This is a genomic window from Nocardioides furvisabuli, assembly GCF_021083185.1.
GTDB lineage: Bacteria > Actinomycetota > Actinomycetes > Propionibacteriales > Nocardioidaceae > Nocardioides > Nocardioides furvisabuli.
In genome coordinates, this window is record NZ_JAIGQB010000005.1 from 169,310 (window position 1) to 225,791 (window position 56,482).

At 71.8% G+C, this 56,482-nt stretch carries 53 protein-coding genes (2 of these 53 cut by a window edge); 30 read left to right on the top strand and 23 right to left on the bottom strand.

Translation table 11 applies throughout. From position 1 onward, the window contains the following. From K4G59_RS11835 to K4G59_RS11855, 5 genes are all read right to left on the bottom strand, one after another. Positions 1-29, bottom strand: the 5' end (the start) of a protein-coding gene (locus K4G59_RS11835; protein ID WP_231251261.1) for a DUF202 domain-containing protein. It extends 250 nt beyond the left edge of the window; the window shows 29 of its 279 coding nt (coding positions 1-29); the start codon lies at positions 27-29; the stop codon falls past the left edge of the window. Further along, positions 29-442, bottom strand: coding sequence for a YidH family protein (locus K4G59_RS11840; protein ID WP_231251262.1), 414 nt, complete (start codon positions 440-442; stop codon positions 29-31). The genes K4G59_RS11835 and K4G59_RS11840 overlap by 1 nt, the downstream gene beginning before the upstream one ends. Further along, positions 435-1,289 (bottom strand): formylglycine-generating enzyme family protein, encoded by an 855-nt coding sequence (locus tag K4G59_RS11845; RefSeq protein ID WP_231251478.1) that lies wholly within the window; start codon positions 1,287-1,289, stop codon positions 435-437. The genes K4G59_RS11840 and K4G59_RS11845 overlap by 8 nt, the downstream gene beginning before the upstream one ends. Before the next feature lie 158 nt (positions 1,290-1,447). Continuing rightward, positions 1,448-3,067 (bottom strand): arylsulfatase, encoded by a 1,620-nt coding sequence (locus K4G59_RS11850; RefSeq protein WP_231251263.1) that lies wholly within the window; start codon positions 3,065-3,067, stop codon positions 1,448-1,450. Next, positions 3,067-4,452 (bottom strand): MFS transporter, encoded by a 1,386-nt coding sequence (locus K4G59_RS11855; protein WP_231251264.1) that lies wholly within the window; start codon positions 4,450-4,452, stop codon positions 3,067-3,069. The genes K4G59_RS11850 and K4G59_RS11855 overlap by 1 nt, the downstream gene beginning before the upstream one ends. Positions 4,453-4,573: 121 nt before the next feature. On the opposite strand from K4G59_RS11855, the gene K4G59_RS11860 reads away from it, so the two are divergent. The 3 genes from K4G59_RS11860 (at position 4,574) to K4G59_RS11870 (ending at position 8,409) form a co-directional block, all read left to right on the top strand. Then, on the top strand, positions 4,574-5,377 hold the full coding sequence (locus tag K4G59_RS11860; RefSeq protein WP_231251265.1) for an IclR family transcriptional regulator: 804 nt from the start codon (positions 4,574-4,576) through the stop codon (positions 5,375-5,377). A gap of 538 nt (positions 5,378-5,915) precedes the next feature. Further along, positions 5,916-7,424 (top strand): sensor histidine kinase, encoded by a 1,509-nt coding sequence (locus K4G59_RS11865; RefSeq protein WP_231251266.1) that lies wholly within the window; start codon positions 5,916-5,918, stop codon positions 7,422-7,424. Between the two features lie 130 nt (positions 7,425-7,554). Beyond that, the gene (locus K4G59_RS11870; RefSeq protein ID WP_231251267.1) at positions 7,555-8,409 is read left to right on the top strand and encodes a DUF8832 domain-containing protein; all 855 of its coding nucleotides are present in this window, start codon (positions 7,555-7,557) and stop codon (positions 8,407-8,409) included. Here K4G59_RS11870 and K4G59_RS11875 read toward each other — a convergent pair. From K4G59_RS11875 to K4G59_RS11895, 5 genes are all read right to left on the bottom strand, one after another. Further along, complete coding sequence (locus tag K4G59_RS11875; protein WP_231251268.1) at positions 8,387-10,066, bottom strand: copper resistance protein CopC; 1,680 nt, start codon at positions 10,064-10,066, stop codon at positions 8,387-8,389. The genes K4G59_RS11870 and K4G59_RS11875 overlap by 23 nt on opposite strands. Beyond that, positions 10,063-10,812, bottom strand: a complete 750-nt coding sequence (locus K4G59_RS11880) for a YcnI family copper-binding membrane protein (RefSeq protein ID WP_231251269.1) — start codon at positions 10,810-10,812, stop codon at positions 10,063-10,065. Before K4G59_RS11880 ends, K4G59_RS11875 begins: the two co-directional genes overlap by 4 nt. 75 nt (positions 10,813-10,887) lie before the next feature. Next, entirely contained in the window at positions 10,888-11,424 is a 537-nt protein-coding gene (locus K4G59_RS11885) for a hypothetical protein (protein WP_231251270.1), read from the bottom strand. 49 nt (positions 11,425-11,473) lie between these two features. Further along, positions 11,474-11,896, bottom strand: coding sequence for a DUF1707 SHOCT-like domain-containing protein (locus K4G59_RS11890; protein ID WP_231251271.1), 423 nt, complete (start codon positions 11,894-11,896; stop codon positions 11,474-11,476). After that, positions 11,893-12,618 carry a PadR family transcriptional regulator gene (locus K4G59_RS11895; protein WP_231251272.1) on the bottom strand — a complete coding sequence of 242 codons (726 nt, stop codon included), beginning with the start codon at positions 12,616-12,618 and terminating at the stop codon, positions 11,893-11,895. The genes K4G59_RS11890 and K4G59_RS11895 overlap by 4 nt, the downstream gene beginning before the upstream one ends. A gap of 510 nt (positions 12,619-13,128) precedes the next feature. Here K4G59_RS11895 and K4G59_RS11900 point away from each other — a divergent pair. Next, a complete protein-coding gene (locus K4G59_RS11900; RefSeq protein WP_231251273.1) occupies positions 13,129-13,392 on the top strand; it encodes a DUF1905 domain-containing protein in 264 nt (87 codons plus the stop codon). Positions 13,393-13,613: 221 nt separating this feature from the next. On the opposite strand, the gene K4G59_RS11905 is transcribed toward K4G59_RS11900, so the two are convergent. Continuing rightward, positions 13,614-14,840 (bottom strand): LCP family protein, encoded by a 1,227-nt coding sequence (locus tag K4G59_RS11905; protein WP_231251274.1) that lies wholly within the window; start codon positions 14,838-14,840, stop codon positions 13,614-13,616. 25 nt (positions 14,841-14,865) lie between these two features. Between K4G59_RS11905 and K4G59_RS11910 the strand changes: the two genes are divergently transcribed. The 9 genes from K4G59_RS11910 to K4G59_RS11950 all read left to right on the top strand — a co-directional run bounded on the left by K4G59_RS11910 (position 14,866) and on the right by K4G59_RS11950 (position 26,848). Continuing rightward, entirely contained in the window at positions 14,866-15,363 is a 498-nt protein-coding gene (locus K4G59_RS11910; RefSeq protein ID WP_231251275.1) for an acyl-CoA thioesterase, read from the top strand. A 191-nt stretch (positions 15,364-15,554) separates the two neighbouring features. Next, positions 15,555-17,009 carry an LCP family protein gene (locus K4G59_RS11915; protein ID WP_231251479.1) on the top strand — a complete coding sequence of 485 codons (1,455 nt, stop codon included), beginning with the start codon at positions 15,555-15,557 and terminating at the stop codon, positions 17,007-17,009. A gap of 31 nt (positions 17,010-17,040) precedes the next feature. After that, complete coding sequence (locus K4G59_RS11920) at positions 17,041-17,970, top strand: glycosyltransferase family 2 protein (protein WP_231251276.1); 930 nt, start codon at positions 17,041-17,043, stop codon at positions 17,968-17,970. After that, positions 17,967-18,926, top strand: coding sequence for a glycosyltransferase family 2 protein (locus K4G59_RS11925; RefSeq protein WP_231251277.1), 960 nt, complete (start codon positions 17,967-17,969; stop codon positions 18,924-18,926). The genes K4G59_RS11920 and K4G59_RS11925 overlap by 4 nt, the downstream gene beginning before the upstream one ends. Before the next feature lie 37 nt (positions 18,927-18,963). Continuing rightward, positions 18,964-20,172 (top strand): UDP-galactopyranose mutase, encoded by a 1,209-nt coding sequence (gene glf, locus K4G59_RS11930; RefSeq protein ID WP_231251278.1) that lies wholly within the window; start codon positions 18,964-18,966, stop codon positions 20,170-20,172. Further along, positions 20,169-22,208 carry a glycosyltransferase gene (locus tag K4G59_RS11935; RefSeq protein ID WP_231251279.1) on the top strand — a complete coding sequence of 680 codons (2,040 nt, stop codon included), beginning with the start codon at positions 20,169-20,171 and terminating at the stop codon, positions 22,206-22,208. The genes glf and K4G59_RS11935 overlap by 4 nt, the downstream gene beginning before the upstream one ends. Before the next feature lie 7 nt (positions 22,209-22,215). Beyond that, positions 22,216-23,127, top strand: a complete 912-nt coding sequence (locus K4G59_RS11940; RefSeq protein WP_231251280.1) for an ABC transporter permease — start codon at positions 22,216-22,218, stop codon at positions 23,125-23,127. Continuing rightward, a complete protein-coding gene (locus K4G59_RS11945) occupies positions 23,127-23,894 on the top strand; it encodes an ABC transporter ATP-binding protein (RefSeq protein WP_231251281.1) in 768 nt (255 codons plus the stop codon). Before K4G59_RS11940 ends, K4G59_RS11945 begins: the two co-directional genes overlap by 1 nt. Positions 23,895-24,121: 227 nt before the next feature. Further along, positions 24,122-26,848: an FG-GAP-like repeat-containing protein gene (locus K4G59_RS11950; protein WP_231251282.1), complete on the top strand. Its 2,727-nt coding sequence runs from the start codon at positions 24,122-24,124 to the stop codon at positions 26,846-26,848. A gap of 27 nt (positions 26,849-26,875) precedes the next feature. Here K4G59_RS11950 and K4G59_RS11955 read toward each other — a convergent pair whose 3' ends face one another. From K4G59_RS11955 to cofD, 4 genes are read right to left on the bottom strand one after another with little or no spacing between them, the layout of a single operon-like run. Beyond that, positions 26,876-27,583: a TIGR03089 family protein gene (locus tag K4G59_RS11955; RefSeq protein ID WP_231251283.1), complete on the bottom strand. Its 708-nt coding sequence runs from the start codon at positions 27,581-27,583 to the stop codon at positions 26,876-26,878. A gap of 9 nt (positions 27,584-27,592) precedes the next feature. Continuing rightward, positions 27,593-28,333, bottom strand: coding sequence for a DUF3105 domain-containing protein (locus K4G59_RS11960; protein WP_231251284.1), 741 nt, complete (start codon positions 28,331-28,333; stop codon positions 27,593-27,595). Positions 28,334-28,382: 49 nt separating this feature from the next. Then, positions 28,383-29,312 (bottom strand): coenzyme F420-0:L-glutamate ligase, encoded by a 930-nt coding sequence (gene cofE, locus K4G59_RS11965; RefSeq protein WP_231251285.1) that lies wholly within the window; start codon positions 29,310-29,312, stop codon positions 28,383-28,385. Beyond that, positions 29,309-30,361, bottom strand: a complete 1,053-nt coding sequence (cofD, locus tag K4G59_RS11970; RefSeq protein WP_231251286.1) for a 2-phospho-L-lactate transferase — start codon at positions 30,359-30,361, stop codon at positions 29,309-29,311. The genes cofE and cofD overlap by 4 nt, the downstream gene beginning before the upstream one ends. A 124-nt stretch (positions 30,362-30,485) precedes the next feature. Between cofD and K4G59_RS11975 the strand changes: the two genes are divergently transcribed. The 3 genes from K4G59_RS11975 to K4G59_RS11985 are packed head-to-tail and all read left to right on the top strand — an operon-like array spanning position 30,486 to position 35,090. Beyond that, positions 30,486-30,743 carry a WhiB family transcriptional regulator gene (locus tag K4G59_RS11975; protein WP_091199910.1) on the top strand — a complete coding sequence of 86 codons (258 nt, stop codon included), beginning with the start codon at positions 30,486-30,488 and terminating at the stop codon, positions 30,741-30,743. 56 nt (positions 30,744-30,799) lie between these two features. Further along, entirely contained in the window at positions 30,800-33,712 is a 2,913-nt protein-coding gene (locus K4G59_RS11980) for a glycosyltransferase family 2 protein (RefSeq protein ID WP_231251287.1), read from the top strand. After that, positions 33,705-35,090 (top strand): DUF5719 family protein, encoded by a 1,386-nt coding sequence (locus K4G59_RS11985; protein ID WP_231251288.1) that lies wholly within the window; start codon positions 33,705-33,707, stop codon positions 35,088-35,090. Before K4G59_RS11980 ends, K4G59_RS11985 begins: the two co-directional genes overlap by 8 nt. Before the next feature lie 6 nt (positions 35,091-35,096). On the opposite strand, the gene K4G59_RS11990 is transcribed toward K4G59_RS11985, so the two are convergent. Continuing rightward, positions 35,097-35,543, bottom strand: a complete 447-nt coding sequence (locus tag K4G59_RS11990) for a metallopeptidase family protein (protein ID WP_231251289.1) — start codon at positions 35,541-35,543, stop codon at positions 35,097-35,099. A gap of 49 nt (positions 35,544-35,592) precedes the next feature. Here K4G59_RS11990 and K4G59_RS11995 point away from each other — a divergent pair, with 49 nt between their 5' ends. The 3 genes from K4G59_RS11995 to K4G59_RS12005 are packed head-to-tail and all read left to right on the top strand — an operon-like array spanning position 35,593 to position 37,194. Beyond that, positions 35,593-35,955 carry a DUF3499 domain-containing protein gene (locus tag K4G59_RS11995; protein ID WP_231251290.1) on the top strand — a complete coding sequence of 121 codons (363 nt, stop codon included), beginning with the start codon at positions 35,593-35,595 and terminating at the stop codon, positions 35,953-35,955. Positions 35,956-35,970: 15 nt separating this feature from the next. Beyond that, the gene (locus tag K4G59_RS12000; RefSeq protein WP_308189393.1) at positions 35,971-36,147 is read left to right on the top strand and encodes a Trm112 family protein; all 177 of its coding nucleotides are present in this window, start codon (positions 35,971-35,973) and stop codon (positions 36,145-36,147) included. 15 nt (positions 36,148-36,162) lie between these two features. Beyond that, a complete protein-coding gene (locus K4G59_RS12005) occupies positions 36,163-37,194 on the top strand; it encodes an SIS domain-containing protein (protein WP_231251291.1) in 1,032 nt (343 codons plus the stop codon). A gap of 48 nt (positions 37,195-37,242) precedes the next feature. Here K4G59_RS12005 and K4G59_RS12010 read toward each other — a convergent pair whose 3' ends face one another. Beyond that, positions 37,243-37,623: a nuclear transport factor 2 family protein gene (locus K4G59_RS12010; RefSeq protein ID WP_231251292.1), complete on the bottom strand. Its 381-nt coding sequence runs from the start codon at positions 37,621-37,623 to the stop codon at positions 37,243-37,245. A gap of 165 nt (positions 37,624-37,788) precedes the next feature. After that, positions 37,789-39,222, bottom strand: a complete 1,434-nt coding sequence (locus K4G59_RS12015; protein WP_231251293.1) for an HNH endonuclease signature motif containing protein — start codon at positions 39,220-39,222, stop codon at positions 37,789-37,791. 278 nt (positions 39,223-39,500) lie between these two features. Here K4G59_RS12015 and K4G59_RS12020 point away from each other — a divergent pair, with 278 nt between their 5' ends. The 10 genes from K4G59_RS12020 to secA all read left to right on the top strand — a co-directional run bounded on the left by K4G59_RS12020 (position 39,501) and on the right by secA (position 52,901). Continuing rightward, complete coding sequence (locus K4G59_RS12020) at positions 39,501-40,616, top strand: DUF808 domain-containing protein (protein WP_231251294.1); 1,116 nt, start codon at positions 39,501-39,503, stop codon at positions 40,614-40,616. Between the two features lie 93 nt (positions 40,617-40,709). Further along, positions 40,710-42,167 carry an adenosylhomocysteinase gene (gene ahcY, locus K4G59_RS12025; RefSeq protein ID WP_231251295.1) on the top strand — a complete coding sequence of 486 codons (1,458 nt, stop codon included), beginning with the start codon at positions 40,710-40,712 and terminating at the stop codon, positions 42,165-42,167. 41 nt (positions 42,168-42,208) lie between these two features. Then, a complete protein-coding gene (mtrA, locus tag K4G59_RS12030) occupies positions 42,209-42,913 on the top strand; it encodes an MtrAB system response regulator MtrA (RefSeq protein WP_231251296.1) in 705 nt (234 codons plus the stop codon). A 4-nt stretch (positions 42,914-42,917) separates the two neighbouring features. After that, the gene (gene mtrB, locus K4G59_RS12035; protein WP_231251297.1) at positions 42,918-44,519 is read left to right on the top strand and encodes an MtrAB system histidine kinase MtrB; all 1,602 of its coding nucleotides are present in this window, start codon (positions 42,918-42,920) and stop codon (positions 44,517-44,519) included. Then, positions 44,516-46,261: an LpqB family beta-propeller domain-containing protein gene (locus K4G59_RS12040; protein ID WP_231251298.1), complete on the top strand. Its 1,746-nt coding sequence runs from the start codon at positions 44,516-44,518 to the stop codon at positions 46,259-46,261. The genes mtrB and K4G59_RS12040 overlap by 4 nt, the downstream gene beginning before the upstream one ends. Positions 46,262-46,324: 63 nt before the next feature. After that, positions 46,325-47,050: a ComF family protein gene (locus K4G59_RS12045; RefSeq protein ID WP_231251299.1), complete on the top strand. Its 726-nt coding sequence runs from the start codon at positions 46,325-46,327 to the stop codon at positions 47,048-47,050. A 398-nt stretch (positions 47,051-47,448) separates the two neighbouring features. Next, positions 47,449-48,081, top strand: a complete 633-nt coding sequence (gene hpf / locus K4G59_RS12050) for a ribosome hibernation-promoting factor, HPF/YfiA family (RefSeq protein ID WP_231251300.1) — start codon at positions 47,449-47,451, stop codon at positions 48,079-48,081. Positions 48,082-48,130: 49 nt separating this feature from the next. Further along, positions 48,131-48,805 (top strand): response regulator, encoded by a 675-nt coding sequence (locus tag K4G59_RS12055; protein WP_231251301.1) that lies wholly within the window; start codon positions 48,131-48,133, stop codon positions 48,803-48,805. A 7-nt stretch (positions 48,806-48,812) separates the two neighbouring features. Beyond that, positions 48,813-50,042, top strand: coding sequence for a winged helix-turn-helix domain-containing protein (locus K4G59_RS12060; RefSeq protein ID WP_231251302.1), 1,230 nt, complete (start codon positions 48,813-48,815; stop codon positions 50,040-50,042). Between the two features lie 15 nt (positions 50,043-50,057). Beyond that, complete coding sequence (gene secA / locus K4G59_RS12065) at positions 50,058-52,901, top strand: preprotein translocase subunit SecA (RefSeq protein WP_231251303.1); 2,844 nt, start codon at positions 50,058-50,060, stop codon at positions 52,899-52,901. 18 nt (positions 52,902-52,919) lie between these two features. Here secA and K4G59_RS12070 read toward each other — a convergent pair whose 3' ends face one another. Beyond that, a complete protein-coding gene (locus K4G59_RS12070; protein WP_231251304.1) occupies positions 52,920-53,453 on the bottom strand; it encodes an Rv3235 family protein in 534 nt (177 codons plus the stop codon). After that, a complete protein-coding gene (locus tag K4G59_RS12075) occupies positions 53,450-54,154 on the bottom strand; it encodes a LysM peptidoglycan-binding domain-containing protein (RefSeq protein ID WP_231251305.1) in 705 nt (234 codons plus the stop codon). The genes K4G59_RS12070 and K4G59_RS12075 overlap by 4 nt, the downstream gene beginning before the upstream one ends. 101 nt (positions 54,155-54,255) lie before the next feature. Between K4G59_RS12075 and K4G59_RS12080 the strand changes: the two genes are divergently transcribed. After that, entirely contained in the window at positions 54,256-54,792 is a 537-nt protein-coding gene (locus tag K4G59_RS12080; protein ID WP_231251306.1) for a hypothetical protein, read from the top strand. Between the two features lie 17 nt (positions 54,793-54,809). Here the strand turns inward: K4G59_RS12080 and K4G59_RS12085 are convergent, their stop codons facing one another. The 3 genes in view from K4G59_RS12085 to K4G59_RS12095 are tightly spaced (at most 31 nt apart) and all read right to left on the bottom strand, a layout consistent with a single transcriptional unit that may run on beyond the window. Continuing rightward, entirely contained in the window at positions 54,810-55,139 is a 330-nt protein-coding gene (locus K4G59_RS12085; protein ID WP_231251307.1) for a sec-independent translocase, read from the bottom strand. A gap of 17 nt (positions 55,140-55,156) precedes the next feature. After that, the gene (locus K4G59_RS12090; protein WP_231251308.1) at positions 55,157-56,317 is read right to left on the bottom strand and encodes an Mrp/NBP35 family ATP-binding protein; all 1,161 of its coding nucleotides are present in this window, start codon (positions 56,315-56,317) and stop codon (positions 55,157-55,159) included. 31 nt (positions 56,318-56,348) lie between these two features. Then, on the bottom strand, positions 56,349-56,482 hold the 3' portion of the coding sequence (locus K4G59_RS12095; protein WP_231251309.1) for a DUF1003 domain-containing protein. It continues 409 nt past the right edge of the window; the window shows 134 of its 543 coding nt (coding positions 410-543); the start codon falls outside the window, past its right edge; it ends in the stop codon at positions 56,349-56,351.

Genomic DNA, 56,482 nt, shown 5'->3' on the forward strand with positions numbered 1-56,482 from the left:
GTCCCCGCGAGGCTGGCGTCGCCCTCCATCACCGCGTCCACAGCTCGACCAGCGCTGCTGTCAGGGACGCGATGACCAGCACGACCAGCACGGCGGCCGCCCCCGGTGAGGGCAGGGGCTCGTGGCGACGCATCGCCCGCTCCACGCGGGCCCAGCGCAACCAGGCGACCACGGTGGTGAAAAAGGCCGACGCGGTCAGCGCGAGTACCGCCAGGGACGGCTGGACGTGTAACCCCGTCGACGTGAGCGTGAGGTCGAGTCCCACTGCCGCGGCGGCGAGGGCGAGCGAGGTGCGCATCCACGCCAGGAAGGTTCGCTCGTTGGCGAGGGAGAACCGCGGGTCGGGGTCGTCGCCGTGGCGGTAGACGAACGCGGGGAACCTCGCCCGTCCTTCCTCGCTCGTTGCGTCCCTGCCGCGAGGAGAGGGCAGCGTCTCAGGCATCAGCCGTCCTCGCGCTCGCGTCGGCGGGTCCGGCGGTGCGGAAGCCGGTGTGGCTGGTCGCGGAGTCAGGTGTGTTGCCGGTGCGAGCCGAGACCCGGTAGCGGTTGCAGTAGGAGTCGTGGCACAGGTGCGATCCTCCGCGCATCGACTTCAGCGCTCCGCTCGTCGGGCCCTGCGGGTCCGTCCGGGTGCTCGGCGAGGCGCTGCGATGCCACGCGGGGTCGAACCAGTCGTTGCACCACTCCCACACGTTGCCGACCGTCTGGAACAGGCCGTAGGAGTTGGGTTCGTACCACTGCGCGGGCGCGGTGCCCGAGAAGCCGTCCTCGGCGTCGTCGCGCGTGGGGAACTCCCCGTGCCAGATGTTGCACCGGTGGACACCGTGGGGGGTGAGGTCCGGTCCCCACGGGTACCGCTGGCGGCTGAGTCCACCGCGGGCGCTGTATTCCCACTCGGACTCGGAGGGCAGCCGGCGTCCGGCCCATTCGGAGTAGGCGATGGCGTCGTACCACGAGACGTGGACGACGGGGTGGTCTCCCAGGGCCGCGATGTCCGAGCCAGGACCCTGAGGTGTTCGCCAACTGGCTCCGCCCACAGGAACCCACCACGGCACGTCCTGTGGCCGCGAGGGGAGGGCATGCAGCCCCGCCAGGGGGTGCACGTGGCCCTCGAACACGAACGACCAGCCCAGGATCTCCGAGGTGGTGGTGTAGCCGGTGCTGGTGACGAAGGCGGTGAACTGTGTGTTGGTCACGGTGTGCACGTCAATCGCGAACGGGGAGAGCCACACGTCTCGTACTGGTCCTTCGCCATCCTCGGGCCGAGCCTCGGGTCCGTCCTCGCCCATGGCGAAGGTGCCGCCGGTCAGCAAGACAGAGGGGTGCGCCGCGGCCGCCGCGCCGGCCGCGGCCGGCGCGGCGAGGGGCAGCGAACTCGCGCCCTCGGCGGGCGCCGGCGCGGTGAGCAGGTCATCCGTTCGCCTGGGACCGCAGCAGCTCCCCACGCTCATTCCTCCGGCAGGCCGTGGCCGCGGGCCGTGTAGATCTCCAGGACCTTCTCCCGCGGGATCACGCCGCACCGATCTGCCCACCTCTGCCACGCCTCGGCGAGCTCCGCGACCAGCTCGGGGTGCTGGGTAGCGCAGTCACGCAGCTCGGTGCGGTCCGTGTCGATGTCGTAGAGCTCCCACGGGCACCGGTGCTTCCTGACGAGCTTCCAGCGACCTCGCCGCACGGCGCAGTTGCCCTCGTGCTCCCAGTAGAGGTCGCGCTCGCCTGGGTGCTGCTCGCCGCGGAGAGCACCCAGCAGGCTGACGCCCTCCATCGGCGGCACAGCCTGGCCGTTGCGGTCGGCGGGGTATCCGGCGTGAGCGGCCTCCACGATGGTGGGCAGGACGTCGACCAGCTGGCTCGGCACCCGGCACAGGGATCCGTCGGTCGGCAGGCCGGCCGGCCAGTGCGCGATGAAGGGCGTCGAGATGCCGCCCTCGTGGACCCAGTGCTTGTACTCGCGGAACGGCGTGTTCGACAGGTTCGCCCACGACCGGCCGTAGGACATGTACGTCGACTCCGGTCCGGGGCGCAGCGCAGGGTCGTTGCCCGGCACGACCGGCTCTCCCTCGCGGGTGGTGTCCTGGAGCGGAACGAACGCGGTGACGAACTCGCGGGCGCCGTCGCCGGGAGGCATCTCCTCGGCGCAGCCACCGTTGTCGGAGAGGAACACCACGAGGGTGTTCTCGAGTCGGCCCGTGGCCTCGAGCTGGTCGAGAACGCGACCGATGCCCTGGTCCATGCGGTCGATCTGCGCGGCGTAGGTCGCCATCCTCGACGCCTCCCATTCGCGGTCGACGGTCTCTTCCCACGCGGGCACGCGCTCGTCGCGCGGGGTCAGCTCCCAGGACGGGTCGATGATCCCGGCCTTGATGAGCCGCTCGAGCCGCTCCTCGCGCAGCTGGTCCCAGCCGGCGTCGAATCGGCCGGCGTAGGTCGCGATGTCGTCCTCATGCGCGTGCAGGGGCCAGTGCGGCGCCGTGTAGGAGAGGAACATGAAGAAGGGGTCCTGCGGCCGCTGGTCGTGGTGCTCGGCGATGAACTCCACGGCGGAGTCGGAGATCGCGTCGGTGTAGAACCAGCCGGTCTCCTCCGCCTCGTGCTCGATGTTGGTCTCCTGCCGCACCAGGGTGCGGGGCCGGTAGTAGGAGCCCGCACCCTCGAGCGTGCCGAAGAACCGGTCGAACCCGCGCCGGGTCGGCCATGCCGGGTTGGGGTCGTCCATGTCGACGGCGAGGTGCCACTTCCCGGACAGGTACGTCGCGTACCCGGCGTCGTGGCACACCTCCGCGACCGTGGCGCAGTCCTCGCTGAGGTTGCCGGGGTAGCCGTCGGGGGAGTCGTCGAAGTTGAGGATCCCGATCCCGACCTGGTGCGGGTGCAGGCCGGTCATCAGGGAAGCACGCGACGGGCTGCAGCGGGCGGTGTTGTAGAACTGCGTCATCCGTACGCCGCCCCGGGCGAGACGATCCAGGTGGGGGGTGTGGATCTCACCGCCGTAGGAGGCGATGTCGGAGAACCCCATGTCGTCCGCGAGGATCAGCAGCACGTCGGGGCGCGAGGTTTCGGTGCTCATCAGGCGTCCTTCGCGGTCGAGGTGAGGTCCGTGGAGCGCCGGCCCGCGGTGGGAGCGGCGACGTCGCGCAGGTTGCGGCGGTGCGTCTCGGGCAGGAAGAACACCGAGACGAGCGAGATGAGTGCCATGGCCATGACGTACACCGCCACCGGCCACACCGACCCGCTCCAGGCGCTGACGAGGGAGGTGCCGATCAGCGGAGCCACGGCGCCGGTGGGGATGACACCGATCTGGTAGACCGCGCTCATCCCGGAGTAGCGGACCCGGGTCGGGAAGACCTCGGCGAACATCGCGCCCTCCGGGCCGAACATGATGCAGGCGGCCAGACCCCAGCCGATGACGATGCCCAGGGTGATCAGCGCCGCGTTCTCGGTGTTCACCAGCGCGAAGATCGGCACTGCGCTCACCAGCGCCAACGCGGCACCCGCTCCGAACACCGGACGGCGGCCGTAGCGGTCCGAGAGCCGTCCTGCGGCCAGGATGGTGAAGAACCCGACGACCGAGGCGACGAGCAGGGCGTCGAGCACGATCGACTTGTCCAGGCCGAGCACGGTGACGGTGTAGGTGACGAGGAACGCGTTGTAGATGTTGAACGTGACGCTCTCGCTCACGCGGGCACCCATCGCGAGGAACGTGACCTTGGGGTGCTTGCGGAAGACCTCGACGAGCGGCAGTGCCGCCTTGTCGTCGGCCTCCTCGAGATCCTTGAACGCCGGGGGCTCCTCGATGCGCAGCCGGATCACCAGGCCCACGACGACGAGGACGATCGAGACGAGGAACGGGATCCGCCATCCCCAGGACTGGAAGTCGTCCTCCGGCAGTCGCGTCACCGCGGTGACGGCCAGCGTCGAGGTCAGGAGCCCGATCGGGACGCCGAGCTGGGGCCACGAGGAGAACCAGCCGCGCTTGTCGTCGGGGGCGTGCTCGACGCACAGCAGCACAGCACCGCCCCACTCGCCGCCGAGTCCGATGCCCTGCAGCATCCGCAGAGCGAGGAGCAGCAGGGGAGCGGCGACGCCGATGGCCGCATAGTTGGGCAGCAAGCCCATGGCGAAGGTGGACAGCCCCATGATCAGCATGGTGATGACGAGCATCTTCTTGCGGCCCACCCGGTCACCGAAGTGCCCGAAGATGAAGCCGCCGAGGGGCCGGGTGACGAAGCCCGCTGCGAAGGTCGCGAAGGCGATCATCGTCCCGACCAGCGGGTCGAACGACGGGAAGAACTGGTTGTTGAACACCAGTGCGGCCATCGTCCCGTAGAGGAAGAAGTCGTACCACTCCACCACCGAGCCGAGCAGGCTCGCGCCGGCGACCCGGCGGATCGGGCTGGGCGCGTCGGCGTGCTCATTGCCAGGAGGCTGAGCCTGGGACTGTGGGAGGGACATGAAAGCTCCTGACTTGCCACCCGACGTTTTGTCCCGTAAAATGGGACACTCATTCGGTGAATGGGACAGCGTGATGAGGGCCACAAGTGTCGGCTCCGTGGTGCGCGTTGCAAGGGAGGGCATGGTGAACGCAATTCCGTCCGAGCGGCCCGGTCGCGAAGCAGCGGCCGTCGACAGGGGAGTGCTCCGGCGCGCGGTCGCCGTGCTCGACGTCCTGGCGGCTCATGACGTCCCGCCAGCCGTGAGGGTGATCGCTCAGGAGTCTGGCTTGTCGAAGTCCGCGGTCCAGCGCATCCTCGTCGAGCTCGAAGCGGTGGACCTGGCCATTCAGGATCCGGCCACTCGCCGCTACCGCCTCGGTCCCCGAGCACTGGCTCTCGGTGTGGCCTACCAGCGTCGCCTCAACGTGCGCGAGGTCGCCCTGGGGCCGATGGAGTCGTTGTGCGCCATCGTCGAGGAGACCGTTGGGCTCTCTGTCGGATACGCCGACCGCCTACTGCACGTGGAACAGGTGCTGCCGCAGCGCGACCTGAGCGCCCAGTTCCAGCTGGGACAGCCTCTCCCGCTGTGGTCCGGCGCCCCCGCGCGCGTGATCCTCGCCGAGCGCACCGATGACGAGGTGCGCCGAGTCCTGGCCGACTACGCCCACACCGACATCGAGCCGATCAACCCCCCAAGCCCCGAGACCCTGCAGCGCGAGGTCGAGCTGGTCAGGCGCAACGGGCACGCGCGCGCATTCGGCGAGACGATCGCCGAGATCCACACACTCTCGGTCCCTGTTCGAGGCGCCCACTCGCAGCTCGTCGCGGTCCTGTCCATCACGGCACCCTCGTCACGGCTCAGCGAGAGCCGCATGGACGTGGTGCTGCCTGCTGTGACAGAAACCGCGGCGGTCATCTCGAACCAGCTCGGGCACCGAACCTGATCGACCTCTCGGAAAACACCTGCCGATCAGCGCGCGTCGTCGCCGCGAGATCGAAAGCAGTCCGGGTAGATCAGCATCACCCGATGCTCGCGTGCCCACTCTTCGTTGCGTGCCGGCGGACATCCGGGACGTCTGCCCCGGAGTAGTAGACGACGGGGTCGACGTCGGTCCCTGAATCCAGGATGTTGTCGACGTCCGCGCGGACCTTGCTCCGCACGTAGTCCTGTTGAAGCGTGCTCGAGGTTGTCGCTCGCTGCGCTGTCACCCGCATCGGCCTCGGCCCCCGCCGTTCGTCATGGCGTCAAGGTACTAACGCCGCTCCGAACCGAGATCACCCAGATCTACGAGGGCACCAACCAGGTCCAGCGCATCGTGATGGCACGTCAGCTCCTGGCAGGGGTTCAGTCCGAGCTGTAGCTCCCACCCGGAGCGCACGGATCGATCAGCGCCTCCCAGAGAGTGCCCGCATGATTTTGCCGAGCGTTCCTGGTTTGTCCGGACGCCGTCCCGCGCCTCTCATACCTTGGACTCCGGGGACATGACCGGAAGAGGGGTGGGCGACGTGGGGGCACCGCAGGTCCGCGAGCCTGATCACGACGACCTCTGGCACGTCACGATGGAGCACTCGCCGGTGGGCATGGCGATGGTGTCGATCAGCGGCAACGTCGTCACGGCCAACGCCGCGCTCTGCGAGATGGTCGGCTTCCGTGCCGACGTGCTGTCGCGGATGAACATCCGAGACCTGACCCACCCCGACGACCTCGCCGCCGACCTGCGACTCGTTGCCCGCTGCCTGGCCGGCGAGACCAACTCCTACCGCGTCACCCGGCGCTACGTGCGAGCCGACGGCAGCACGCTCGTGGTCGAGCTCTCGGTCGCTCTCATGCGTGCGCCCAGCGGGAGCCCGGTCCGCTTCGTGCTGCAGTTCCTCGACCTGACCGACCGGCAGACCTTCATCGAGCGCCTCGGAGCCGCTGAAGCCACCGTCGAGTCCCAGCAGCGCAAGGTCGACGCCGTCTTCGGCACCGTCGCGGTCGGCCTGCTGCTGGTCGACGCGGACGGCTCCTACGCGGGCTACAACTCCCACCACCGGGACTTCATGGACCTCGCCTACCCCGACGGACATGTCGGACGCGCGGGACAGACAGGCCACCTGTACGACTTCGAGCAGTCACGCGCCCTCACGTCCGAGGAGATGCCGGCGGTCCGCGCGGTGGCGGGGGAGGAGTTCGACGACGTCCTGATCTGGATCGGGGCCGACCCGCGCACCCGCCGCGCCCTGTCGGTCTCCGCACGGTCGATCCGCGACGGCAGCGGCGTCCTCACGGGGGCGGCGCTGGCCTTCCAGGACGTCACCGAGCTGATGCGCGCCATCCGGGCCAAGGACGAGTTCGTCGGGACCGTGTCCCACGAGCTGCGGACGCCGCTGACGTCGGCGATGGCCTACCTCGAGCTCATCGACGAGTCCTCCGAGGCCAGCCCGCGCCTGCACCAGCAGGTCACGGCGGTACGCCGCAACGTGACGCGGCTCTCGCGCCTGATCGCCGACCTGCTGCTCGCCACTCGCGTGGGTGTCGGCTCCACACTGGTCGAGCCGTACCTGCTGGATGCCGTCACGGTCGTCGCCGAGGCTCTCGACGCGGCGCGGGTGGAGGCCGCCGTCGCGGGCGTCACGCTCGAGATCGAGCTCCCCGACCGGCTCGACGCGCGGGTCGACGGCCTGCGCCTGCGGCAGCTCGTCGACAACCTCGTGGCGAACGCCATCGGCTTCACGCCGCGCGGAGGCCACGTCGCGGTCACCCTGACCACCCAGGTCGACCACCTGGTCCTCGTCGTCAGCGACGACGGCGCAGGCATCGACGCCGCGGACCTCGACGCCGTCTTCGAGCGCTTCTACCGCGGGGCGAACGCCCGATCGCTCGGCGTCCCCGGGACCGGGCTCGGGCTCACCATCGTCCGCGCCATCGTGGACGCCCACCACGGAGAGGTCGGGCTCACCAGCGCCCCCGGCAGAGGCACCACGGTCCGCGTGGTGCTGCCGGTCTGAGCAGGCACACCTCCTGCCGTCGGCTCGGACCGCCACGCGGGCGTCAGCCGCCTCAGTGACCCAGGGGCGCGTCGCGACGCCGCGGAGCGTGGTCGTCGCGGCCTGAGGTCGTCCTCGTACGATGAACCCCGTGACCTCCCGCTCCCGACGTACGGCCGTGACGCTGGCCGTGGCGGCGCTCGGCGCGGTCGCGGGGTGCTCCGGCGACGCCGCCGGCGACGGTCGGGCAGAGACCAGGCACACCCACGCTCCGGGGCAGGGACACACCTCGCTGGCGGTCGGCGACGGCACGCAGGTCTCCGAGGTCGGCTACACCCTCGCCGGACTCCAGGTGCGCGAGCAGCCCGACGGCATCGGTGAGCTGCGCTTCCGCATCGACGACCACAAGGGTGAGCCCGTCACCGACTACGTCGAGGAGCTCACCAAGGAGCTGCACCTCTACGTCGTCAACGACGACCTCACTGTCTTCCGCCACCTGCACCCCACGCGGGCCGACGACGGCACGTGGACCGCTCCCTTCGACGTGCCCGACGCCGGCGGCTACCGCGTGGTGACGGAGTTCGTCGCGGTGGACGAGGGCGGCAACGGCGACCACGTCGTGCTCGGGCGCCCGCTCGCGATGCCGCCGGGGGACCCCGGCGACACTGCTGCGGCGGACCGGGTCGTCGACGTCTCCGTCTCCCAGGCCCCGACGACCGGGCCCGACGGTGAGCTGCGGCTCGTGGTGCGCGACCGGGCAGGCGGACCGGTCGGGCTCGGCACCTACCTCGGCGCCTACGGCCACGTGACGGGCTTCGACACCGCGACCGGTGCGATGGTGCACCTGCACCCGCTCGCCGCGCCCGAGGTCACCGAGGACGGCGCCGAGCTGACCTTCCACTCCGAGATCGAGGAGCCGGGCGACTACCGCCTCTTCGTGCAGGTGCGCGTCGACGGCTTCCTGCACACGGTGCCGGTCGGGCTCACGGTCGCACGGTCAGCCTGACCGTCGTCACGGGGTTCTCGAAGCGGCTCAGCGCGATGCTGACCTGCACCTCCCACTCGCCGGCGCGCGGCACCACGACCTCGCCGCGGTAGGTCCCCGCGGCGATCGGGGTGAGGGCCACCCGGCCGAGGTCGAGGCCGTCGGTGCGCAGCTCGGCGACCGGGTTCACGGGCGGGTCGAAGGGCTCGCCCGTCGCGTCCTGGACCTGCACCAGCACGGAGTTGCTGCCCGTACGCCGCGGGTCGAGCACCGCGAGCACGCGCAGGTCGCCGGCGGTGGCGGCACCGACGCCGGTGGTGCCGGTCGGCGCGGCGACCGGCACGGGACGGGGGGAGGAGCTGACGAGGAAGCCGGTGACCCCGAGCAGCGCCACGAGGAGCGCCGCCTCCACGCGGACCGTCCGGGTCACGGCGGTCGCGGCGCGCTCCCGGTCACCGAAGCCGACCGCCGTCCGCACCGCGGGGAGGGTGCGCCAGCGGTTCCAGCCGCCGACCGCGGCGACGACGAGGGCGATCGCGACCTTGGCCAGCAGCAGCCAGCCGTACGCCGTCGAGACCAGGGCGTCCCAGGACCCCACCACGCGCCACGCGAGGAAGGTGCCGGTGGCTGCCACGGCGAGCAGGACACCGCCGGCGAGGGCGGAGAAGCGGGCCAGCGCCTGGGCGGCGAGCACCTCGCGACCCGCCAGCGCGCGCAGCGCCAGCGCCAGGCCGACGAGCCCGCCGAGCCACACCGCACCTGCGGTGACGTGCAGGACGTCGGCCGCGACCAGCAGCGGTGACGGGCTGAACGCCCGGGTGTGGCCGACCAGCGACGGCCCGGCCAGCGCCACCAGCGCGCCGGCGGTGAGCCGCCACGCGGTCGTGCGGACGGGCGCGCTGTCGGAACCGGCCCGCACGACGACGGCAAGGCCGACCAGCACGACCGCGGCGCTCAGCAGCTCGTTGGCGACCAATGATGCGTCGAAGGCCGACACGACGTCGGTGAGCTCGAGCCCCTGGCCGTAGACCGCCGCCACCGGCACCTGGAGCGCCGCGGCCGCAGCGCCCGCCCCGGCGGCGTACGAGGTGACGCGGCGCAGCCGGGCCCGGACCGCCGTCCCGGGCCAGGCACGCGGCAGCACGAGTGCGACGAAGAGTGCGAGGCCCGCCGCCAGCAGCAGGCCGACGAGCGCGACCACGGCGAGGACGTCGCGCACCACGGTCACCGCGGCCGAGGAGGTTGCCTGCTCGGGAGGCGCCGCCACCGACGCGCTCGGCGCACCCACCGAGAAGGTGAGGGCGCCCGAGATCGGATGGCCGTCGTCGGACAGGACGTTCCACGACACCACGTAGGTGCCGTCCGAGAGGTCGTCGGCGTCGGCGAGGCCGACGGTGACATCCGTCCCGTTGGCGCCGGCCGTGGAGGCCACCGGGTCGCCGTCGGCGTCGTAGACCGCGATCTCCTGCGGCGTCAGCCGCACCGGCTCGTTGAAGGCCAGCGTCACCTCCGAGGGCGCCGTCTCGACGACGGCCCCCTCGGCGGGATCGCTGCCGACCAGCTCCGCGTGGGCCGAGGCCGGCGCGGCGCCGAGCAGGACGAGCGCGAGCGCGACCAGCGCCGCGGCCCACGGGCGCTGCGCCCGTCGCCACGACGCCGGTCGCGCCAGCGGGATCACGAGGTGGTGCGAGTGCGGGCCAGTGCTGCTCCGCCGGCCAGGAGGCCGAGCACGCCGGCACCGAGGCCCATCCAGCCCAGCATCGAGGAGTCCTCGGTCGCGGTCGTGGCCGCGGCCTCGGTCTCCTCGCCGGAGGCGTCGGCCGCCTGGTCGGCGCCCTCCTCGCTGCTCTCGTCGGCGCTCTCGTCGCCGTGGTGGTCGCCGCCGCTCGCGGCCACCACCTCGAAGGCGGGCGCGGGGCTGTCGAGCTCGTGGGGGTCCTGGTCCTCGGCCGGCACCTCGGTCCAGGCGTTCTCACCCTCCTCGCACGTCTGGATCGTCGGGAAGGTGAGCGTCTCGCCCGCCGCGTCGGGCAGCTGGAACGACAGCTCGAAGGTGTCGCGCATGCCGTCGGGGAGCGGGGTGCGCGCGGTGTAGACGATGGAGGCGACGCGCTCGGTCACCTCGTTGCCGTGGGCGTCGGCGACCGGCTCGTCGAGCTGCTCGACCGTGGGCTCCACGTCCCAGAACGGGTTGCGCGTGGGGGTCACCGACAGCACCGGCTCCGGCACCTGGATCTCGATGCTGGTCGTCGGCGATGCCTCGCAGCCGTGGCCGACGCTGAAGGTCACGACGGTGTAGGCGCCGGCCTCGACCGTCGTCGGGGTCGCGGTGACGTGGGCGCTCGCCGGCTGGACGAGCGAGAGGGCGATGGCCGCAGTGGCGGCCGGGAGCGCGCCGAGGCGCGCGAACGTACGGATGGACATGTCTCTCCTGGAGTGGGCCTGCCGCAGGGCAGGTGGGGATCTGGGGTCGCGAGCGCCCCTGAGCCCGGTCCGGGCTCAGGCGGGCAGGACCGCCACGGGTGGCCCGCGCAGGAGGGGGACGAGGAGGTGGACGAGCGTGACGGGGGTCGTCGAGGTGACCGGACGGCGCAGCTGACCGACGACGGGCAGGACGGGCCGCGCGAGGAGGTGGACGGCGTACGCCGCTGCCCGGCGCGCTGCCCACCACAGGACGGTGGTGAGGGCGGTGACGAAGACGTGGGCGGCGAGCATCTGCCACGACCAGCCCGGGTCGGTCGCCGTGCCGGTCATGTGGTCGTGCGAGGACACGAGCCCGAACGACTCGTGCACGCCGAGCTGTGCCACGGCCACCACGGGCAGCAGGACCGGCGCCGGGACTTCACGCCGCAGGACGAGCAGGCTGGCGGCCAGGACCACCGCGGCGACCAGGGCCAGCCCGGGTGCCGTGGGGACGTCGCCGCCGGCCCAGGTGTGGGCGGACGCAGCCCCGGTGACGGTGAGGATCGTGGCGGCGAGGGCGCGCGTCAGGGCGTACGGCGCACGCGCCTGCTCCACCCGCACCTCCCACGCCACGCGCACATCGTCCCAGACGCGCCTCCCAGGCGCGCCGGGCCGTCCGGCGTCAGCCGTGCGAGCCCTTCGGACGGCGGTAGTCGGCCTGGCCGCGCGGCGGTCCGCAGGACGCGCCCCGGTGGCGGCTCCGCATGAACATCAGCGGGAAGACCAGCAGCCACAGGTGGGCGCCCGTGAGGAGGCTGAGCACGACGAGCGCCGCCAGGACGGGCAGCAGGGGCACCCGCTGCCGGGCCCGTGGCCGACGGGGACCGGCCGGCTCCGGCCCCGGTGGCAGCGGCGCCGGGAGGCGCGGCAGGTCGCTGAAGAGCAGGGCCAGGTCCGCGCGGGTGCGCGCGGTCCAGATCGCGTCGAGCCGCTCGTCGTACTCCTCGTGGTCGAGGCGTCCCTCGGCGTAGTGGCCGGCGAGGTCGGCCATCGCGCGCTCGCGGTCGCTGTCGGCGATGCGCATCCGGGGGTCGGGCGAGGTCATCGCTCGGCGTCCCGTCCGTCCGCGAGGATGCCGTAGAGGCGGCGGCGGGTGTCGACGAGGACGCCGAGGGCCGCCTTCTTCTGCTGCTCCGAGCCCTGGGTGCCGAGCTGCCACACCGCGCTCACGACCTGGCCGATCTCGCTCTTGATGTCGGCCTGGCCGGACGGCTGGTCGTCGGGCGACGGCTCTGTCCGGGCGAAGGGCGCCCAGACCGAGGCGACCTCGTCGGTGTGGGCCTCGACCCACTCGACGCCGGCGTCGGTGAGACGGATCGTGCGGCGGCCGCGCTCGTCGTCGGCCTCCACGAGGCCCTCGTCCTGCAGCTGCTGGATGGTGGGGTAGACCGACCCGGGGGAGGGGCGCCAGTCACCGTGGCTCAGCTCGGCGATCTCCTGGATCACCTGGTACCCGTTGATCGGCTCCTCGGCCGTGCGGGCGCGGTGCAGCACGTCGATGATCGCCATGCGCACGTCGCCGCGACGCACGCGCGGGCTGCGCTGCTGCGGTCGCTGGGGGGCGCTCGCGAAGCCGAAGATCTCGCCGAGCCACGGCGGCGGGCCACCGGCCTTGCGACCGCGGCCGCCGCCACCGCTGAAGGCCTGCCCCCAGCCACTCCAGTCGCCGCCGGAGGGGCGTCGGTAGTCGCGCTCGCCCTCGGCGCGGTCGGGGCGGTTCTCGTCGTTGCTCTCGGGCCAGTCGGCCCCGGGCCAGTGGTGTCCCATGGTGTGCTCCTCGTGTCCTGGACGGTGCGTCGGATGACCTATCGGTGACCTATCGCGATATATCGCGAGCGTACGCCGGCATCTGGGCCCGGACAACCCGGAATGACCCCGGTCCGACCCTGATCCACGGGCGCCGACCAGCAGGCTCCGTAGGCGACTGGCGGCGTGAAGTCCGTCGTCGATGGCGCTGAGCATGGCTGGTGCCCGGGCAGCGGGCAGTCGGGTGGTGCCGGTGTGGTCGACGAGGAACGCGCGGCCGTGCGGCGTGCGCCAGGCGGCGCCCGGGACCGACGACGCGGGTGGAGCAGCCACCGTAGGTCTTGGTTCGGTGGTGGCGCCGGCGTAGGGGGCCCGAGTTGTGGGGGGCCGGTCTGGCCCGGGACCGGACAATGGCTGCAAAATGACGCATCTTCTCGACCGCCCTGATTGCAGCAGCTTCGGTGCTTTCCGAGGGCGCGCTCATCTCCGCTGCGACATACTCTTCGAAGTTGAAACAGAGAGTTCTTCACCATGGCCACCTTCCGTACCGTCCTCGAGGCAACCGGCGGCAACAACGTCGGAATCGTCGTCCCCGAAGACATCGTCCAAGCCTTCAACCGCGGGAAGCGGGTGCCAGTGGTCGTCACCATCGACGGCGACTACACCTTCAAGACCACGATCGGCGTGATGGGTGGACGCTTCTTGGTCTCATTCAATGCCGAGACCCGCAAGAACACCGGCCGTGGAGCCGGAGACGAGGTCACGGTCGACCTCGTCGCCGATCCGGACCGCTGAGCCGCACCAACTGTCCCAGCACACGAAGCCCTTGCCCTGCCCGCGGGTACCCGTTCAAGGGGCGCATCCACCTCGTCGAAGTCGACGGCGTCGCCAACGCCCTTCAACGACTCGCCGGATCAGTTACGGATTTTGGCGTTCGCCGACAAGCGGCGCTGTGCACCACCACCCAGCCCAGCTCGAAGACCAACCGCAGCGGCCGAAGCCCACGCCCGCCCGGGCTACTGGCGGGCGCGCCCCGTCGGCGTGCACGCCCGCCCCGGCACGCCGGCGTCCTCGATGATCGCGTCGAACAGCGCCGGCGCCCGCTCGGGGTCGGCGATGATGCGGTTGGGGTCGCTCGGCGCCGGCAGGTTGGGCATCGTGCACGTCCGGGTGTCGCCGGTCATCGCCAGGGCGAACCGGCCGAGGTCGAGCGGGTTCATCTCCTCGTCGACGCGGATCGCTCCGGAGGCGGCGTCGTTGATCCGCCAGTAGCGCACCGGGTTGACGAACGTCCACGGGGACAGGGCCTCGTCGCCGACCGCGCTGATCACCTCGCGCTGGCGAGCGACCCGGTCGAGGTCGCTGAGCGCGGTGACGTAACGGGAGCGGGAGTAGCCGAGCGCGGTGAGGCCGTCGACCTCCTGGCAGCCCTTCTTGATGTCCAGGCGCGCCCGCGGGTCGCGCATGTCCTGCTTGGGGCAGATCTGCACCCCGCCGAAGGCGTCGACGGTGTTGATGACGCTGCCGAAGCCGAGCTCGACGTAGTGGTCGATGTGGATGCCGGTCAGCGCCTCCACGCGCTGGACCAGCAGGGGTGCTCCGCCGCTCGCGAAGGCGGCGTTGATCATCTGGGTGCCGCCGTCCGGCACCTCGACGAGGGTGTCGCGCGGGATCGACATCATCGTGCGACCACCGGAGCCGGTGTGCAGGACGATGATCGTGTCGGTGTTGGTGCCGCCGCGCTCGGGCGTGTCGAGCACCTCGCGCTGCTCGTCGGTGAGGTCGTCGGCCTTGTCCGAGCCGACGATGAGGTAGTTGGTCCCCGGCTGGTCGCCCGGCCGGTCGCCGGCGGGGGTCGCGTCGACCTCGTCGAGCGTCGTCCAGTGGTAGAGCGGGACACCGGCGAGGTAGACCAGCACCAGCAGGAGCAGGAGCGGGATGAGGCCCAGCCGGAGGCGGGGGAGTCGGCGGCGCTTCTTCTCCGGGCGCGGCGGCGGTGCGGCGGACGACGTGCTCGGACGGCCCGGGGGCTGCCCACCCGACCCCCGCGCCTCGCGCCTGGCCACCGGCATCACCCGGGTCTCGTCGGGGCGCTGGGCCTGCGAGGCTCCCCGGCCCGATCCCTGGGTCGGCACCTTCTGGGTGGCGTCACTCGGCGGCTTCTGCGACGAGCCCCCGTAGAGCCAGTCGTACTCGGGTGTTCCCTTCTCGGGCACCCCGGAACCCTGCGGACGATCAGCCATGGGCGAAGACGCTACCGTGCCGAGGGTGAGCAACCCCCGCCCCACGTCGTACAGCCGTGTGAGCCTCGGGATCATGGCGCACTCGAGCGAGGCCAACCTGCTCGGCAACGTCCACGGCGGCGAGGTGATGAAGCTCGCCGACTCCACGGCCGGCGCCGTCGCGCACCGCCACAGCGGCGGCCCGGCGGTCACCGCGGCGATGGACGAGATGACCTTCCTCGCCCCGGTCCATGTCGGCGACATCATCAAGACCTACGCCCAGGTCAACTGGGCCGGCACGTCCTCGATGGAGATCGGCGTGCGTGTCGAGGCCCAGCCGTGGGGCAACGCCGGCGACGAGCCGGTCCACGTGGCCAGCGCCTACTTCGTCTTCGTGGCCATCGACGAGGACGGACACCCGCGCCCCGTGCCGCCGCTGGAGACCGAGACGCCCGACGACGTACGCCGTCAGCGCGAGGCCGAGATCAGGCGCGCGCACCGGCTGGCGCGCAAGGCCGAGATCGACCGGGGCCGCGAGGGCTGACCGCCCAGGCTGAGCGACACGGCGAGTCGCGCACCGATGGGACGGGTGTGACTGGTGATACTGGTCGGGCTGACTTCCCCCAGCTGAAAGGCCCCGCGATGCCGCCCGTCCCGCCCCCCGGGTCGCACCAGACGCGCTTCACCACGCTCGACCGCGCGCAGCGTGTGCGGTTCCGTCGCGCGGTGACCCTGATGCTGATGACCCTCGTCCTGCCCGGCTCCGCACAGCTGGTCTCCGGCAACCGTCGGGTGGGCCTGCTCGCGGTGCGCACCTGGCTGGTGCTCCTCGCGCTGGGCGCGACGGCACTGGTGACGTCGTACTTCTGGCACGGCGTCGCCTTCTGGGCCGGCACCGACACGACCTTCCTGCTGGTGCTCCGCGTCGCGCTGATCGGCCTCGCGGTCGCGTGGGCCTACCTGTTCGTCGACGCCTGGCGCCTCGGCCAGCCCCTGACCCTCCAGCGCCAGCACCGCCTCGCGATCGTCGGCGTCAACGGCCTGCTGTGCTTCAGCGTCGCCGGCGCCCTGCTCTTCGGCGCCCACATGGTCGGCGTCCAGCGCCAGTTCATCGTCTCGATGTTCGGCGACGGCGCTGCCGTGGACGCCCACCAGGGGCGCTACAACGTGCTGCTCATGGGCGGCGACTCCGGTGCGGGTCGCTGGGGCCTGCGACCGGACTCGATGACCGTGGCGAGCATCGACGCCGAGACCGGCAAGACCGTGCTCATCTCGCTGCCGCGCAACATGCAGAACTTCCCCTTCGCCGAGGGCTCGGTCATGGACGAGCAGTTCCCGAACGGCTTCGACGCCGAGGGCCAGTACCTCAACGGTCTCGCCACCTGGGCCCTCGACCACGCCGAGCTGTTCGAGGGCTCGAAGAACCCCGGTGTCGACGCGACCGTCATGGGCGTCGAGGGCATCACCGGCCTGGAGGTGAACTACTGGGCGATGGTCAACCTCGAGGGGTTCAAGGACCTCGTCGACGCCGTCGGCGGCGTGGAGCTCAACGTGCGCCAGCCGATCCCCGTCGGGCTGCCCCACGAGAAGACCTTCCACTACATCGAGCCCGGCGTCCGCACCCTCGGTGGTCACGACACGCTGTGGTTCGCCCGGGCCCGCGAGGGCTCCGACGACTACTCGCGGATGGCGCGGCAGAAGTGCGTGATGGGCGCGATGCTCCAGCAGGTCAGCCCCCAGGTCGCGCTCACCAACTTCGAGGAGATCGCCGGCGCGAGCTCGGCGATGGTCTCCACCGACATCCCCCGCGGCGAGGTCGACCGCTTCGTCGACCTCGCCCTCAAGGCCCGCAACCAGAAGATCGCCACGCTGTCGCTGGTGCCGCCGATGATCAACACCGCGAACCCCGACATCGAGCTCGTGCAGCAGAAGGTCGCCGCAGCCATCGCGCGCGCCGAGGGCCAGAAGCCGGTCGTGGAGACCGTCGAGGCCGCCGACGCGCCGGCGGTCGAGGCCCCCGCAGCGGACGCGGACGACTCCGTGGCGCCCGCCGCTCCGGCGACCTCCTCCGCGCCGCCCTCCGCGCCGACCACCCCGACCCCGCCCCCGGCGGTCACGGGCGGCTCGCTCGGCTCCCTGTCGACCGGCTACGCGGCGAACCAGTCGGAGGACCTCGGCGCGGTTTGTTGAGGCCCCGCGCCCGACCCCTACTGTGTACGCCGTGACCACCGGACCGCTGCCCCGCATCGTCGCGGTCGTGGTCACCTTCAACCGCCTCGAGCTGCTCCGGACGCTCGTCACGCGGCTCGGTGAGATCGACGGCCTGGCAGAGGTGCTGGTGGTCGACAACGCCTCCTCCGACGGCACGGGGGAGTGGCTGGCCGCGCGCGGGCACACCGGTGAGATCCCGCTGTCGGGGCGCACCCTGACCACCAACCGCGGCGGCGCCGGTGGCTTCCACGACGGGCTCGCCTGGGCCATCGACCGCGAGGCCGACCTGGTCTGGCTCATGGACGACGACGGCCTGCCCGACCGCGACTGCCTCGAGCGGCTGCTCGAGGAGACCGACAACCTCGACTTCTGGGGCCCGCTGGTCGTCGACGAGGCCGACCCCGGCCGGCTGGTCTTCCCGATCCGGCTGCCCGGTGGCGCCCGCGTGGTGCACGCCGTCGACGACGTACGCCGTGCCGCCCGCGCCGACCGCATCGACGGCATCGTGATCCCGTTCAACGGCGTGCTGGTCACCAAGGAGCTCGTCGACCGGATCGGCCTGCCCCGCGAGGAGTTCTTCATCTGGGGCGACGACCACGAGTACCGGCTGCGCGCCGAGGAGGCCGGCGCCCGCGTCGCCACCGTCGTCACCGCCACCGTGCGGCACCCCAGCGTGGGCAACCTCGGCACCCCGATGATGTTCGGCCGCACGACCTACAACGACTCGCCGAGCGACCTCAAGCACTACTGCATGGCGCGCAACAACCTGGTCAACCTGCGCGACTACCGCGGGCCGCTGCACGCCCTCGCCTTCGTGGTGAAGACCGCGTGGTTCTACACCTTCACCCGCCCGAGCCTGGCGCGCCTGCGACTCAGCCTGGGCGCCATGCGCGCCGGCATCGCCGGGGACTTCGACGGCCACCGGAGGTTCCTCGGATGAGTTTCGAGGCTCGCTCCGCTCGCACCTCAACCACCGGGAGCTCCGCCGGGGAGAGCGTCGCGGTCGTCGTGGTCACCCACGACCGCGCCGACCTGCTGGCCGCCATGCTCGACGGGATCGCCGCCCAGACACACGCCCCGGACGCGGTCATCGTCGTCGACAACGCGAGCGCCGACCACACCCCCGAGGTGCTCTCCCAGAGGATCGCCCGCACCGACCTGCCGCTCGAGGTGATCCGGCAGGACAACCTCGGCGGCGCCGGAGGCTTCCACCGCGGCGTGCGGGCGGCGTACGACCAGGGCTTCGACCGGGTGTGGCTGATGGACGACGACGTCGTCCCCGCCCCCGGCTGTCTCGCCGCGCTCATGGCCGTCGACGAGGACTGCCTGATCGCCGTGCGCGAGGACCTCGCGGGGGCGCTGGTGGAGAAGGCGGCGGTCGACTTCGACCTGCGCAACCCGCTGGCGATCAAGCCCAAGCGCGCGACGGTCGACAGCACGTACGCCGACCGCGCGTCGATGCCCGCCCTCGTCGAGGTGCACAACGTGGCCTTCGAGGGCTTCATGGCCCGCCGCAGCGTCATCGAGGAGGTCGGCTTCCCCGACCCGTCGTTCTTCATCTTCTACGACGACGCCGAGTACGCCGTGCGTGCCCGCCGGACCGGCCGCCGGATCTGGGGGGTCCGCGACGCGGTGCTGGTGCGCCAGCTCGACTTCAACCAGCAGCACGACCTGTCGGGCTGGAAGGGCTTCTACATGTACCGCAACCTCTTCGTGGTGCACCTGCGCCACGGGGAGAACGCGCTCGTGCGGGCCAAGCCGTGGCTCATCACCCTCGCGGTGGTCCTCCTCAGCCCCCTGCGCGGCGGCCGGGCGGAGGCCCGCAACGTGATCCGTGCCATGGCGTCGGCGCGGGGCATGCGCCGCCTCACCGACTCTGCACGTCCCCCTCGATAGACTCACCCAGCGCATCTCACCCACAGGAGTTCATCCCTTGTCCCAGGGCCCCACGCACGACACGGAAACGCTTCCCGACCTCGTCATCGTCGGCGCCGGACTCTTCGGCCTCACGATCGCCGAGCGCTGCGCCGAGGAGCTGGGTCTGCGGGTGCTCATCCTCGAGCGCCGCCACCACCTCGGTGGCAACGCCTACAGCGAGCGCGACCCGGAGACCAACGTGGAGGTGCACAAGTACGGCGCGCACCTGTTCCACACCTCCAACGAGCGCGTGTGGGAGTACGCCAACCGGTTCACCTCCTTCACCGACTACCGCCACCGCGTCTTCGGCAAGTACCAGGGGCAGGTCTACTCGCTGCCGCTCAACCTGGCGCTGATCAACCAGTTCTTCGGCAAGTCCCACACCCCCGACGAGGCGCGCGCGCTCATCGCCGAGCAGTCGAGCGAGGTCGCCACCGAGGACGCCTCGAACCTCGAGGAGAAGGCGATCAGCCTGATCGGCCGCCCCCTCTACGAGGCGTTCATCAAGGGCTACACCGCCAAGCAGTGGCAGACCGACCCCACCGAGCTGAGCGCCGACATCATCACCCGCCTCCCGGTCCGCTACACCTTCCAGAACGGCTGGTTCAGCGACACCTACGAGGGACTGCCCACCGAGGGCTACACCGCGTGGCTCACGAAGATGGCCGACCACCCCAACATCGAGGTCCGCCTCGAGACCGACTTCTTCGCCGTCGCCGACGAGTTCAAGGGCAAGGTCCCGATCGTCTACACCGGCCCGGTGGACGAGTACTTCGGCAGCTCCGAGGGCCGCCTGTCGTGGCGCACCGTGGACCTGGAGGAGAGCGTCGTCGACACCGACGACTTCCAGGGCACCGGCGTGGTCAACTACAACGACCAGGACGTCCCCTACACCCGCATCATCGAGTTCAAGCACTTCCACCCCGAGCGCGAGAAGACCCACCTGCCCGGCAAGAGCGTCATCGTCCACGAGTACAGCCGCTTCGCCGAGGAGGGCGACGAGCCCTACTACCCGGTGAACACCGCTGACGACCGCTCCAAGCTGCTGAAGTACCGCGAGCTGGCCAAGGCCGAGCCGATGGTGCTGTTCGGCGGGCGCCTGGGCACCTACAAGTACCTCGACATGCACATGGCCATCGGGGCCGCGCTGTCGATGTACGACAACAAGCTCAAGCCCCACTTCACCGAGGGCGCGGAGCTGACCAGCGGAGGCATCGAGGCATGAGCACCACCCCCACGGGCACCATCACGGGCACGCACGAGCAGACCGTCACCCGGTTGCTGCAGCGGCAGATCCTGCCCGTCGACCGCGACACCGACGTCTTCCCGCTCTACGTCGACCTCGAGGACGCCGTCCTCGACACCGACCGGCACGACGTGGGCGGCAGCAAGGCGGCCAAGGACCTCAACAACGCCGCCATCCGGCAGTCGACCTCGACGGGGCGCAAGCTGCACCCCGACCAGATCCGCTCGCGCACCGAGCTGCGGCTCGAGCCGGCGCAGCTGCTGTCCTTCGGCACCTACTTCAACGCCTTCCCGGCGTCCTACTGGCGCCGCCACACGATCGTCTCCGACGTCGAGCTGACCGTCCGCCTGAGCGGCGCGGGCTCGGTCGTCACCGTCTACAAGTCGATGGCGCGCGGCCACGCCCAGAGGGTGGAGTCGGCCGTCGTCGAGGGCGAGGCGGGCACGTTCACCTTCGCCCTGCCGCTCAAGCCGTTCGTCGACGGCGGGTGGTACTGGTACGACGTGGTCGCCGGCGACCACGGCGCCGTGGTCGAGGGCGCCGAGTGGAACGCCCAGGTCCCCGCCGACCGCGCCGAGCACGGCACCGCCGACATCTGCATCACCACGATGAACCGCCCCGACTTCTGCGCCAAGCTGCTCACCCAGCTCGGCGAGGACGACGTGCTCGCCCCCTACCTCGACACCGTGATGGTGATGGAGCAGGGCAAGGACCTCGTGGCGGACTCCGAGTTCTTCCCGCACGCCGAGGAGGTGCTCGGCGACCGCCTGCGGGTGCTGGTCCAGGGCAACCTCGGCGGCTCGGGCGGCTATGCCCGCGGCCAGCTCGAGAGCGTGCGCAAGGGCACCGCGACGTACGCCCTGATGATGGACGACGACGTCGTCTGCGAGCCGGAGGGCGTGATCCGCGCGGTCACCTTCGGCGACCTGGCCAAGCGCCCGACCATCGTCGGTGGCCACATGTTCAACATCTACAACCGCTCCCAGCTGCACTCCTTCGGCGAGATCGTCCAGCCCTGGCGCTTCTGGTGGCAGACCCGTCTCGACGGCTACAGCCAGTGGGACTTCGGCGCCCGCAACCTGCGCTCGGCGCGCTGGCTGCACAAGCGCGCCGACGTCGACTTCAACGGCTGGTTCATGTGCCTGATCCCGCGGGTGGTGCTCGAGGAGGTCGGCCTGTCGCTGCCGGTCTTCATCAAGTGGGACGACTCCGAGTTCGGCCTGCGCGCCAAGCAGGCGGGCTACCCGACGGTGTCCTTCCCGGGTGCCGCGGTGTGGCACGTGCCGTGGACGGACAAGAACGACGGCGTCGACTGGCAGTCCTACTTCCACCAGCGCAACCGCTTCATCGCCGCGCTGCTCCACTCGCCGTACGAGCGCGGCGGGCGGATGGTGCGCGAGAGCTTCAACCACCAGGTCAAGCACCTCGCCTCCCTGCAGTACTCCACCGCCGAGCTGCGCCACCTGGCCCTGGAGGACGTGCTGCGCGGCCCCCACGCCCTGCACGGCGAGCTGGGGACCAAGCTCGGCGAGATCAACGCCTTCCGCAAGCAGTTCACCGACGCACAGCTCATCGAGGACCGCGACGACCTGCCGCCGGTGCGCCGCAAGAAGCCCCCGAAGAAGGGCAAGTCCGACATCGAGATCCCCGGGCGGCTCAGCACGCTGGTCGCCGCGGGTCTGGCCCCGCTGCGCCAGCTGCGTCCGGTCCGCGAGATGTCGCGCCAGTACCCGGAGGCCGAGCTCCCGGCGATGGACTCGGGCTGGTTCAACCTGGTCAAGTACGACTCCGCCGTCGTCTCGATGAACGACGGCAGCTCGGTCGCGCTCTACCAGCGCGACCCGGCCCACTACCGCGACCTGATGAAGCGCACCGTGGAGATCCACCGGCGCTTCCACCGCGAGTGGCCCGAGCTGGCCCGCCAGTACCGCGAGGCGCTGGGGGAGATCACCTCGCCCGAGGCGTGGGAGAAGACGTTCGCGCCGTGGACCGAGCAGCGCGACGGTGACGAGTGAGCAGGCCGTGAGCACGCCCCCCCTCGGGCGCGGCCGACCCACCTCCGCCGAGCTGGAGGCGCTGCCGCTGGCGCCGCCCGCGGCGACCGGCCTCGCCGAGGTCGTACGCCGTCGCTACCTGCTCGGCATGCTGGTGCGCAACACCATCAAGTCGCGCTACCAGGGCACGGTGCTGGGCTGGGTGTGGAGCTACCTGCAGCCGGCGATCCGATTCTGCATGTTCTACTTCCTGTTCCAGGTGATGATCGGCCGCGGTGAGGGGACGATCGAGAACTTCGCCATCCACCTGTTCGCCGGCATGGTGATCGTCCACTTCTTCACCGAGACCTTCAACGGCGGCACCCAGTCGCTGGTGCAGAACCGCTCGCTCATCACCAAGCTGCCCGTGCCGCGGGAGATGTTCCCGGTCGCGCGGATGCTGGTGGCCGCCTGGCACACCGTGCCGATGCTGATCATCCTGCTCATCCCGTGCCTGTTCCTCGGCTGGCGTCCCGATGCCGTCGGGATGGCGGCCGCGCTGCTCGGCTTCACCCTCACCGCGGCGCTCGGGCTCGCGCTCGGCCTGCTCTTCAGCGTGGGCAACGTCTTCATGCGCGACATCGGAAAGGTCGCGCAGACGCTCACGCAGTTCGTCACCTTCAGCGTGCCGATGATGTACCCCTTCACGCTGGTGCAGGAGCGCTTCGGCGAGCCGCTCGCGAGCTACTACCTCCTCAACCCGATGGCCGAGGCGGTGCTGCTGATCCAGCGCGGCTTCTGGACCGGCACCACGAGCGACCCGGAGGCCACGGCCGCGGTGCACCTGCCCGACCACCTCTTCACCCGTGGCCTGGTCATGACCGGCATCTCGCTGGCCCTCCTCGTGCTGGCCCAGCGGGTCTTCTCCCGCCTCGAGGCGCGGGTGCCGGAGCGCCTCTGATGACGACGATGATCCAGGTGGAGAACGCCACCAAGTCCTTCACGCTGTCCTACCAGCGCTCGCTCAAGCAGACCGTGCTGGCCAAGGCCCGCGGGCGCAAGACCCACGACGTGTTCAACGCCGTCGACGACGTGAGCTTCAAGGTCAGCGAGGGGGAGTCGGTCGGCCTGATGGGGCTCAACGGCTCCGGCAAGTCGACCCTGCTCAAGCTGATCAGCGGCGTGATGCGCCCCGACTCGGGCTCGGTGCTCACCCGCGGGCGGATCGCCGGCCTGATCGCCACCGGCACCGGCTTCGACAACAACCTCAGCGGCCGCGAGAACCTCTACCTCAATGCCGCCATCCTGGGGATGTCGCGAGCCGAGACCGACCGCAAGTTCGACGAGATCGTCGACTTCGCCGACCTGGGCAAGTTCCTCGACACCGACGTCGCCTACTACAGCTCCGGCATGAAGGCCCGCCTCGGCTTCTCGGTCGCGGTCAACGTCGACGCCGACATCTTCATCGCCGACGAGGCGCTGGCGGTGGGGGACCGGCCGTTCAAGCGCAAGTGCAAGAAGCGCATGGACGAGATCGTCTCCTCCGGCGTCACGATGTTCTACGTCTCCCACGCGCCCGGCTCGGTGCGCAACCTCTGCAACCGCGTGCTCGTCATGGAGAGCGGCAGGCTCGGCTTCGACGGTGACGTCGAGGAGGGCATCCGCTACCTCCACTACGACGAGAGCGACGACAACGGCGACGACGACGGCCTCGGCGCCGACATATAGGCCCGTGGCTCGCGACGCTCCCGCTCCCTGCGATGGGGGGCGGGAGTGCTGTTCTCGGCGCGTCGTCGACCGTTTCGTGCCACGATCAGTCAGAATTACACGCATGTAACGGCGTGTCGAGTGGAAATTACACCGTTGTAGTTACTCAGAAACTCTTCCGTGACTGGTGTGACTGGTGTGAACTTCTGCCTTGTGTGACCTTCCCCCACACAGGAGTAGAGATTCCCATGCGCCCTCTTCAGGCACGTCTCGTCACCCTCTGCCAGCAGGTGCTGGCCCTGGGTGTCGTCCTCGTCGTCCTCACCCCGGCCTCCGGTGTGGTGTCGCTCGACATCGTCGGTGAGCACCCCTCGCAGACCGCCCCGGACGCCTCGGCCGCGCTGGTGTCGGCCACCGTGCCGACCTCCGCGGTCACGCCCGAGGTGACCGAGGTGCCGCTGACGGGCGCAGCCGGTGGGTTCTCCGGCCTGAAGGGCCGCACGGTCGCCGGCAGCCCCACCACGGCTCGCGTGCAGAGCACCCCGCAGCCGGTCACCGGCTTCGCGGCCGTCGGCGTCACCTGGGAGCACGGGGAGGACCTCGAGGAGGACCAGATCTCGCTCAAGGTGCGCACCCGCACCGGCGAGGAGTGGAGCGCCTGGGAGGACCTCGAGTACCACGACGAGCACGGCCCCGACGCCGACAGCGCCGAGGGGCGCGCGTCGCGTCCCGGCACCGAGCCGATGTTCGTCGGCGACGTCGACGACGTCCAGGTCGAGGCGAGCACGGACGGCGCGACCCTGCCCGACGACCTCTCGCTCGCGCTGGTCGACCCCGGGACGGCCCCGGGCAGCGAGACCGAGGCGCCGGCCCAGCAGTCGGCCCCGCAGGAGACCGGTGACGACCCCACGGCCGCCTACGAGCAGGACTTCGCCGACCAGGACGAGCTGATGCAGTCCGAGGGCCTCAGCCTGCGGGCGGCGTACGCCACGAAGGTCGCCGCGCAGCCCACGATCTTCTCCCGCGCCCAGTGGGGTGCCGACGAGAGCATCCGCGACAAGCGCGCGCTGCGCTACGGCTCCATCAGCGCCGGGTTCGTGCACCACACCGTGAACGCCAACGACTACACCGAGGCCCAGGTGCCGGCGATCCTGCGCAGCATCTACGCCTACCACGTGAAGTCCCGCGGCTGGAGCGACATCGGCTACAACTTCCTCGTCGACCGGTTCGGCCGGATCTGGGAGGGCCGCTTCGGCGGCATCGACAAGCCCGTCGTCGGCGCCCACACGCTCAACTACAACGACTACGCCTTCGCGATGTCGGCCATCGGCAACTTCGACACCGTGCAGCCGCCGGACGTGATGCTGCGGGCCTACGGCGCCCTGTTCGCCTGGAAGCTCTCCCTGCACGGCGTGAACCCCGCGTCCGTGTCGCAGAAGGTCGGTCGCTCGACCTTCCCGGCCATCAACGGCCACCGCGACGCAGGCTCGACCGCCTGCCCGGGCCGCTACCTCTACGCCAAGCTCCCGCTCATCCGGCAGTACGCCAGCAGCGCGGCCCCGGTCACCCCGACTCCTCCGACCGTGCAGCCCGTCGCGGTGTCCGCGCCTGCCCCGCAGAACAACCTCGACGCCTCGCCCTACCCCGACCTCGTCGTGCGCCGCGCCTCCGACGGGCGCGGCCTGATGATCCCCACCGGCGGCCTGACGTCGTTCCAGAAGCGGACCGTGGTCGGCAGGAGCGGCTGGAACAAGCGCGCCGACGTCCTGGTCTCACCCGACCTCACCGGCGACGGCCGGGCCGACCTGGTGACCGTGGACCGATCCGGGATCGTGCGTGTCCGGGCCGGCAAGGGCAACGGGAAGTTCGGTGCCACCACCAAGAAGATGTCGCTGCGCGGCTACTCGCTCATCACCGCGGTCGGCGACATCAACGGTGACGGCCGCAACGACCTGGTCGCCCGTTTCAAGGGTCGCCTCACCACGCTCCTGGCCACCGGTCGCGGCGGCTTCGACCGCAAGGTCACCCGCAAGGGCTACAGCGGCTACCGCCAGCTCATCGGCGCCGGGGACCTCAACGGCGACGGGCGCGCCGACCTGCTGCTGCGCACCAGGAACCGGCTCTTCCTGCAGACCGGCTACGGCACCGGACGCTTCGCCCCGCCGCAGCGCGTGGCCGGCAGGTGGAGCGGCTACAACCGCCTCGTCGCCGGTGACTTCAACGGTGACGGCACCTCCGACCTCGTGGCCCGCACCAGCGCCGGCAAGATGCTGATGCTGCCGGGCCGCGGCGACGGGTCGTACGGCGCCGGACGGGGCCCGGCCTCGAACCTCAAGAGCATGCGCTGGATCACCGGCACCAACCTGGTCGGCGGCCAGGGTGCGGACCTGATCGGCGTTGCGGGCAAGCAGCTCGTGGTCGTCGCCAACCGGGACACCTTCGAGCTCGGCGCCCCGGTGGACACCGGTGTCTCCTTCGCCGGCCTCGACATGCTGCTCAACGCCGGCGACGTCAACCGCGACGGTGCCGGAGACGTGCTGGGCCGCGACACCTCCGGCCAGCTGCTGCTCTTCGCGGGCAACGGCACGGGCGCCCTGGCGCCGGGCCGCGTGCTCGGTGCGGGCTGGGGCGCCGTCTCCGGCCTGACCGCGGTCGGCGACGTGACCGGGGACGGCAACCCGGACCTGGTGGGTACCACGGGCGGCACCCTCGCGGTGTGGCGCGGCAACGGGTCGGGCTTCGACGCCGCCGTGCCGGTCAAGGGAGGCGTGCCGATGCCCGCCGGGCTGCCCTCGGACCTCTCGGGCTTCGACTGGGTCCTCGGCGTCCAGCCGATGACGCTCAAGGGCAAGAGCGACTACGTCGTGCGTGAGCGCGCCAGCGGCATGGTCTACGTCTACAGCGGTCGCCGCTCGGGCGTCTCGACCCCGCGCGTGCTGGGCGAGGGACTGGGGGCCTTCGACCTGGCCGGGTGATCAGCCGGCGCGACCAGAGCAGCGCAGTCAGGCCCGCGCGGTCGCCCGTTCGGCGTCGAAGACGTCGTCGAGGCGGTCCGGGTCGGGATTGCGGACGAGGACCAGCGAGCCTCCCCTTCGGAGGGGCTCGGTGAGGGTGGCCGTTCCTGGTGGGGAAGCCGGGTCGGCCACCGACAGAAGACGGCCGCCGTCGGTGAGTGCACTCCCGACGGCGGCCGTCAGGTCGTGCAGCCCGTCCTGGGTGAGGGTGTCGGTGGCGAGGTCGTCCCCGGTGGGCGGGTCCCAGGCCGTGAACCCGTCGGGCTGCGACCAGATCTCGACCCCGACATCCAGGACGCCCGGCGGGAGCGGCTCGGCGAACCGGACGCCCAGCGGGCGCAGGCTGCACGCCAGGACAGGCAGCGCCGACGCGCGGGGGCTCCAGGTGTCCAGGCCGTCAGGCCCGCACACGACCGCATCGGGCTCGTCGGACGTCGTCACCCTCAGCCCGACCGTCCAGGCCGCGCCGAGGAACACCGTCGAGAGCCAGTGCGGCGGCAGGTCGATGCGCAGGGACATGCCCCGCTCGAGGTCGGCCACGTCGACGAGCAGGCCGGACGCCTTGGCCACCCAGTTGGCGTACGTCGTCACCGACAGCTCGACGCGCTCGTCGGTGGCGTGGTCGTAGAAGGTGACCAGGGGCCGACCGGGATCGCGCCGGAGCTGGGCGCCGAGCGTCTCGGCGAAGGTGGGCACGCAGCCGGCTCAGACCGCGTTGGGCTCGGGGGAGTCCATGTAGGGGTAGTCGGTCATGAAGGTGTCGAGGGCGGCACCGCTGAGGTCCGAGCAGTACTGCCACACGCCGACCGCCTTGGACGGGTCGGTCTCGCCGACGCCGCCGACGGACCAGTGGGTCAGGGCGACGTGCTGGTCGTCGGGGAAGGGCTCGCCGTCCTCGGACGTCCACGGCACGGCCTTGAACTTGTCGCGGTAGTTGGTGGTGCCCTGGAGCTTCGAGGCGATGCCGCGCAGCTGGTCCATCTTGTCCGAGTCGCCGGCGATGGTCTCGTCGTACCAGAGGACGGTGAAGCCGTGCTCGAGGTTGTGCACGAGCTCGCCGAGCTCGGGACGGTCCGAGGCGGTGTAGAGCTTGCGGTCCATGCTGTCCCACAGGTTCCAGTGGGTGCCGAAGGCCGGCGGGGAGTCCGGGTAGGTCATCGGCGTGCCGACGTCCACGTGGTCCTGGTTGCCCTCGGCGGGCTTGGTGGTGACCTCCTGGCACACCGAGGCCTCGGCGCCGATCTCGCTCAGCGAGTCGGAGGAGAACGCGCGCAGGTCGTACCAGTCCTTGACCGGCTTGAACGCGGCGGCGCCGACGATGAGCACGGCGACCAGGACGCACACGCCGACGATCGCCATGCCACGACGGTTCTCGCCGCGAGCCTGCTGGGAACGGATGGAGTCGATGACCGCCTGACGGTCGGTCTTCTTTGCCTGCTTGGCCACGGTGCTCGGTGTCTCTCGGTCGGTGGACGACGGACTGCGCTGGCAGAGTCTACGTAGTCCGCGGTGATCCGTCGTACACGCCGTCGGATCCGGCCCGCTCCCAGTCCTCCGTGCGCCACCCGTGGGCGAAGCAGACAGCCGCGACGGCGGTGCGGTCGGCCGCGTCGGGGAGTCGCCCGATGGCCGTCGCGAGCTCGTGGGCGTCGGCGGGTGCGCCGAAGGGCGCGCGGTCCGCGTCGTCCCCGGCCAGGGCACGTACGACGGCCTCGCGCGCACCCCAGCCGAAGAGGTCCGCGCCGTCGGGGCGCACCAGCGCGGCGGCGCCGGTCCCGTCCTCGCCGGGCGCCAGCACCAGGTCGGCGCGGCCGCGCACCACGGCGAGCGGACGGCCGGCGAGCTTGCCCTGCGCCAGCTCGGCGGCACCGGCGAGCTCGTCGGCGACTGCGGGGAGGGTGACGGCGAGGGGGTTGCCGTGCGGGTCGGTGCGTCCCGCGAAGTCCTCGGCCACCACGAGGCCGGCGGCCCCGATGGCCAGGTCGGTCTGGCCCTCGCGCCAGGCCCTGCCGGCGGTGTCGGTGATGACGACGGCCACGTTGACGCCGGCGCGGTCACGGATCTCGCGACGCATGGCACGGGCCGAGGCGTCGGGGTCCAGCGGCAGCAGCACGAGGGAGCCCGCGGCGACGTTGGAGGCATCGACGCCGGCCGCCGCCATGGTGAGGCCCAGGCGGTGCCGCACGATGCGGGTCGCGCCTCGACGGGCGACCAGGCGCACCGACTCCTCGTCGATCGCCTCCTCGCGCCCGCCCCTCCGGGTGCGACCCTCGGCCTTGCTCACCACCTTGCTGGTCACGCAGACCACGTCGCCGTCCGTGAGGTCCGCGCCGCCCTGGAGGGCACCCAGCAGCAGGCCGGCCAGGTCGTCGCCGGCCTGCACCTCGGGGAGGCCGTCGGGGGCCCAGACCTCGAGGCGACTCACACGTTGCCCGGCACGAGCGCCACGGCCGCCGCCGCCATCGCCGCGGTCGCGTCGTGGTCGGTCATCATCAGCGGAACCGCGCGCGCCGCGATGCCGGCCTCCTCCAGCCGGGGGAGCTGGTCGGCGTCGCGGCTGTCGACCAGCCACCCGTCGAGGACGCCGCCGCGCGAGCGCGCGCCGTAGTGGATGCCGACCGCCGCCGCGCTGACCTCCACGCCGATGCTGGTGAGCAGCTGCCGGGCCATGCCGTGCACGTGGGAGGCGCCGACGATGGGGGACAGGCCCACGACCGGGGCGGCGGTGGCGCGCACGGCGTCACGGATCCCGGGGACGCCGAGGATCGTGCCGACCGACACGACCGGGTTGGACGGTGGCAGCACCACGAGGTCGGCGCCGGCAATGGCGTCGAGCACCCCGGGGCCGGGCGTGGAGGAGTCCTGCCCCACGACGAGGACCGCCTCCGCGGGCACCTCGGCGCGCAGCCGCACCCAGTACTCCTGGAAGTGCACGACGCGGCGCCCGCTGGCGCTGTCGGGGTCGGCGATCGCGACGTGCGTCTCGACCCGGTCGTCGCTCATCGGCAGCAGCCGGACCCGGTCGCCGTGGAGCGGCTCGAGCCAGCGGCGCGACAGCGCCTCGGTGACCTGCGAGAGGCCGAAGCCGGCCTCGAGCATCTGGGTCCGCACCAGGTGGGTGGCGATGTCGCGGTCGCCGAGGCCGAACCACGTCGGCTCCACGCCGTACGCCTCCAGCTCGGTCTTCGCGCTCCACGTCTCCTCGCTGCGACCCCATCCGCGCTCGACGTCGATGCCCTCCCCGAGGGTGTACATCACGGTGTCGAGGTCGGGGCAGACCTTCAGGCCGTGGATCCACCAGTCGTCGGCGGTGTTGGCCACGACGGTGACGTGCGTGTCGGCGCTCGCGCCGGGCACGGCGCCGGTGCGCAGGCCGTGGAGCAGGCCCTGGACGAACCTCGCCCCCCCGACGCCTCCCGAGAGGACGGTGACACGGCGGAGCGGTGTGGCAGTCGGGGACGGTGATGATGGCATAGGAGCAGCCTGCCGGAAGGCGAACGGGTATATCAGATCCGGGCTTGACTTACGGGAACGACAGGCATGTAATTCCCACAGTGTCATTGGGTTGTTCGTAGCCGGGTCGAAAGGGCTTACCACCATGAGAGCAGAACTGTTTCTTCTCGAACCCGAGGGCGAAGAGCTCGGGTGGCAGGACCGCGCCCTGTGCGCGCAGACCGACCCCGAGGCGTTCTTCCCCGAGAAGGGCGGTTCGACCCGGGAGGCCAAGAAGGTCTGCCTGACGTGCGAGGTGCGTGACGACTGCCTCGAGTCCGCCCTGATGAACGACGAGCGCTTCGGGATCTGGGGCGGCTTGTCCGAGCGCGAGCGTCGCAAGCTCAAGAAGCGCGCGGTCTGACCGAGCGCCTCCACGCCGTTTTCGGACGGTCCGGAGCGCCTCGCTAAGGTGCTCCGGTGTCTGTCACCGCGCTTCTCGTCTGCCATGACGGGGCGAGGTGGCTCCCAGCAGTTCTCGCTGGTCTGACCGGGCAGACCCTCCGGGTGGACCGCGTCGCGGTGGTCGACACCACCAGCCGCGACGACAGCCTCGAACTGGTGCGCGACGGCCTCGCCGACACTGGTCTGGACAGCTCGTCGATCGTCGTGGACGTCGTCCCGGGCTCCACCAGCTATCCCGCCGCCGTGCGGCACGGCCTCGGCCTGGCGCCGGGTCTCGCGGCGGACGGTGACGACGAGTGGGTCTGGCTGCTCCACGACGACAGCAACCCCGCCCCCACGGCGCTGGCCGAGCTGCTGGCCGCGGCCGAGGAGCACCCCGACGCCGCGATCCTCGGCCCGAAGCTGCGCGAGTGGCCCTCGCTGCGCCGGCTGCTCGAGGTCGGCCTGACCATCACCGGCACCGGCCACCGCGAGACCGGTCTGGAGCGGGGCGAGTACGACCAGGGCCAGCACGACGCCGTGCGCGAGGTGCTCGCGGTCAACACCGCCGGCATGCTGGTGCGACGCGACGTGCTCGAGTCGCTGGGCGGGCTCGACGAGGAGCTGCCGATCTTCGGCAACGACATCGACTTCGGCTGGCGCGCGGCCCTCGCCGGCCACCGCACGCTCGTGGTGCCGCAGGCGGTCGTCTTCCACGCCGAGGCCGCGCACCGCGGCGTACGCCGCACCCCGCTGACCGGTCGCCACACCCACTACCAGGAGCGCCGAGCCGCGCTCTTCACCTCGCTGGCCAACGTGTCGTCGCGCGGCTTCGCCTGGCAGTACGTCCGGCTCTTCCTGGGCTCGCTGCTGCGCGTCGTGGGCTACCTCGGGGTGCGCTCGGTCGGGGAGGCCCTCGACGAGCTGGCCGCGGTGCTCTCGGTGCACGGTCGGCCGCGGCAGGTGCTGGCCGCTCGCCGCCAGCGCGCCGAGCGCCGCGTGGGGGAGCCGGCGGACGTACGCCGCCTCCTGGCCCCGGCGTGGCTGCCCTACCGCCACGGCCTCGACTTCGTCGCCGACCTCGCGTCCGCGGCCACCAGCCAGGCGGCCGACGTCGCCGAGCGACGACGTCTCGCGCAGGCCCCCGGCGAGCAGGCAGCCCGGGACCAGCGGCGCGGTCCGGTCGAGGACGACGAGGACGCCTACCTCACCGACACCGGCATGGTCGCCCGCTTCTTCACCAACCCGGTCGCGGTCGTGCTGGTGCTCTTCGGCGTGCTGGCGATCCTCGCCGGGCGCGAGGCGTTCGGCTCGATCACCGGCGGCGCGCTCTCGCCGGTCCCGGAGTCGGCGGGGGACTGGTGGCGACTGCACACCACCGCGTGGCACCCGCTCGGCACCGGCACCGACGTCCCCGCACCTGCCTACGTCCTGCCCTTCGCCCTGGCCGCGTCGCTCCTCCTGGGCAGCACCGGCGCGGTGGTGTCAGGACTGATGCTGCTCGCGGTGCCGTTCTCGGCATGGGGTGCCTGGCGCCTCCTCGAGGTCGTGGGCCGCCTCGTCGACCCGCGCGGCCTCCCGCGCTGGCTCGTGGTCTGGGGCGCGCTGACCTACGCGCTGGTCCCGGTCACGTCAGGCGCCTGGGGCGAGGGCCGCTTCGGCACCGTCGCGGTCGCGGCGCTGCTGCCGTGGGCCGCGCACGCCGCGCTGGGCTTCGTCGACCCCGACCGCGACCGCCGCTGGCGCGCCGCGTGGCGCACGGCACTCCTGCTCGCCCTCGGTGCCGCCTTCGTGCCGGGCCTGTGGCTCTTCGCGCTGCTGGCCACCGCGGTCGTGCTCGGCGCGGCCGCCGTCATCTCGCCGCGACTGCTGCGCGAGCGCGACAGCTGGGGACCGCCCGTGACCGCCGTGGCCGCGACGCCGCTGCTGCTCGCCCCGTGGCTGCTGCCGCTGCTGACGACGGGCGCCGGCTCCGGCCTGCTCCTCGAGGCTGGTCGGCTGACGGTCGACCAGGTCACCTTCGGTGGGCTGCTGACCGGCAGGCTCAACGACTTCGGCGCGCCCGACTGGCTCGGCATCGTGCTGGGGGTCCTGGCCGTCGCTGCCCTGCTCCCGCGGAGCACGCGCGTGCCGGTGGTGATCTGCTGGCTCGTCGCGCTCGCCGCGGCGCTGGTGTCGGGGGTGCTGTCCCACGTCTCGCTCGACCTGCCGTCGGTGACCACGCGCCCCAGCCTCGGTCTGTTCGTGGTGATCCTCCAGGGCACCGCGATCGTCGCGGTCGCGCTGGGCGCGGACGCCTACCTGCGCCGGCTCGAGGAGCACCACCCGGCCTGGCAGCGCGGCGTCGCCGCCGCCCTGGCCGTGGTGGCGGCCGCCGTGCCGCTCGGCGCGCTCGGCTGGTGGCTGACCACCCCCGACAACGCGATGGCACGCGACGACGAGACGACCGTGCCGGTCTACATGCAGCAGAGCTCCCTGCTCGGTCCGGAGCACGGTGTGCTCGTGGTCGACGGGTCCGTGGAGGACGGCATCACCTACCGCATCCGCCGTGAGGACGGCACGACCGTCGGCGAGGACGAGGTCCTCACGCTCGCCGAGGAGGACGACGACCTGACCGGGGAGGTGCGGGCGCTCGTGTCGGCTCCCACCCCGGGCGTGGTCGCCGCGCTCGGTGACCGCGGCGTCGAGTACGTCGTGCTCGCCTCGCCCGCGGACGGGCGCATCTCGGCCCGACTCGACGCCACGGCGGGCCTCGAGCAGGCCAGCGCCGAGGACCGCAGCACCCGCGCCTGGCGCGTGGACCGCCCCCTCGACGCGGCTGCGCTCGACGGTCCCGAGCCGTGGTGGCGCACCGCGCTGCTGGTCGTCCAGGCACTGGCGGTCCTCGCTGCGATCGTCCTGGCCGCGCCCACGGTGCGCCAGCGCAGGGAGGGAGGCAGCCGTGACTGACGCACCCACGGCCGGTCGGCGCCGCGTCGCCGATGCCGCCGGCCGACGTCCCTCGCCCCTGACCCTCCTGGCGGTGGCGATCCCGCTGCTGACCGTCGCGGCGCTGGCCCTCGTCCGGCCTGCTGTGGAGCCGTCGACGGCGTACGCCCCCTCCGACGCGCCGCTCGACCGCTCGACCGCGGTGTGCCCCGCGCGCCTGCCCGGGACGGACGAGGTGCGCGTGGGCAGCGCGTCCCTCGCCTCCGGCGACCTCGCCGTGCGGGTCGGGCGCGAGGAGCGCACGCTCACCCTGGACAACGGTGTGGCGGCCCTCGAGGAGCGCGCCCCGGTCGTCGTGGACGGTGCCGGCGAGCTCGCCTCCGGTCTCGTCGTCGGGCGCTCCGGCGCCGGGTCGGCGGTGGCCTGCGACCAGCCCGCGCCCGAGCGCTGGTTCACCGGCCTGGGCGCCTCCGCGGAGCACACCTCCACCCTGACGCTGGTCAATCCCGACAGGGGCCCGGCCGTCGCTGACGTCACCGTCTGGGACGGCAGCGGGGTCGTGGACGTGCCGGCGCTGCGCGGCGTGCGGGTGCCGGGCGGTCGGTCGGTGTCCTTCGACCTCGCCGAGGTCACCCCGAACCGCGACGCCCTCGCCGCCCGGGTCCTCGTCTCGCGCGGACGACTCTCCGCCAGCGTCGTCGACGTGCTCGACCCGGTGGGCACCGACCCGGCCGTGCGCGAGTGGCTTCCGGCGCAGGCCTCTCCCGCCGCGACGTCGTACGTCGTCGGGGTGCAGGCCGCGGCCGCCGACCGGACCCTCACGCTGGCCAACCCCGGGGACAGCGAGGTCCGGGTCGCGCTCAGGCTGGTGAGCGGCGAGAGCGAGTTCGCCCCCTCCGGCGTCGAGGAGGTGACCCTCGCCCCGGCGACGGTGACCGAGGTCGACCTCGCCGGGGTGCTGCGCGGCCCGGCCGCCGAGGGGGTGCAGGCGCTGCGGCTCGACGCCACCGGCCCGGTGACCGCCGCGCTGCGGACCCGGACCGCCGCCGACCTCGCCTTCGCCGTGGCCGGCCCGGTCGTCGAGGGGGATGCCGCCGTGGCGCTGCCGGCCGGCTCCAAGCGCGTCCTCGTCGCCGGTGCGGATGCGTCGGGTGTCGTCGTGCTCCGGGCGTGGGACGCCGACGGCGATCCCGTCGTCCGCGGGCGGCGCGTCGAGGTCGAGCCGGCCACCGCCGCGCGGCTCCGGCTGCCCGACGAGGCGGTGCTGGCCGTGGTGCGGGTCGAGCGCACCGGTGCGGTCGTGTCGGTGGAGGTCGACGACCGGGGGCTGTCGGTGCTGCCGCTGTCCACGCTCGTGACGACCGCCCAGGTGCCGGACGTCCGGCCCGCCCAGAGGTAGCTCCCGCTAGTCGGCGTACCTCTCGTCGACCTGCCCGGGGGTGAGGTTCAGCAGCTCGGCGAGCTGCTCGACCACGACGGTGTGCACCATCGCCTCGAGCTCGTCGCGGTCGTTCGCGCGGTGTTCGACGGGGCGGCGGAAGATCACCAACCGGGTCGGGTCCTGGCCCTTGCCGCGCACCAGCGAGGAGAGCGGAACGGTGTCGTCGCCCCAGTCGTCGGGCAGCATCGGGGCGTCCTCGACGGCGTACTCCACCAGCCCGAGGTGGTCCTGCCAGCGCTCGTCGAGCGGGGTGACCACGTCGAGGACGAGCTGGTCGAAGCGCTGTCGGTCGGTGCGCAGTGCCGGCGTCCCCGGAACAGCGGGCATCACCCCGGGGCCGCGCATCCCACGGCCACGCCGGTCGCGGGTGCGGCGCGGTCGGTCGGGGCGGGTGGGGCTGACGTGGTCCACGCCGCGAGCCTAAGCGCCGCACGTGCGTGCGGCGGGTAGCGTCGGCGCCGTGAGCCCTGCCCGTCGTTGTTCGCGTACGGCGTGTGGCCGTTCCGCGGTCAACACGCTGACCTACGTGTACGCCGACCAGACCGCCGTCCTCGGGCCGCTGGCGACCTACGCCGAGCCGCACGCCTACGACCTCTGCGACGTGCACAGCGAGCGGCTCTCCGCCCCGCGCGGCTGGGAGGTGTTGCGGCTGGCTCCGGATCCCACGGCACAGGGTCCGAGCAGCGACGACCTGCTGGCGCTGGCCGACGCGGTCCGCGAGGCCGGCCGTCCCGCGCCGGCGCCGGTCCCGCTGCACTCGACCGACGACCCGTCCCGCGGCGCCAAGCGCGGGCACCTGCGTGTCCTGACGTCCACCGACTGACCTAGGATCGTGCGCGTGAACATCGACCCGCAGCTGCTGAGCATCATCGTCTGCCCGGCCTGCCACGGCGCGCTGTCGCCTGCGACGCACGGCGGCGCCGACGAGCTCGTCTGCCAGGGGTGCGGCAACGCCTACCCCGTCCGCGACGACATCCCGGTCCTGCTCGTCGACGAAGCCCGCAAGCCGGCCTGAGACCGGGGTCCTGACGTGGCGACCTGGTTCGACGAGGCCCGTCTCGACGACGACAGCGTGCTGGAGACCGTCGACCTGCGCCTGCGCACCCTGGCCGAGAGCGGCGCCCGGGTGCGTCGGGAGGCCCACGCGGCCGCCGCGGCGACGGCCGAGGCCATCGCCCGGGGCCGCGACGAGGCCCGCCCACGTGCGGTGATCGCCGCCGGCCCCGACTCGCGGCTGCTGCGCGCGGTCCTCGAGCCGTGGTGCCCGGTGCCCTTCGTCGCCTGGCCCAACCCCGGGCTCCCGGGCTGGGCCGGCTCGCTCGACCTGGTCGTGATGCTCGCGCCCGAGGGCAACGACCATGGGTCCGCGTCCGCGGTCGCGGAGGCCGTACGCCGCGGTGCGCAGGTGGCCGTCGCGTGCCCGGAGCGCTCGATGGTGGCCGAGCACGCCGCTGGTCGCCACGTCACGCTGCTGCCGACCGTGACCGGTGACCAGCTCGCCACGGCCGTGGTCATGCTCGACTACCTCGCGCACATCCAGCTCGGCCCCCACGCCGAGGCCGAGTCGGTGGCGGAGTCGCTCGACGAGGTCGCCACCAGCTGCTCGCCGCACCGTGACCTGGCGGTCAACCCGGCCAAGATGCTGGCCATCGCGATGGCCGACACCAACCCGCTCGTGTGGGGCGGGTCCGTGCTCGCCGCCCGTGCCGCTCGTCGCCTCGCGGAGTCGCTGCGACGCACGAGCGGACGCTCGGCGATCGCGGGCGACGCCGAGCACCTGCTGCCCGTGATCGAGGCCACCCGGCCGCACGACACCTTCGCCGACCCCTTCTCCGACGAGCAGGCCGACCTGCGCCCTCTGCTGCTGGTGCTCGACGACCGCGCCGACGACCCGGTGGTCCGCGAGCAAGCGGGCGAGCTGCGGGCCGCGGCCGCGCGCCACGGCGTACGCGTCGAGACCCTCGAGACCCACGCCGATGCCGAGGTCGCGCGCTACGCCTCGCTGCTGCTGACCGGCACCTACGCAGCGGAGTACCTCCGCGTCGGGCTGGTCGACGACTAGGCCGGCTCGGGCTCTGTCGGCGTCGACAGCCTCGGCTCAGGCTCAGGCTCAGGCTCGTGGCCGGGTGCCGTCGGGTGCCTGCTGGTCGACGTCGATCCACACCTCGGTGAGCTCGGCGAGGAGCCCGTCCCGGACGGTGGCGAAGCTGGCGACGGCGAAGACCCGGTCGCTGCCGTCGGGCCCGGTCCCGGTCCCGGTCACCCTCGCTCGGAGGATGCCCCGGTCGTCGGCGGCGACCAGGTCTTCGACGTGCATGTGCTGGAAGCCCGGGTAGTCGGCGTTCAGCCTGACCCACCCGTCGCGGTCGAAGACCTCGCCGGTGTGGACCAGCCGACAGGTGAAGTCGGGGTGCAGGAGGTCCGGCAGCCCAGCCCAGTCGTGGGCGTCGATGACCTCGGCGAGGCGGGCGAGGAGGGCGGTGGTGTCCATGCAATGAGTGTCGCGCGGGGGACCGACAGTGGTCGGTGGTCACGACTCGAGGCAGAGCTCGTTGCCGCCGGGACTTCACGAAGGAAGGCATGAGCGCACGCCAGCGGCCGACCGGGGCGCACCGGTGTCCCCGCCTCCTCGTGGGTGGCGGGGTGTGGGGCGGGGTCATCTTCGCGGTGACGAGATCCGGGGTGGACCGGGGTCGGGTGGGTCGAGTGCGGTGGTGCCGGTGCGGTCTCGGCGGTAGCAGTGGCCGTGCGGTGAGGTCCACTCAAAGACTCCGGGCGCGACCATGTCGTATCGCCAACCACTGTGGGTCTTGAGGCGGTGGTGGAACCGGCACAGCGCACCCAGGTTCTCGGTCTCCGTGGGTCCGGGCTGAGGTCTGCCTTCCGCTTCGGCGTCGTGGTCGTACTCGGTGACGTGGTCGACGTCGCAGCCCCGGGCGGGTCGACTGCAGAATGGGAACACGCAGGTGCGGTCGCGGAGGATGACGTGGTCGCGGATCCGGTCCGGGATCGCGTAGCCCGGCGCGGCCTTCGGCTGGTTGAGGTCGATGACCGGCTTGACGGTGATCTTGGTGTGGGAGTCGCCGCACCAGGAGCGGAGTTGTTCGAGCAGGAGGAGGCGCTGGCCCTCCTCGAGCCGTCCGGTCGGTCCGAAGATCGTGGTGTCGCCGGACAGGGTGGCGTCGAAGTGGGCGTGGAGCACGACTTCCCGGGCGGTGGGCAAGTCCGACCCGTCTTCGGTGGTTGAGGTGCGAGCGGAGCGAGCCTCGAAACCACTGCCATGCAGGTCGAGCGCGGTCTGCGTCCGGGCGAGGTCGCCCAGCGCCTTAGCCCTGCGGGCGTCCAGCGACTCGTGCGAGCCGAGGGCCTTCTGGGTCGCGGCACCGTGGGCGAGCGCCCGCTGGAGGTCGAGTCCGTCGGCGAGGTCGATCTCGGCCTCGAGCCGCACGGTGCCGGCGAAGTGGACGTCCTGGTCGTGGATGGTCACGTGGCGTGGGTCGACATGGAGATAGCCATCCTCCGGGTCCGCGGCCGGGTCCGCGGTCGCGAGGTCGAACCTCTTGATGGTCTCCGCCACGAGGCGGTCCAGCTGCGCGGGTCCGACCCTCGCGGCGACGGCGGCGACCTGCGCGTCGATGAACCGCGCCGCCTCGACCGTCAACGAGGGCGTCGCATGGATCGTCGCTTCCGCGACCGCCCGGGCGCGCCAGGCCGGGACGCGTCCGGCGTGGACCTGCGCCCACAGTCGTGGGAGGCGGTGGCGCAGCTCGAGGGCGTGGCCGATGAGCTTCTTCGCCGACACGCTGGTGATGCCCAGGACGGTGCCGAGCTCGGCGATGCAGAACTCCGCCACCAGCGGAGTCCCGGGGCCGGCGATGGGCTCCTCGTGCTCACACCCCGCGACCGTGAACGACGCTGCAGTGTGGATCGACTCGGGCGGGTGGAGGTCGGCCCAGCGAGCAGCGACCTCCAGTAGCTCCGCCGCGGCGCGGTCCTCGGCAGTCTTCGAGCCGCGGGCGAGCGCGAGCAGGTCGGAGGCGGTGAGGTCCTCGACCTCACCTGATCCGGGTCCTGCCAGCGTCTCGACCATGCGTTCGATTCTAGAGAAGGGGTCCGACAGTCGCATCGAGCTGGCGAAGCCCTGTGGAGGGGTCTCGATACGCCCCGCTCGTTCCTCGCTCGATACGCGTCGCTCGTTCCTCGCTCGGCTACTCGACCACCGATGGGAGCGTGGGTCTCGATACGCCTCGCTCCGCTACTCGACCACCGAGTGAAGAGGTCGGCCACTCGCCCACCGAGGGGAAGCGGGTCCGCGGATAGGCTGCCCCACGCACCACCCTTCCCGACCCCTGACCCGGAGGACCACCCATGGCCGGCGGACTGTTCGCCCTCCTCGACGACGTCGCCGCACTCGCCCGGATCGCCGCGGCCAGCGTGGACGACGTGGGCGCCGCCGCCGGGCGGGCCAGCATGAAGGCTGCAGGCGTGGTGGTCGACGACACCGCCGTCACCCCGCAATACCTCCACGGGTCCCCGGCCGCACGCGAGCTGCCGATCATCAAGAAGATCGCGATCGGCTCGCTGCGCAACAAGCTGCTCTTCATCCTGCCCGCCGCGGTGCTCCTGGGTCAGTTCCTCCCGCAGCTGCTGCCGGTGATCCTGATCTTCGGTGGCGGCTTCCTCGCCTACGAGGGCGCGCACAAGGTGTGGGAGAAGGTCAGCGGCCACGAGCCGGTCGTCGAGGAGGCGGAGGAAGAGCTCACCAGCACGGGCGAGCTGAGCCCCCAGCACGAGGCGAAGACGGTCGCCGGCGCGATCCGCACCGACTTCATCCTGAGCGCCGAGATCATGGTGATCGCGCTCAAGGAGGTCGTCACCTCCGACCCCGACGCCACCATCTGGATGCGGGCGATCGTCCTGGCGGCGGTCGCCGTGCTGATCACGGTCCTCGTCTACGGTGTCGTCGCCCTCATCGTGAAGATGGACGACGTCGGCCTGCACCTCGCGGAGAAGCCCAACAAGGGCGCCCAGCGCGTGGGTCTCGCCCTCGTGTCCGCGATGCCGCGCCTGCTCACCGCCATCTCCCTGATCGGCACGCTGGCCATGCTGTGGGTCGGCGGGCACATCCTCCTGGTCAGCCTCTACGAGATCGGCGGTCCCGACGGCCTGCTCGAGGGCACAGCATTCGGTGACGTCCTGTACGCGCCGTACGACCTCGTCCACCACTGGGAGGACGCCGTGCACGAGGCCGTGGGCGGGACCCTCGGCGCCCTGCTCGGCTGGGTCCTGAACACGGTGCTCTCCGGTGTCGTCGGCCTCGTCGTCGGCGCGCTCGTGCTGGCCGTGCTGCACGCCTTCGGGATCGGCGGCGGCCACGGCTCCGAGCACGACTCCGGGCACGAGTCCGGGCACGACTCAGGGCACGACTCCGGGCACGGTGAGGCGCCCCCCGGCCACACCGCCGAGGATTCTCCGAATCGCTGAGGGCGGTTTTACCCTCTTCTGGTCCGCGCGGGAGATCCCGACGATGCACAGATGTGCGGCGCAGACGCACCTCCTCGACACCAGGAGACACAGATGGACTTCAAGGTCGCCGACCTCAACCTCGCCGCCTACGGCCGCAAGGAGATCGAGCTCGCAGAGCACGAGATGCCCGGCCTGATGGCCATGCGTGAGCGCTACGGCAAGGAGCAGCCCCTCAAGGGCGCCCGCGTCGCCGGCTCGCTGCACATGACGATCCAGACCGCCGTCCTCATCGAGACGCTCGTCGCGCTCGGTGCCGACGTGCGCTGGGCCACCTGCAACATCTTCTCGACCCAGGACCACGCTGCCGCGGCCGTCGTCGTCGGCCCCGAGGGCACCGTCGACGCCCCGGCCGGCACGCCCGTCTTCGCCTGGAAGGGCGAGACCCTCGGCGAGTACTGGGACGAGGCCGAGAAGGTCTTCGCCTTCACCGACGCCGACGGCAACCCGGTCGGCCCCAACGTCCTGCTCGACGACGGCGGCGACATCACGATGCTGCTGCACCTCGGCGTCGAGTTCGAGAAGACCGGTGTCGTGCCGTCGCAGGACAGCACCGACAACGAGGAGTTCAAGGAGGTCCTGCGGGTCCTGGCCCGTTCCGTGGCCAGCAAGCCGGGCTACTGGACCGCCGTCTCCAAGGACATCAAGGGCGTCTCCGAGGAGACCACCACCGGCGTGCTGCGCCTCTACGAGCGGTTCCGCGAGGGCACGCTGCTCTTCCCGGCCATCAACGTCAACGACTCGGTGACCAAGTCGAAGTTCGACAACAAGTACGGCTGCCGCCACTCGCTCATCGACGGCATCAACCGCGCCACCGACGTCATGATCGGCGGCAAGGTCGCGGTCGTGTGCGGCTACGGCGACGTGGGCAAGGGCTCCGCGGAGTCCCTGCGCGGCCAGGGTGCGCGCGTCATCGTCACCGAGATCGACCCGATCTGCGCCCTGCAGGCCGCCATGGACGGCTACGAGGTGCGTCGCCTGGAGTCCGTCGTCGAGACGGCCGACATCTTCATCACCACGACCGGCAACTTCAACATCATCACGGTCGAGCACTTCCACAAGATGAAGCACCAGGCCATCGTCGGCAACATCGGTCACTTCGACAACGAGATCGACATGGCCGGCCTGGCCAAGATCCCCGGCGTCGTCAAGGACGAGATCAAGCCGCAGGTCCACCAGTGGATCTTCCCCAGCGAGGGTGACGAGCCCGGCAAGAAGATCATCGTGCTGTCCGAGGGCCGCCTGCTGAACCTGGGCAACGCCACCGGCCACCCGTCGTTCGTCATGTCGAACTCCTTCACCAACCAGGTGCTGGCACAGATCGAGCTGTTCACGAAGGCCGACGACTACGAGCTCGGTGTGCACGTGCTGCCCAAGCACCTCGACGAGGAGGTGGCCCGCCTGCACCTCGACGCCCTCGGCGTCGAGCTGACGGAGCTCACCAAGGAGCAGGCCGAGTACCTCGGTGTCGACGTGGCCGGTCCCTTCAAGTCCGACCACTACCGCTACTGAGTCCTGCTCATGGCTGCGGGTGCCAGCCCTAGACTGGCGCCATGAACGATCCTGTCGATCCCGCGCGCGGAAGCGTGCTCGTCGTCGACGACGACGCCTCCTTGGCGGAGATGCTCTCCATCGTCCTCCGTCAGGAGGGGTTCGACAGTCGCATCGTGGGCCGCGGCGACGTGGCCCTCGACGCGTTCCGCGACTACAGGCCCGACCTGGTCCTCCTCGACCTGATGCTGCCCGGCAAGGACGGCATCGACGTGTGCAAGGAGATCCGCGCCGAGTCGGGCGTGCCGATCGTGATGCTCACCGCGAAGGGTGACACCGTCGACGTGGTCGTCGGCCTCGAGTCCGGGGCCGACGACTACATCGTCAAGCCCTTCAAGCCCAAGGAGCTCGTCGCCCGCGTCCGGGCGCGCGTGCGTCGCAACGACGTCACCCCCGACGAGGGCCTGACCATCGGCGACGTGACCATCGACGTGGCCGGGCACTCCGTCACGCGTGGCGAGGAGTCGATCAACCTCACGCCGCTGGAGTTCGACCTGCTGGTGTGCCTGGCGCGCAAGCCCTGGCAGGTCTTCACCCGCGAGGTGCTCCTCGAGCAGGTCTGGGGCTACCGCCACAGCGCGGACACCCGCCTGGTCAACGTCCACGTGCAGCGCCTGCGCTCCAAGGTCGAGCACGACCCGGAGAACCCGGAGGTCGTGGTGACCGTCCGCGGTGTCGGCTACAAGGCCGGCAAGTCCCAGGCGTGACCCGGTGAGGCTCCTCGACCGGTTGCCGCCGGTCCTGCGCCACGGGCCTGCCTTCTGGCGACGCTCGGTGCAGGCACGCGTCGTGGTCAGCACCGTGCTGCTGTCCGCCGCTGTGGTCGGCATCGTCGGGTGGTTCCTCATCCAGCAGACCCGCGACGGCCTGCTCGAGAACCGCGTCGACGCGGTCGTGCAGGAGGCCGAGGGCGAGACCGAGGCGGCCCGTGCCGGGCTCGCCGCCCAGCCGGCCCTCGACGTCGACGAGTCCGCGCAGCAGCAGGCGCTCGTCGAGCCCATCCAGGCCCGCGGTGCCACGCGCGGCTTCGCCGTGGTGCTGTCGCCGCCGGTCAGCGACGGCGTACGCCTCGCGGACGGAGGCGCGAAGTTCACCGAGGGCCTCGACCTCACCAGCGTGCCGGAGAAGCTCGAGGCGCGCTTCGACTCGGTCTCGCCGACCGCATGGACCTACACCGACATCCGCACCACGCGCGAGATCCCCGGACTGCCCGAGGGCCCCGGCATCGTGGTGGGCAGCCAGGTCCGGCTCCCGGCCGACGACAACACCTACACCCTCTACTACCTCTACCCCCTTGCCGAGCAGCAGGAGACGCTGGCGCTGGTCTCGCGCGCCATGCTCGTCGCCGGCGTCCCGCTGCTGCTCCTCGTCGCCGGCCTCACCTGGCTGGTGACCCGGCAGGTGGTGACCCCGATCCGGATGGCGCGACGCGTCGCCGAGCGGCTGGCGGCCGGTCACCTGCAGGAGCGGCTGCGGGTGCGGGGTGAGGACGACCTCGCGCGCCTCGCGACGTCCTTCAACCAGATGGCCTCCAACCTCCAGCGCCAGATCCGTCAGCTCGAGGAGCTCAGCCGGCTGCAGCGCCGCTTCGTCTCCGACGTCTCCCACGAGCTCCGCACCCCGATCACGACGGTGCGGATGGCCAGCGACGTCATCCACGACGCGCGACCCTTCCTCGACCCGGTCACCGGCCGCGCAGCCGAGCTGCTCCAGAAGGAGCTCGACCGCTTCGAGACCCTGCTGGCCGACCTGCTCGAGATCAGCCGCTTCGACGCCGGCGCAGCCGTGCTCGAGGCGGAGGACGTGGACCTCGTCGACGTCGTGCGCCGCGTGGTCGACATGACCTCGCCGCTGGCCGCGCAGCGCGACACCCGCGTCGTGCTGCACGACCCCGGCTCGCCCTGCGTCGCCGAGGCGGACGTACGGCGGGTGGAGCGGATCGTGCGCAACCTGGTCACCAACGCGATCGACCACGCCGAGTCGCGCGACGTCGAGATCTTCGTCGGCTCGGACCGGCAGTCGGCGGCCATCGCGGTGCGCGACCACGGCGTCGGCCTCGGGCCGGGGGAGTCCGCGATGGTGTTCAACCGCTTCTGGCGCGCCGACCCCGCCCGGGCCCGCACGAGCGGCGGCACCGGTCTGGGCCTGTCGATCTCGCTGGAGGACACCCACCTGCACGACGGGTGGCTCCAGGCGTGGGGTCGTCCGGGGGAGGGCGCGCAGTTCCGCCTCACGCTGCCGCGCCTGCTCGGCACGCAGCTGCGCCACTCACCCCTGCCGCTGGTGCCCCACGACGCCCGGGAGACCGCATGAGGACCGCGAGGAGGAGGGCCGCGCGGGTCGGACCCCTTGTCGCGGCCCTCGCGCTGCTGACCGGCTGCGTGCAGATGCCGATCGAGGGCCCGGTCGTGGAGCCCCCCGTCTCCGCGACCGCCGACGACGTGCCCGGCATCTCCTTCGACCCCCGGCCCCCGCAGGCCGGGGACTCGGCCGCCGACATCGTCGCCGGCTTCCTGGAGGCGATGAAGGCCACGCCCGTCAGCCCGACCGTCGCGCGCCAGTTCCTCTCCGAGGAGGCCGCTGACTCCTGGGTGCCCGAGCAGCAGATCATCACCTACGCCGAGCTCGGCACGGCCGTGGGCGAGACGACGGTGCGCATCCCGCTCTCGGAGGTCAACCGCTACGACGCCCGTGGGGCGTGGCAGCGCACCGAGGCCGAGGGTGTGCTCGGGCTCGGGCTGGCGCTGGAGGACGGCGAGTGGCGCATCGAGGAGCTGCCGAACGCCCTCGTCGTGCCGGAGTCGTGGTTCGACGACGCCTACCAGCGTGTCTCGCTCTACTTCTTCGACCCCACGGCGCAGGTGCTGGTGCCCGAGCCCGTCTTCGTGCCGAGCGGGGACCAGTTCGCCTCCTCGCTCGTGCGGGGGCTCGCCGTGCAGCCTGACGACACCTCGCCCGACGTGGTGCAGACCTACTTCCCGTCCGGGAGCGCGGAGGGTCTCGCGGTCCCGATCAGCAGCGCGGGCATCGCCACCGTGGCCCTCTCCGGGGACCCGGACGCCGTGGACGAGGAGACCGCGCAGCGGATGCTGGCCCAGCTCGTGTGGACGTTGCGCCAGGAGCCGCGCATCCGGGCCGTGGAGCTGACCATCGGCGGACGCGCGCTGGGCGGGCCGGGTGGCTCGACCCAGGTGAACCTCGACGTGGGCAGCGCCTATGACCCCAACGGCGCGCGGCCCAGCGCCGAGCTGTTCGCGCTCGACCGCGGGCTGCTGGTCTCCGGCACGATCGGTGCCTTCGAGCCCACCGCAGGCCCGCTCGGCACCGCGGACCTCGGCGTGCGCTCCATCGGTGTGGACCTCACCGGAACCCGCGTCGCAGGCGTCACCGACGACGGGGCGGACCTGCTGGTCGCGCCGGTCCAGGCGGCAGCGGAGGAGGCGACGAGGCCGGTCGTCGGCGCGGTCGACCTCGCCGCGCCGAGCTGGGACCACCGCGACCGCATCTGGCTGCTGGATCGCGGCGCCGGACGGGCGCGGGTCATCGTGGTGGTCGACGGCTCCGCGGAGGAGAAGGACGTCCCGGGCATCACCGGTCGGCCGGCCAGGTCGCTGCTGGTCTCGCGCGACGGGAGCCGGCTGGTGGCGGTCGTGCGCGGGCCCCGTGCCGACCGCGTGGTCTCGACCCGGGTCCGTCAGGACGCAGCCGGGACGGTGCTGGGCACCACCCCGGTGCACACGCTGCCGCGCCCCACCGAGAGCAGCCCGCGCATCCGGGACGTCGGCTGGCGCTCGCCGACCGCGGTCTCGGTGCTCAGCGACATCACCGAGGACCTCTCCGAGGTCCGCACCATCTCGGTCGACGGCGCACCGGGCGAGGTCGCGAGCGGCGGGACCACCCGGCTGCGCGGGCCGACCCGCCAGCTGGTCTCCTCGCCGGTCGACGGCAGCGAGGCCTTCGCCCTCGCAGGACGTGCGGTCACCAGCCTGACCCGCCTCGAGCGCCCGGTCCCCGACCTGGCCCGGGGGCTCACCTCACTGACCTACGTCGGCTGAGGCATCCACAGGCCGTCCGCCGACCGGTTGCCGCGCCCAGCCGCGTGCTGCTGGCATGGGCGGGTGATCGACGCGGCCCTCGACCTCTTCCTCGGCAGCCGGTGCGTGGGGTGCGACGTGCCGGGTCGGATGCTGTGCCACGACTGCCGCGGCGCGCTGTCACGCCGTGCTGCACCGGCGTGGCCCTCCCCGGTCCCCGACGGACTGGTGACCCCGTGGGCGACGGAGGTCTACGACGGCTCGGTCCGGGCACTGGTCGTGGGTCACAAGGACCGTGGCCAGTGGTCCCACCGCCGGGTGCTGGGGGGCCTGCTGGCCATCTCGGTGCGGGCCGCGGCAGCGGACCTCGACCCGGCGGTGCCGCTGGTGCTCGTGCCGGTGCCGTCACGCCCCGGCGCCGGCCGGCAGCGCGGCTACGAGGCCACCGCCGCCCTGGTCCGCCGGGCCGCGAGGGTGCTGCGTCCGGAGCGGGAGGTGGTGGTCGCGTCGCTGGTCGTGTCGCGCGGAGCCGCCGACCAGGCCGGCCTGGACGCGCGCGGTCGCGCCGTGAACGTGGACGGCTCGATGCACTGCCCGACGGCCGCGCTGGCCCGCCTCGCCCGGCGCTGCGGCACGGCGTACGTCGTCGTGTGCGACGACGTGGTGACCACCGGCGCCACCGCTCGCGAGGCGCAGCGCGCGCTGGAGGCGGTCGGGGTGGCGCCCGTCGCCGTCGCCGCGGTGGCGGCCACCCGGCGTACTGCCCGACAGGTGGCCCCCACAGTTGGCCCGGGGCCCGCGAGGGGCTAGCGTCTTGTCATGGAGTCCGCCTGGGTCCGTGGTTGCGTCACGGAGAGGGCTGTGCGCTGCACCGTCAGGTGCGTCGGGCGGTCCGTCCCGTGGCAAGCCGATGCCAGTCGCAGGCGAAACGGTCCACGTAAGTCCCCGGGTCGCGCGCTGTCCTGCAGCGCGATGCCCGTCGGACGATCACGGTGCGGCTTAGAAGTAAGTCCTGCCTCGTCCCCGGCACCAGATGTGCCGGACGGCGGGAGAAGGCCAGTAGTGGCGGAGAAGCTGCGAACGCCTCAGCAGGCGATTGTGGGGTCGAAGACCAGGTCGGCCGGGCGGACTCCTTCCCACCCTGCCCCGGCGGTTTCCGCCGCGGCCCATGGAAGGGTGCGGTCCGCTCGCTAGTTGAGGAGGTTCACATGGAGGTTGTGGTCACGGGACGGCACTGCGAGGTGTCCGACCGGTTCCGCGAGCACGTGTCCGAGAAGCTCACCCGTCTGGAGAAGCATGATCACCGGATCATGCGGGTCCAGGTGGAGGTGGAGCTCGAGAAGAACCCCCGGCAGCACGACCGCGCCACCAGGGTCGAGCTCACGGCGTTCTCCAAGGGCCCGGTGATCCGTGCCGAGGCGGCGGCCGAGGACAAGATGGGGGCCCTCGACCTGGCCCTCGACAAGATGCAGGCGCAGATGCGCCGCGCCGCCGACCGGCGACGCGTGCACAAGGGACGCAACGACCACGTGTCGGTCGGCGAGGCGCTCGCCGGCATGGCCACGGTGGAGGACTCGGAGGCCGAGGACGAGGACACGGTCGTCGAGCACAAGGTCGGACCGATCACCGTGACGGGGGACGGACCGCTGGTGGTGCGCGAGAAGTCGCACCACGCCGCCCCCATGACGCTGGACCAGGCGCTCTACGAGATGGAGCTGGTCGGGCACGACTTCTACCTCTACGTCGACAAGGAGAGCGAGCGCCCGTCGGTGGTCTACCGGCGGCGCGGCTACGACTACGGCGTGATCTCCCTGGACGTCGACGGTCAGATCGCGGGCTGACACCGCGCTGCGCCACCGCCCGGTCACGCGCGCATGACATGATGCGCGCGTGACCGAGGCTCAAGGCAGTGAACCCGTCCGCGTGCTGGTGGTCGACGACCAGGAGCTCTTCCGTCGAGGCCTGATCATGCTGCTGAGCAGCGACAGCGACATCGAGGTCGTGGGCGAGGCCGCCGACGGCGTCACCGCGACCGACCTCGCGGTCACCACCGCCCCGGACGTGATCCTGCTCGACGTCCGCATGCCGCGCCGCACCGGCGTCGAGGCCTGCCGCGCGATCAAGGAGGCCGTGCCCTCGGCCAAGATCATCATGCTGACCGTCTCCGACGAGGAGGCCGACCTCTACGAGTCGGTGAAGAACGGTGCGTCGGGCTACCTGCTCAAGGACTCCTCCATCGAGGAGGTCGCCCAGGCCGTCCGCGTGGTCAACGAGGGCCAGTCGCTCATCAGCCCGTCGATGGCGGTCAAGCTGATCGACGAGTTCAAGCAGATGTCGAAGCCCGAGCGCGAGCAGGGCCCGGCCCTGAAGCTGACCGAGCGCGAGCTCGAGGTGCTGCGGCTGGTGGCCAAGGGCCTCAACAACCGCGAGGTCGCCAAGGAGCTCTTCATCTCCGAGAACACGGTGAAGAACCACGTGCGCAACATCCTCGAGAAGCTCCAGCTCCACTCCCGCATGGAGGCCGTCATGTACGCCATGCGCGAGAAGTTGTTGGACCTCCCCTGAGCTCGGCGTGGAGTCGCTGACCCGCCTCCAGGCCCGCCGCATCGCCCTCGCGGCGCAGGGTTTCACCGACCGGTCCCACGCGACCCCGACCACGCGCACCTTCGACCGCACCCTGCAGCGCACGGGCGTCCTCCAGGTCGACTCGGTCAACGTGCTCCAGCGCGCCCACTACATGCCCCTCTACTCGCGGATGGGCCCCTACGACACCGGCCTGCTCACGCGCGCCGCCGAGCGCCGGCCGCGACGCGTCGTGGAGTACTGGGCGCACGTCCAGGCGCTGATGCCGGTCGACCTGTGGCCGCTGATGCGCCACCGGATGGAGGCCTACCGCTCCGAGCGCGGCAAGTGGGGCTTCACCGCCGATGCCGCGCTCGAGCCGCGCGTGCTGGCGGCCGTGCGCGACCGCGGGCCCGTCACCGCGCGGGACCTCGAGGAGGAGTTCAGCACCGGTCCGCGCACCAAGGAGCACTGGGGCTGGAACTGGTCGGAGTCGCGCAAGGTGCTCGACTACCTCTACCTCGTCGGCGACGTCGCGATCGCCGGGCGCTCCAGCCAGTTCGAGGTGCTCTACGACCTGCCCGAGCGGGTGTTGCCGGCTGCGGTCCTCGACGCCCCCACGCCCGCGCCGCAGGACGCGGTCACCGAGCTCGTACGCCGTGCTGCGCGGTCCCACGGCGTGGCGAGCGCGCAGTGCCTGGCCGACTACTACCGCCTGCGACTCCAGACCGCGCCCGGCGCGCCGAGCGTGCGCGTCGCGCTCGAGCAGCTCGTGGAGGCGCGCGAGCTGGAGCCCGTGTCGGTCCAGGGGTGGAAGCGTCCGGCGTACCTCCACCGCGACGCGCGCCTGCCGCGGCGCGTGAGTGCCCGGACGCTGCTGAGCCCCTTCGACCCGCTCGTGTGGGAGCGGGCGCGCACCCAGGCGCTGTTCGACTTCGCCTACCGCATCGAGATCTACGTCCCGGCCGCGAAGCGGGTCCACGGCTACTACGTCCTGCCGTTCCTGCTCGGCGACCGGCTGGTGGCGCGCGTCGACCTCAAGGCCGACCGGTCCGCCGGCGTGCTGCTGGTGCCGGCGGCGTACGCCGAGGAGGCAGCGCCGTCGGGGACGGCCGAGGAGCTGGCCGCCGAGCTGCGCCGCCTGGCGGGCTGGCTCGGCCTGGACGACGTCGCGGTGGGCGGTCGTGGCGACCTCGCGGGCGAGCTGGCGCACGCGATGCACCGCTCGTGGGAGCGGTAGGTACAGTTACCACTCGTGCCTGCCATCATCGACAAGCTCCTCCGTATCGGCGAGGGCAAGATCCTCCGTGAGCTCGAAGCCGTGTCCAAGGCCGTCAACGCCATCGAGGACGACTTCGTCAAGATGACCGACGACGAGCTCCGCGCGATGACCGGGGAGTTCCGCGAGCGACTCGCCGCCGGAGAGACCCTCGACGACCTCATGCCGGAGGCCTTCGCCACCGTCCGGGAGGCCAGCAAGCGCGTGCTCGGCATGCGGCCCTTCGACGTGCAGGTGATGGGCGCAGCAGCGCTCCACCTCGGCAACATCGCCGAGATGAAGACCGGTGAGGGCAAGACCCTCGTCGCGGTGCTGCCGGCCTACCTCAACGCCCTCGAGGGCAAGGGCGTCCACGTCGTCACGGTCAACGACTACCTCGCGCGCTTCCAGTCCGAGCAGATGGGTCGCGTCCACCACTTCCTCGGCCTGACGACCGGCGTGATCCTGCCGGCGATGCGTCCCGCCGAGCGTCGCGAGGCCTACGCCTGCGACATCACCTACGGCACCAACAACGAGCTCGGCTTCGACTACCTGCGCGACAACATGGCCGACTCGGTCGAGGAGTGCGTGCAGCGCGGCCACAACTTCGCGATCGTCGACGAGGTCGACTCGATCCTCATCGACGAGGCCCGGACCCCGCTCATCATCAGCGGCCCGACCCAGGACGAGGTCAAGTGGTACGCCGAGTTCGCGAAGATCACGCGCAAGCTCGTCAAGGACACCGACTACGAGGTCGACGAGAAGAAGCGCACCATCTCGGTCCTGGAGCCCGGCATCACCAAGGTCGAGGACCACCTCGGCATCGACAACCTCTACGACTCGGTCAACACGCCGCTGATCTCCTTCCTGAACAACTCCATCAAGGCCAAGGAGCTGTTCCGCAACGACAAGGAGTACGTCGTCATGGACGGCGAGGTGCTCATCGTCGACGAGCACACCGGCCGCATCCTGGCCGGGCGCCGCTACAACGACGGCTTGCACCAGGCGATCGAGGCCAAGGAGGGCGTGACCGTCCGCGAGGAGTACCAGACCCTCGCCACGATCACCCTGCAGAACTACTTCCGCCTCTACGACAAGCTCTCCGGCATGACCGGTACGGCCATGACCGAGGCGTCGGAGTTCGACAAGATCTACAGCCTCGGCGTGGTCCCGATCCCGACGAACCGCCCGATGCAGCGCGTCGACAACGTGGACCTCGTCTACCGCACCGAGGAGGCGAAGTACGAGGCGGTCGCCGACGACGTCGCCGAGCGCCACGAGAAGGGCCAGCCGATCCTCATCGGCACGGTCTCGGTCGAGAAGTCGGAGTACCTGTCCAACCTGCTCAGGAAGCGCGGCATCCCGCACACCGTCCTCAACGCCAAGCAGCACGCCGACGAGGCCAAGGTCGTCGCGCTCGCCGGACACCGCGGCGCGGTCACCGTCGCCACCAACATGGCCGGTCGAGGCACCGACATCATGCTCGGCGGCTCGGTCGACTTCCTCGCCGACCAGGAGCTGCGCAAGCAGGGACTCGACCCGGTCGAGGACCCCGAGGCGTACGACGCCGCGTGGCCCGCCATGCTCGAGCGCATCAAGACCCAGGTCGCGGCGGAGCACGACGAGGTGCGCGAGCTCGGCGGCCTCTACGTCGTCGGCACCGAGCGCCACGAGTCGCGCCGCATCGACAACCAGCTGCGCGGTCGGTCCGGACGTCAGGGCGACCCGGGCGAGTCCCGGTTCTACCTCTCGCTCCAGGACGAGATGATGCGGCTGTTCAAGTCCGAGTGGGTCGACCGCATCCTGACGGTCCTCAAGGTCCCCGACGACGTGCCGATCGACGCCAAGCGCGTCAGCAACGCCATCGCTGGCGCCCAGGCCAACATCGAGTCGCAGAACTTCGAGTCGCGCAAGAACGTGCTCAAGTACGACGACGTGATGAGCCGCCAGCGCGAGGTCATCTACGCCGAGCGCCGCCGCGTCCTCGAGGGCGCCGACCTCGGCGAGCAGATCCGTGGCTTCCTCGACGACGTCGTCGCCGGCTACGTCCGCGGCGCGACCGAGGGCTACGCGGAGGAGTGGGACCTCGACGCGCTCTTCGCCGCTCTCGGCCAGCTCTACCCGGTCAGCTTCACCAAGGACGGCGTCATCAAGGCCGCGGGCGGCCTGGAGAACATCAGCCGTGAGCAGCTCGTCGAGGACCTCCAGAAGGACGTGCAGGAGGCCTACGACCGCCGCGAGGACGAGATGGGCGAGGAGGTCCAGCGCGAGCTCGAGCGCCGCGTGGTCCTCTCGGTCCTCGACCGCAAGTGGCGCGAGCACCTCTACGAGATGGACTACCTCCGCGAGGGCATCTCGCTGCGCGCCTATGCCCAGCGCGACCCGCTGGTCGAGTACCAGCGCGAGGGCTTCGACATGTTCACCGCCATGATGGACGGCATCAAGGAGGAGTCGGTCGGCTACCTCTTCAACCTCCAGGTGGAGGTCGAGGAGGACGCGGACGGCGACGGGGACGTCGACGGGGACGACCGGGCCGTACCCGCCGCGCCGCAGGTGTCGGCTGCCACGCCGCAGATCGACTTCGCGCAGGCCGCCGCCCACGCCTCCGCGCCCACCATCCGCGCCAAGGGCCTGGAGAAGCCGAGCCGGCCGCAGAACCTGTCCTACAGCGCTCCGTCGGAGGACGGCGAGGCAGAGGTGCACGCTGCCCCCGCGGACGAGGACGACGAGTTCGCCGGGATCGGTCGCAACTCGCTGTGCCCCTGCGGGTCGGGCCAGAAGTTCAAGCGGTGCCATGGTGCTCCGGGTGGCGCCTCGGGCCGCGCCACGCTGGGCGGCTGAGGGACGATCGCCCGGGGTTCAGCCCCAGGCGATCGCCACGCACTGCCATCGGTCCCGCCTGACCTCGAAGCGGGCGGCGACCGCGCGCGAGCGGCGGCCGTAGCGCACGTGTGCGCTGGCCTCCACCGCGTCGTCGCGGATCAGGGCGGTGCGCACGCCGACGACCACCGGACGTGCCGGGTGGGGCCTGCTGGTTCGTCCCGGCGTGGTGCCGGCGGCCTCGGCGACCGTCCGGGCGCGCGCCGACAGGTCCTCGTAGACCTCCGGCGCGGTGTGCCGCAGCACCTGGCTGACCGGACGGTCCCCGGAGGCGATCTCCACGAGCGCCTGGAGGTAACGGCCGACGAAGGCGTCGATGTGGCTGCGCTCGGCGCGAGCGAGCGCGACCAGGTCGGAGGAGCGGGCGCTGCGCAGGCGCGGGCGCGGGGGAGCGGTGCGCGGCGTGAGGTCCAGCGCGAGGGCGCCCTGCACGCTCGCGGGGGCGCCCGGGGCGCGTGCCGCCGGCCGGAGGTGGATGACCTCGGCGTGGGAGGGGTCCGGTGTGCTCATCATCGATTTCCGTTCTTCGGTGCCCGCGGCTGACGCCGGTCGGGGTGGGGGCCGGGCAGGCGCAGCGCCTGGCCGGGGAGGATCAGGTCGGGGTCGTCGCCGACGACGTCGCGGTTGGCCTGCCAGATCGCGTGCCAGCGCTCGGGCACGGAGCTGGCAGCTCCGGGCGCGGGGTGGGAGTCGGCGATCGACCACAGGGAGTCGCCGCGCCGCACGACGTAGGTCCACCCGGCAGCGGCCGGGCCGGGGTGGGCGGCGGGCCGCGCCTCGGTCCGGGGCGTCGCCTCGGCCTCCGGTGCGACGGCGCGCTCCGGCATGGGGAGCCCGGCGAGCAGCGTGGCTCCGTCCCCGTCTCCCTCTCCGTCGGCAGCCAGGGCGGGGGTGCCGCTGCCGGCCACCACGGCCACTCCGCACGCCAGCAGGACCAGCCGCCTGGTGGCGCCGCGCGGAGCAGCGGGGCGCCCGGTGCCGACGAGGACCTCGGCGACCGTGGCGGTGGTGATCGCCCACAGCCAGGCGAACGACACCGCCAGCCCGGTCGCGCACACCGCGACCAGCAGCTCGACCTCGGTGCCCGGACGTCCTCCCCGGTCGGCGACGGTCCGCCAGGCGCCGGGAGCCGCCGTGGCCGAGGCGAGCGCCACGGCGCTCACCGCCAGCCAGACGGCGACCGGTCGTGCGGCGCGATCTGTCCCCCGAGACATCGCGAACCTTTCGTTTGCGTGTGTTTGCCTCATTCAATGAAGGTTTGTGCCGCTTGTCAAAGGTTTCTCCACAGTCATCGTCGACGCCCTAGGCTCAGGGCATGTCCTGGGAGCACGACCTGTTCGCCCTGCTCGACGACCTCGAGGGGCAGGCCGCCGCTGCCTGGGAGGCCGACCGGGAGGCTGAGCTCGCCGACCGGGCCCGCACCGAGTACGGCGCCGTCACGTTCGCCAGCCGGCTCATGGCCTCCCGCGGCCACGACGTGGCGCTCGACCTGCCGCACGTCGGTCGGGTCGAGGGACGGTTGGCGCGCGTGGGGGAGGAGTGGTGCCTGCTCAGCGGGACGCGGCAGGACTGGATCGTCCCGTTCCGGGCGGTGAGTGCGGTGCACGGGGCCAGCGAGCGCTCGGTGCCCGAGGTCGCCTGGTCGCCCATCGACCGGCTGGGACTGCGGGCCGCGCTACGTCGTCTCGCCGACGCAGGAGCCCGGTGCCTGCTGCACCTGGCTGACGGCACCCGTCATGAGGCGTACGTCCACCGGGTCGGCGCCGACTTCCTCGAGGCCCGGGAGCCGGCCGGGAGCGAGCTGCTGGTGCCCTACGCCGGGCTGGTCGCCGTGCAGAGCCGCGAGGACTAGCTGCTCACAAGCGGGGATCAGGTGGCCTCGACGTCGTACGGCGGGACCTGCCCCTGGGGCAACGAGTCCCTGGCCTTCTCCTTCGCGGCCTCGCGGTCGACCTCGGCCATCGCCTCGGTGAGGTGCTTGCGCACGATCGAGCGCGGGTCGAGGTCGCGCAGCTGGAGGTCGGAGTACTCCGGGCCCAGCTCGTTGCGCAGCTCGTCGCGCGCGTTGTGGGCCAGCCCGCGGGCGCGGTGAAGGAGCTGGGCGGCCTGCCGGGCGAGGTCGGGCAGGCGGTCGGGACCCAGCACGACGACCGCCACGAGGGCGATCACGGCCAGCTCGAGGAGCCCCACGTCGAACATGGGTCAGAACCTACTGGTCAGAACCTGTTGGAGGGGGTCAGGCCGAGCTGGAGGCCGGCGAGTCCTCGCCCGCGGCCCGACAGCGTCGTGGCGACCCGGGTGAGCTCGCGGGCCGCGGGGGCCGTGGGGTCGGCCTCCACGATCGGCTTGCCGACGTCGCCGCCCTCGCGCAGCGAGATGTCCAGCGGGATCCGGGCCAGCACCGGCACGTCGTAGCCGAAGCGCTCCGAGAGCGTCGCCGCGACCCGGTCGCCGCCGCCGCTGCCGAACACCTCGAGGCGGTGGTCGTCCTCGGCCGGGCAGTGCGGGCAGGGGAGGTAGCTCATGTTCTCCACGACGCCGACGACACGCTGGTGCATCATCGAGGCCATCGTGCCGGCGCGCTCGGCGACCTCGGCGGCCGCCTCCTGCGGCGTCGTGACCACGACGACCTCGGCGCTCGGCAGGTGCTGGCCCAGCGAGATCGCCACGTCGCCGGTGCCCGGGGGCAGGTCGAGCAGGAGGGCGTCGAGGTCGCCCCAGTAGACGTCGGCGAGCATCTGCACGAGCGCCCGGTCGAGCATCGGCCCGCGCCAGGCGACGACCTGGTCGCGGCGCGGCTTGAGCATGCCGATGGAGATGACCGAGACGCCGCTGGGTGTGGGGACGGGCATGATCAGGTCGTCGACCTGGGTCGGGCGGGCGTCGGCGATGCCGAGCATGGCGGGCACGGAGTGGCCGTAGATGTCGGCGTCGACGATGCCGACGCGCAGGCCCTGCGCGGCGAGCGCGAGGGCGAGGTTGACCGTGACCGACGACTTGCCGACACCGCCCTTGCCGCTGGCGATGGCGTAGACCTTGGTGAGCGACCCGGCCTGGGCGAAGGGGATCTCGCGCTGGGCGCGGCCGTCGCTGAGGATCTCCTTGAGCCCGGCGCGCTGCTCGGCGGTCATCACGCCGAGGGTGAGGTCGACGGAGGTGACGCCGGCGACGCCGGAGACGGCCGCGGTGACGTCGCGGTTGATCGTGTCCTTGAGCGGGCACCCGGCGACGGTGAGCAGCACGTGGACCGCCACGGAGCCGTCCTCGGCGACCTCGACCGTGTCCACCATCCCCAGGTCGGTGATCGGCCGCTTGATCTCCGGGTCGTTGACGGTCGCCAGTGCGTCCATCACCTGCTGCTGCGTGGGGGTGCTCATGATGCCGAAGTCTACGAGCCGCCCCGCGACCTCACTGTCCCGGCCGCTGCACCCGGTCCGGGGGAGCCTGTGCGTTGTCGTCCGGACCGCGCGTCGAGAGGTCCTCGATGTCACCGAGCAGGCCGCGCAGCTCGGAGCGGAGGAAGTCGCGGGTGGCCACCTCGC

Bases quoted from the DNA above. Each gene is read 5' to 3' on its own strand.
- K4G59_RS11840 (WP_231251262.1), bottom strand. From the start codon at position 442: ATGCCTGAGACGCTGCCCTCTCCTCGCGGCAGGGACGCAACGAGCGAG.
- K4G59_RS11845 (WP_231251478.1), bottom strand. From the start codon at position 1,289: ATGGGCGAGGACGGACCCGAGGCTCGGCCCGAGGATGGCGAAGGACCA.
- K4G59_RS11850 (WP_231251263.1), bottom strand. From the start codon at position 3,067: ATGAGCACCGAAACCTCGCGCCCCGACGTGCTGCTGATCCTCGCGGAC.
- K4G59_RS11855 (WP_231251264.1), bottom strand. From the start codon at position 4,452: ATGTCCCTCCCACAGTCCCAGGCTCAGCCTCCTGGCAATGAGCACGCC.
- K4G59_RS11860 (WP_231251265.1), top strand. From the start codon at position 4,574: ATGGTGAACGCAATTCCGTCCGAGCGGCCCGGTCGCGAAGCAGCGGCC.
- K4G59_RS11865 (WP_231251266.1), top strand. From the start codon at position 5,916: ATGACCGGAAGAGGGGTGGGCGACGTGGGGGCACCGCAGGTCCGCGAG.
- K4G59_RS11880 (WP_231251269.1), bottom strand. From the start codon at position 10,812: ATGTCCATCCGTACGTTCGCGCGCCTCGGCGCGCTCCCGGCCGCCACT.
- K4G59_RS11890 (WP_231251271.1), bottom strand. From the start codon at position 11,896: ATGACCTCGCCCGACCCCCGGATGCGCATCGCCGACAGCGACCGCGAG.
- K4G59_RS11895 (WP_231251272.1), bottom strand. From the start codon at position 12,618: ATGGGACACCACTGGCCCGGGGCCGACTGGCCCGAGAGCAACGACGAG.
- K4G59_RS11900 (WP_231251273.1), top strand. From the start codon at position 13,129: ATGGCCACCTTCCGTACCGTCCTCGAGGCAACCGGCGGCAACAACGTC.
- K4G59_RS11905 (WP_231251274.1), bottom strand. From the start codon at position 14,840: ATGGCTGATCGTCCGCAGGGTTCCGGGGTGCCCGAGAAGGGAACACCC.
- K4G59_RS11915 (WP_231251479.1), top strand. From the start codon at position 15,555: ATGCTGATGACCCTCGTCCTGCCCGGCTCCGCACAGCTGGTCTCCGGC.
- K4G59_RS11925 (WP_231251277.1), top strand. From the start codon at position 17,967: ATGAGTTTCGAGGCTCGCTCCGCTCGCACCTCAACCACCGGGAGCTCC.
- K4G59_RS11935 (WP_231251279.1), top strand. From the start codon at position 20,169: ATGAGCACCACCCCCACGGGCACCATCACGGGCACGCACGAGCAGACC.
- K4G59_RS11945 (WP_231251281.1), top strand. From the start codon at position 23,127: ATGACGACGATGATCCAGGTGGAGAACGCCACCAAGTCCTTCACGCTG.
- K4G59_RS11950 (WP_231251282.1), top strand. From the start codon at position 24,122: ATGCGCCCTCTTCAGGCACGTCTCGTCACCCTCTGCCAGCAGGTGCTG.
- cofD (WP_231251286.1), bottom strand. From the start codon at position 30,361: ATGCCATCATCACCGTCCCCGACTGCCACACCGCTCCGCCGTGTCACC.
- K4G59_RS11975 (WP_091199910.1), top strand. From the start codon at position 30,486: ATGAGAGCAGAACTGTTTCTTCTCGAACCCGAGGGCGAAGAGCTCGGG.
- K4G59_RS12010 (WP_231251292.1), bottom strand. From the start codon at position 37,623: ATGGACACCACCGCCCTCCTCGCCCGCCTCGCCGAGGTCATCGACGCC.
- K4G59_RS12015 (WP_231251293.1), bottom strand. From the start codon at position 39,222: ATGGTCGAGACGCTGGCAGGACCCGGATCAGGTGAGGTCGAGGACCTC.
- K4G59_RS12020 (WP_231251294.1), top strand. From the start codon at position 39,501: ATGGCCGGCGGACTGTTCGCCCTCCTCGACGACGTCGCCGCACTCGCC.
- ahcY (WP_231251295.1), top strand. From the start codon at position 40,710: ATGGACTTCAAGGTCGCCGACCTCAACCTCGCCGCCTACGGCCGCAAG.
- mtrA (WP_231251296.1), top strand. From the start codon at position 42,209: ATGAACGATCCTGTCGATCCCGCGCGCGGAAGCGTGCTCGTCGTCGAC.
- K4G59_RS12040 (WP_231251298.1), top strand. From the start codon at position 44,516: ATGAGGACCGCGAGGAGGAGGGCCGCGCGGGTCGGACCCCTTGTCGCG.
- hpf (WP_231251300.1), top strand. From the start codon at position 47,449: ATGGAGGTTGTGGTCACGGGACGGCACTGCGAGGTGTCCGACCGGTTC.
- K4G59_RS12070 (WP_231251304.1), bottom strand. From the start codon at position 53,453: ATGATGAGCACACCGGACCCCTCCCACGCCGAGGTCATCCACCTCCGG.
- K4G59_RS12075 (WP_231251305.1), bottom strand. From the start codon at position 54,154: ATGTCTCGGGGGACAGATCGCGCCGCACGACCGGTCGCCGTCTGGCTG.
- K4G59_RS12080 (WP_231251306.1), top strand. From the start codon at position 54,256: ATGTCCTGGGAGCACGACCTGTTCGCCCTGCTCGACGACCTCGAGGGG.
- K4G59_RS12085 (WP_231251307.1), bottom strand. From the start codon at position 55,139: ATGTTCGACGTGGGGCTCCTCGAGCTGGCCGTGATCGCCCTCGTGGCG.
- K4G59_RS12090 (WP_231251308.1), bottom strand. From the start codon at position 56,317: ATGAGCACCCCCACGCAGCAGCAGGTGATGGACGCACTGGCGACCGTC.